The 57,671-nt window shown below is 36.7% G+C and carries 61 protein-coding genes and 1 tRNA gene (1 of these 62 cut by a window edge); 53 read left to right on the top strand and 9 right to left on the bottom strand.

The window, feature by feature from the left end; all coding sequences use genetic code 11:
* From yqeH to LCF45_RS21405, 7 genes are all read left to right on the top strand, one after another.
* On the top strand, positions 1 to 442 hold the end of the coding sequence (gene yqeH, locus LCF45_RS21435) for a ribosome biogenesis GTPase YqeH (RefSeq protein ID WP_002167651.1). 665 nt of this gene lie to the left of the window's left edge; the window shows 442 of its 1,107 coding nt (coding positions 666-1,107); the start codon falls outside the window, past its left edge; it ends in the stop codon at positions 440 to 442.
* Between the two features lie 15 nt (positions 443 to 457).
* Entirely contained in the window at positions 458 to 1,291 is an 834-nt protein-coding gene (gene aroE, locus LCF45_RS21430) for a shikimate dehydrogenase (RefSeq protein WP_263894276.1), read from the top strand.
* Between the two features lie 4 nt (positions 1,292 to 1,295).
* A complete protein-coding gene (gene yhbY / locus LCF45_RS21425) occupies positions 1,296 to 1,589 on the top strand; it encodes a ribosome assembly RNA-binding protein YhbY (protein WP_002015220.1) in 294 nt (97 codons plus the stop codon).
* A gap of 135 nt (positions 1,590 to 1,724) precedes the next feature.
* Positions 1,725 to 2,294, top strand: coding sequence for a nicotinate-nucleotide adenylyltransferase (locus LCF45_RS21420; protein WP_002015218.1), 570 nt, complete (start codon positions 1,725 to 1,727; stop codon positions 2,292 to 2,294).
* On the top strand, positions 2,284 to 2,853 hold the full coding sequence (gene yqeK, locus LCF45_RS21415) for a bis(5'-nucleosyl)-tetraphosphatase (symmetrical) YqeK (RefSeq protein WP_002129163.1): 570 nt from the start codon (positions 2,284 to 2,286) through the stop codon (positions 2,851 to 2,853). The genes LCF45_RS21420 and yqeK overlap by 11 nt, the downstream gene beginning before the upstream one ends.
* A complete protein-coding gene (gene rsfS, locus LCF45_RS21410; protein WP_000653209.1) occupies positions 2,850 to 3,206 on the top strand; it encodes a ribosome silencing factor in 357 nt (118 codons plus the stop codon). The genes yqeK and rsfS overlap by 4 nt, the downstream gene beginning before the upstream one ends.
* Positions 3,203 to 3,952: a class I SAM-dependent DNA methyltransferase gene (locus LCF45_RS21405; RefSeq protein WP_002088700.1), complete on the top strand. Its 750-nt coding sequence runs from the start codon at positions 3,203 to 3,205 to the stop codon at positions 3,950 to 3,952. The genes rsfS and LCF45_RS21405 overlap by 4 nt, the downstream gene beginning before the upstream one ends.
* Before the next feature lie 172 nt (positions 3,953 to 4,124).
* Here LCF45_RS21405 and comER read toward each other — a convergent pair whose 3' ends face one another.
* Positions 4,125 to 4,952, bottom strand: coding sequence for a late competence protein ComER (comER, locus tag LCF45_RS21400; protein ID WP_002129160.1), 828 nt, complete (start codon positions 4,950 to 4,952; stop codon positions 4,125 to 4,127).
* A gap of 77 nt (positions 4,953 to 5,029) precedes the next feature.
* Here comER and LCF45_RS21395 point away from each other — a divergent pair, with 77 nt between their 5' ends.
* From LCF45_RS21395 to LCF45_RS21385, 3 genes are all read left to right on the top strand, one after another.
* A complete protein-coding gene (locus LCF45_RS21395; protein ID WP_263894275.1) occupies positions 5,030 to 5,629 on the top strand; it encodes a helix-hairpin-helix domain-containing protein in 600 nt (199 codons plus the stop codon).
* Positions 5,630 to 5,692: 63 nt separating this feature from the next.
* Positions 5,693 to 6,250 (top strand): ComE operon protein 2, encoded by a 558-nt coding sequence (locus LCF45_RS21390; RefSeq protein ID WP_002088698.1) that lies wholly within the window; start codon positions 5,693 to 5,695, stop codon positions 6,248 to 6,250.
* Positions 6,251 to 6,264: 14 nt separating this feature from the next.
* Positions 6,265 to 8,586, top strand: coding sequence for a DNA internalization-related competence protein ComEC/Rec2 (locus LCF45_RS21385; protein ID WP_263894274.1), 2,322 nt, complete (start codon positions 6,265 to 6,267; stop codon positions 8,584 to 8,586).
* 31 nt (positions 8,587 to 8,617) lie between these two features.
* Here LCF45_RS21385 and LCF45_RS21380 read toward each other — a convergent pair whose 3' ends face one another.
* Entirely contained in the window at positions 8,618 to 8,752 is a 135-nt protein-coding gene (locus tag LCF45_RS21380; RefSeq protein ID WP_000997609.1) for a YqzM family protein, read from the bottom strand.
* Positions 8,753 to 9,100: 348 nt separating this feature from the next.
* Between LCF45_RS21380 and holA the strand changes: the two genes are divergently transcribed.
* On the top strand, positions 9,101 to 10,111 hold the full coding sequence (holA, locus tag LCF45_RS21375) for a DNA polymerase III subunit delta (RefSeq protein WP_263894273.1): 1,011 nt from the start codon (positions 9,101 to 9,103) through the stop codon (positions 10,109 to 10,111).
* Positions 10,112 to 10,195: 84 nt separating this feature from the next.
* Here the strand turns inward: holA and rpsT are convergent, their stop codons facing one another.
* Complete coding sequence (gene rpsT, locus LCF45_RS21370; protein ID WP_002088694.1) at positions 10,196 to 10,453, bottom strand: 30S ribosomal protein S20; 258 nt, start codon at positions 10,451 to 10,453, stop codon at positions 10,196 to 10,198.
* Between the two features lie 180 nt (positions 10,454 to 10,633).
* Between rpsT and gpr the strand changes: the two genes are divergently transcribed.
* From gpr to LCF45_RS21210, 32 genes are all read left to right on the top strand, one after another.
* A complete protein-coding gene (gpr, locus tag LCF45_RS21365; RefSeq protein WP_002088693.1) occupies positions 10,634 to 11,737 on the top strand; it encodes a GPR endopeptidase in 1,104 nt (367 codons plus the stop codon).
* The gene (locus LCF45_RS21360; protein WP_063607626.1) at positions 11,737 to 12,099 is read left to right on the top strand and encodes a DUF3679 domain-containing protein; all 363 of its coding nucleotides are present in this window, start codon (positions 11,737 to 11,739) and stop codon (positions 12,097 to 12,099) included. The genes gpr and LCF45_RS21360 overlap by 1 nt, the downstream gene beginning before the upstream one ends.
* Positions 12,100 to 12,307: 208 nt before the next feature.
* Positions 12,308 to 14,131 (top strand): elongation factor 4, encoded by a 1,824-nt coding sequence (gene lepA / locus LCF45_RS21355; protein ID WP_002015204.1) that lies wholly within the window; start codon positions 12,308 to 12,310, stop codon positions 14,129 to 14,131.
* Between the two features lie 189 nt (positions 14,132 to 14,320).
* Positions 14,321 to 14,695 carry a winged helix-turn-helix transcriptional regulator gene (locus LCF45_RS21350; RefSeq protein ID WP_002015203.1) on the top strand — a complete coding sequence of 125 codons (375 nt, stop codon included), beginning with the start codon at positions 14,321 to 14,323 and terminating at the stop codon, positions 14,693 to 14,695.
* A 51-nt stretch (positions 14,696 to 14,746) separates the two neighbouring features.
* The gene (hemW, locus tag LCF45_RS21345; RefSeq protein WP_002015202.1) at positions 14,747 to 15,886 is read left to right on the top strand and encodes a radical SAM family heme chaperone HemW; all 1,140 of its coding nucleotides are present in this window, start codon (positions 14,747 to 14,749) and stop codon (positions 15,884 to 15,886) included.
* Between the two features lie 133 nt (positions 15,887 to 16,019).
* A complete protein-coding gene (gene hrcA / locus LCF45_RS21340) occupies positions 16,020 to 17,036 on the top strand; it encodes a heat-inducible transcriptional repressor HrcA (protein ID WP_002015201.1) in 1,017 nt (338 codons plus the stop codon).
* A 114-nt stretch (positions 17,037 to 17,150) separates the two neighbouring features.
* A complete protein-coding gene (gene grpE, locus LCF45_RS21335; RefSeq protein WP_263894272.1) occupies positions 17,151 to 17,717 on the top strand; it encodes a nucleotide exchange factor GrpE in 567 nt (188 codons plus the stop codon).
* Positions 17,718 to 17,743: 26 nt separating this feature from the next.
* Positions 17,744 to 19,579, top strand: coding sequence for a chaperone protein DnaK (dnaK, locus tag LCF45_RS21330; protein ID WP_002015198.1), 1,836 nt, complete (start codon positions 17,744 to 17,746; stop codon positions 19,577 to 19,579).
* A gap of 202 nt (positions 19,580 to 19,781) precedes the next feature.
* Entirely contained in the window at positions 19,782 to 20,885 is a 1,104-nt protein-coding gene (gene dnaJ / locus LCF45_RS21325; RefSeq protein WP_002129144.1) for a chaperone protein DnaJ, read from the top strand.
* Positions 20,886 to 20,913: 28 nt separating this feature from the next.
* Complete coding sequence (gene prmA / locus LCF45_RS21320; protein ID WP_002167655.1) at positions 20,914 to 21,852, top strand: 50S ribosomal protein L11 methyltransferase; 939 nt, start codon at positions 20,914 to 20,916, stop codon at positions 21,850 to 21,852.
* Between the two features lie 145 nt (positions 21,853 to 21,997).
* Positions 21,998 to 22,747: a 16S rRNA (uracil(1498)-N(3))-methyltransferase gene (locus LCF45_RS21315; protein WP_002015195.1), complete on the top strand. Its 750-nt coding sequence runs from the start codon at positions 21,998 to 22,000 to the stop codon at positions 22,745 to 22,747.
* Between the two features lie 6 nt (positions 22,748 to 22,753).
* Positions 22,754 to 24,106 (top strand): tRNA (N(6)-L-threonylcarbamoyladenosine(37)-C(2))-methylthiotransferase MtaB, encoded by a 1,353-nt coding sequence (mtaB, locus tag LCF45_RS21310; protein ID WP_002015193.1) that lies wholly within the window; start codon positions 22,754 to 22,756, stop codon positions 24,104 to 24,106.
* 465 nt (positions 24,107 to 24,571) lie between these two features.
* Complete coding sequence (gene rpsU, locus LCF45_RS21305) at positions 24,572 to 24,745, top strand: 30S ribosomal protein S21 (RefSeq protein ID WP_000048061.1); 174 nt, start codon at positions 24,572 to 24,574, stop codon at positions 24,743 to 24,745.
* Positions 24,746 to 24,760: 15 nt separating this feature from the next.
* Positions 24,761 to 25,204, top strand: a complete 444-nt coding sequence (locus LCF45_RS21300; RefSeq protein WP_000054578.1) for a GatB/YqeY domain-containing protein — start codon at positions 24,761 to 24,763, stop codon at positions 25,202 to 25,204.
* A gap of 107 nt (positions 25,205 to 25,311) precedes the next feature.
* Positions 25,312 to 25,605, top strand: a complete 294-nt coding sequence (yqfC, locus tag LCF45_RS21295) for a sporulation protein YqfC (RefSeq protein ID WP_002067170.1) — start codon at positions 25,312 to 25,314, stop codon at positions 25,603 to 25,605.
* Positions 25,606 to 25,854: 249 nt separating this feature from the next.
* Complete coding sequence (gene yqfD / locus LCF45_RS21290; RefSeq protein WP_002184946.1) at positions 25,855 to 27,054, top strand: sporulation protein YqfD; 1,200 nt, start codon at positions 25,855 to 25,857, stop codon at positions 27,052 to 27,054.
* Between the two features lie 3 nt (positions 27,055 to 27,057).
* Positions 27,058 to 28,017: a PhoH family protein gene (locus tag LCF45_RS21285; protein WP_002015189.1), complete on the top strand. Its 960-nt coding sequence runs from the start codon at positions 27,058 to 27,060 to the stop codon at positions 28,015 to 28,017.
* Between the two features lie 196 nt (positions 28,018 to 28,213).
* The gene (locus LCF45_RS21280) at positions 28,214 to 30,358 is read left to right on the top strand and encodes an HD family phosphohydrolase (protein WP_002015188.1); all 2,145 of its coding nucleotides are present in this window, start codon (positions 28,214 to 28,216) and stop codon (positions 30,356 to 30,358) included.
* Positions 30,355 to 30,825 (top strand): rRNA maturation RNase YbeY, encoded by a 471-nt coding sequence (gene ybeY, locus LCF45_RS21275; protein WP_002088675.1) that lies wholly within the window; start codon positions 30,355 to 30,357, stop codon positions 30,823 to 30,825. Before LCF45_RS21280 ends, ybeY begins: the two co-directional genes overlap by 4 nt.
* Positions 30,822 to 31,175: a diacylglycerol kinase family protein gene (locus tag LCF45_RS21270; protein WP_002129138.1), complete on the top strand. Its 354-nt coding sequence runs from the start codon at positions 30,822 to 30,824 to the stop codon at positions 31,173 to 31,175. The genes ybeY and LCF45_RS21270 overlap by 4 nt, the downstream gene beginning before the upstream one ends.
* Positions 31,176 to 31,274: 99 nt before the next feature.
* Positions 31,275 to 31,673 carry a cytidine deaminase gene (locus LCF45_RS21265; protein ID WP_002015184.1) on the top strand — a complete coding sequence of 133 codons (399 nt, stop codon included), beginning with the start codon at positions 31,275 to 31,277 and terminating at the stop codon, positions 31,671 to 31,673.
* The gene (gene era / locus LCF45_RS21260; RefSeq protein WP_002088672.1) at positions 31,666 to 32,571 is read left to right on the top strand and encodes a GTPase Era; all 906 of its coding nucleotides are present in this window, start codon (positions 31,666 to 31,668) and stop codon (positions 32,569 to 32,571) included. The genes LCF45_RS21265 and era overlap by 8 nt, the downstream gene beginning before the upstream one ends.
* A 176-nt stretch (positions 32,572 to 32,747) precedes the next feature.
* On the top strand, positions 32,748 to 32,891 hold the full coding sequence (locus tag LCF45_RS21255; RefSeq protein WP_000883924.1) for a YqzL family protein: 144 nt from the start codon (positions 32,748 to 32,750) through the stop codon (positions 32,889 to 32,891).
* A 33-nt stretch (positions 32,892 to 32,924) separates the two neighbouring features.
* On the top strand, positions 32,925 to 33,671 hold the full coding sequence (gene recO, locus LCF45_RS21250) for a DNA repair protein RecO (RefSeq protein ID WP_002129136.1): 747 nt from the start codon (positions 32,925 to 32,927) through the stop codon (positions 33,669 to 33,671).
* A gap of 106 nt (positions 33,672 to 33,777) precedes the next feature.
* Complete coding sequence (locus LCF45_RS21245) at positions 33,778 to 34,410, top strand: transcriptional regulator CcpN (RefSeq protein WP_002015181.1); 633 nt, start codon at positions 33,778 to 33,780, stop codon at positions 34,408 to 34,410.
* A 29-nt stretch (positions 34,411 to 34,439) separates the two neighbouring features.
* Positions 34,440 to 35,252 carry a pyruvate, water dikinase regulatory protein gene (locus LCF45_RS21240; RefSeq protein WP_002015180.1) on the top strand — a complete coding sequence of 271 codons (813 nt, stop codon included), beginning with the start codon at positions 34,440 to 34,442 and terminating at the stop codon, positions 35,250 to 35,252.
* A 664-nt stretch (positions 35,253 to 35,916) separates the two neighbouring features.
* Complete coding sequence (locus tag LCF45_RS21235) at positions 35,917 to 36,060, top strand: hypothetical protein (protein ID WP_162836445.1); 144 nt, start codon at positions 35,917 to 35,919, stop codon at positions 36,058 to 36,060.
* Between the two features lie 81 nt (positions 36,061 to 36,141).
* Positions 36,142 to 37,944, top strand: a complete 1,803-nt coding sequence (dnaG, locus tag LCF45_RS21230) for a DNA primase (RefSeq protein ID WP_002129132.1) — start codon at positions 36,142 to 36,144, stop codon at positions 37,942 to 37,944.
* Between the two features lie 59 nt (positions 37,945 to 38,003).
* Complete coding sequence (gene rpoD, locus LCF45_RS21225; protein WP_000764062.1) at positions 38,004 to 39,131, top strand: RNA polymerase sigma factor RpoD; 1,128 nt, start codon at positions 38,004 to 38,006, stop codon at positions 39,129 to 39,131.
* 385 nt (positions 39,132 to 39,516) lie between these two features.
* Entirely contained in the window at positions 39,517 to 39,873 is a 357-nt protein-coding gene (cccA, locus tag LCF45_RS21220) for a cytochrome c550 (protein WP_002129130.1), read from the top strand.
* 166 nt (positions 39,874 to 40,039) lie between these two features.
* Positions 40,040 to 40,747, top strand: coding sequence for a tRNA (adenine(22)-N(1))-methyltransferase (locus LCF45_RS21215; protein WP_002129129.1), 708 nt, complete (start codon positions 40,040 to 40,042; stop codon positions 40,745 to 40,747).
* Positions 40,744 to 41,865, top strand: coding sequence for a Nif3-like dinuclear metal center hexameric protein (locus LCF45_RS21210; protein WP_002129128.1), 1,122 nt, complete (start codon positions 40,744 to 40,746; stop codon positions 41,863 to 41,865). Before LCF45_RS21215 ends, LCF45_RS21210 begins: the two co-directional genes overlap by 4 nt.
* 40 nt (positions 41,866 to 41,905) lie before the next feature.
* Here the strand turns inward: LCF45_RS21210 and LCF45_RS21205 are convergent, their stop codons facing one another.
* The gene (locus LCF45_RS21205) at positions 41,906 to 42,856 is read right to left on the bottom strand and encodes a 4-hydroxy-3-methylbut-2-enyl diphosphate reductase (protein ID WP_002067184.1); all 951 of its coding nucleotides are present in this window, start codon (positions 42,854 to 42,856) and stop codon (positions 41,906 to 41,908) included.
* 89 nt (positions 42,857 to 42,945) lie between these two features.
* Positions 42,946 to 43,671, bottom strand: coding sequence for a VrrA/YqfQ family protein (gene vrrA, locus LCF45_RS21200; protein ID WP_002184950.1), 726 nt, complete (start codon positions 43,669 to 43,671; stop codon positions 42,946 to 42,948).
* Positions 43,672 to 43,850: 179 nt separating this feature from the next.
* Here vrrA and LCF45_RS21195 point away from each other — a divergent pair, with 179 nt between their 5' ends.
* Together LCF45_RS21195 and LCF45_RS21190 are read left to right on the top strand one after the other, a co-directional pair.
* Complete coding sequence (locus tag LCF45_RS21195) at positions 43,851 to 45,161, top strand: DEAD/DEAH box helicase (RefSeq protein ID WP_002015172.1); 1,311 nt, start codon at positions 43,851 to 43,853, stop codon at positions 45,159 to 45,161.
* A 250-nt stretch (positions 45,162 to 45,411) separates the two neighbouring features.
* Positions 45,412 to 46,308 carry a deoxyribonuclease IV gene (locus LCF45_RS21190; RefSeq protein ID WP_002129124.1) on the top strand — a complete coding sequence of 299 codons (897 nt, stop codon included), beginning with the start codon at positions 45,412 to 45,414 and terminating at the stop codon, positions 46,306 to 46,308.
* Positions 46,309 to 46,327: 19 nt separating this feature from the next.
* On the opposite strand, the gene LCF45_RS21185 is transcribed toward LCF45_RS21190, so the two are convergent.
* Complete coding sequence (locus LCF45_RS21185; RefSeq protein WP_002088657.1) at positions 46,328 to 46,582, bottom strand: DUF2624 domain-containing protein; 255 nt, start codon at positions 46,580 to 46,582, stop codon at positions 46,328 to 46,330.
* 151 nt (positions 46,583 to 46,733) lie between these two features.
* On the opposite strand from LCF45_RS21185, the gene LCF45_RS21180 reads away from it, so the two are divergent.
* The 4 genes from LCF45_RS21180 (at position 46,734) to LCF45_RS21165 (ending at position 49,823) form a co-directional block, all read left to right on the top strand.
* A complete protein-coding gene (locus LCF45_RS21180; RefSeq protein WP_002015168.1) occupies positions 46,734 to 47,612 on the top strand; it encodes a YitT family protein in 879 nt (292 codons plus the stop codon).
* A gap of 180 nt (positions 47,613 to 47,792) precedes the next feature.
* Positions 47,793 to 48,563: a metal ABC transporter ATP-binding protein gene (locus LCF45_RS21175; protein ID WP_002015167.1), complete on the top strand. Its 771-nt coding sequence runs from the start codon at positions 47,793 to 47,795 to the stop codon at positions 48,561 to 48,563.
* Positions 48,563 to 49,396: a metal ABC transporter permease gene (locus LCF45_RS21170; RefSeq protein ID WP_002015165.1), complete on the top strand. Its 834-nt coding sequence runs from the start codon at positions 48,563 to 48,565 to the stop codon at positions 49,394 to 49,396. Before LCF45_RS21175 ends, LCF45_RS21170 begins: the two co-directional genes overlap by 1 nt.
* 13 nt (positions 49,397 to 49,409) lie before the next feature.
* A complete protein-coding gene (locus tag LCF45_RS21165) occupies positions 49,410 to 49,823 on the top strand; it encodes a Fur family transcriptional regulator (protein WP_002015164.1) in 414 nt (137 codons plus the stop codon).
* 84 nt (positions 49,824 to 49,907) lie between these two features.
* Here LCF45_RS21165 and ispG read toward each other — a convergent pair whose 3' ends face one another.
* The 3 genes from ispG to yqgB all read right to left on the bottom strand — a co-directional run bounded on the left by ispG (position 49,908) and on the right by yqgB (position 52,381).
* The gene (gene ispG / locus LCF45_RS21160) at positions 49,908 to 51,011 is read right to left on the bottom strand and encodes a flavodoxin-dependent (E)-4-hydroxy-3-methylbut-2-enyl-diphosphate synthase (RefSeq protein ID WP_161793976.1); all 1,104 of its coding nucleotides are present in this window, start codon (positions 51,009 to 51,011) and stop codon (positions 49,908 to 49,910) included.
* A 165-nt stretch (positions 51,012 to 51,176) separates the two neighbouring features.
* Complete coding sequence (locus tag LCF45_RS21155) at positions 51,177 to 51,548, bottom strand: hypothetical protein (RefSeq protein WP_002088653.1); 372 nt, start codon at positions 51,546 to 51,548, stop codon at positions 51,177 to 51,179.
* A 65-nt stretch (positions 51,549 to 51,613) separates the two neighbouring features.
* Complete coding sequence (gene yqgB, locus LCF45_RS21150) at positions 51,614 to 52,381, bottom strand: protein YqgB (protein ID WP_002184951.1); 768 nt, start codon at positions 52,379 to 52,381, stop codon at positions 51,614 to 51,616.
* A 239-nt stretch (positions 52,382 to 52,620) separates the two neighbouring features.
* Here yqgB and LCF45_RS21145 point away from each other — a divergent pair.
* From LCF45_RS21145 to LCF45_RS21130, 4 genes are all read left to right on the top strand, one after another.
* Positions 52,621 to 52,694, top strand: a tRNA-Ile gene (locus tag LCF45_RS21145).
* A 223-nt stretch (positions 52,695 to 52,917) separates the two neighbouring features.
* On the top strand, positions 52,918 to 53,529 hold the full coding sequence (gene sodA, locus LCF45_RS21140; protein WP_001052029.1) for a superoxide dismutase [Mn]: 612 nt from the start codon (positions 52,918 to 52,920) through the stop codon (positions 53,527 to 53,529).
* Positions 53,530 to 53,651: 122 nt separating this feature from the next.
* The gene (locus LCF45_RS21135; RefSeq protein ID WP_263894271.1) at positions 53,652 to 54,929 is read left to right on the top strand and encodes an MFS transporter; all 1,278 of its coding nucleotides are present in this window, start codon (positions 53,652 to 53,654) and stop codon (positions 54,927 to 54,929) included.
* A gap of 109 nt (positions 54,930 to 55,038) precedes the next feature.
* Entirely contained in the window at positions 55,039 to 57,171 is a 2,133-nt protein-coding gene (locus tag LCF45_RS21130) for a peptidoglycan D,D-transpeptidase FtsI family protein (protein WP_016120813.1), read from the top strand.
* Positions 57,172 to 57,671 lie beyond the last annotated feature (500 nt).

The raw sequence follows: 57,671 nt of genomic DNA, 5'->3' as shown, positions 1-57,671 counted from the left end.
TAATCATCATCAAATGGCGCATTATGTTGGGAAACAAAGCTTAAAGCTTATTACACCGACTACAGAAGTTAAGCCAATGGTATTCCAATTAAATGAAGAACAAACATTATTCTTTGGTGGATTAGCACGATTTGATTATGTAAGTGGGGGCCGTCGTGCATTCACTTGTCATTTCTCAAACCGTTTAACAATCCATCGTACAAAGCTTGAAAAGGCTGATGAATTGCACGAAAAACACGCTGGAGAATTATTGAATCCACCGACACCAGAAGAATTAGAAAATATGCCTAAGTTTGTGAAATATGAATTTAATATTCGTGAGCCGAAAACGGATGTTGTATTCTCTGGATTGGGCTGGGTTACTGTAAATGAATCAGGAGCGAAAATTGTTGCTCATGTACCAAAAGGAGTAAGTGTTTCATTACGTAAATCTTTAATTTAATATGGAGAGGGATTTATGAAACAATTATATGGTGTAATCGGAAATCCAATTGGACATTCATTATCACCCGTTATGCATAACGATGCATTTGAACACTTGAATATGGATGCCCATTACCATGCGTTTCTTGTAGAAGAAGAAGCGCTAGGGGAAGCAGTAAAAGGTTTGAAAGCATTAGGTATTTCAGGATTTAATGTAACGACTCCGCACAAAGTTGCAATTATGGAGTACTTGGATGAGATTGCCCCGTTAGCAAGGCAAATCGGTGCGGTAAATACAGTAGTTCATCGAGATGGAAAATTGATTGGGTATAATACAGATGGAATTGGTTTTGTTCGTGCCCTGCAGTCAATTAGTGAAGATCCACTTCAAGAGAAACGTATTTTATTAATCGGTGCAGGTGGTGCTAGCCGAGCTATTTACTTCTCGCTTGCCGATGTAGGTGTGAAAGAAATTGATATTGCTAATCGTACGAGAGATAAGGCGAAAAACCTTATCTCTGGGTGCATGGCAAATGTTAATTCGCATGCTCTATCGTTAGAATGTGCAGCAGAGAATCAAGGGGAATATGATATTATCATCCAAACAACAACGATAGGTATGCATCCACATGTTGAGTATACGCCGCTGGAAATTCGTTCATTGAAACAAGGAACGATTGTTTCTGATATTATTTATAATCCATTTGAGACGAAAATTTTAGGCGATGCGAAAGAAAAAGGTGCAATAATTCAAAATGGAATCGATATGTTCGTTTATCAAGGTGCACTTGCGTTTGAAATGTGGACAGGGTGTGTGCCGAATATTGATAGAATGAAACAATTAGTAATGAGAGAGCTTGGAGGCTAATTATATGTTAACAGGAAAACAAAAAAGATTTTTACGTGCAAAGGCACATCATTTAACACCGATTTTTCAAGTTGGAAAAGGTGGCGTGAATGAAAATATGGTGAAACAAATTGGAGAAGCATTAGAAGTTCGTGAACTATTTAAAGTGAGCGTATTACAAAACTGTGAATTTGATCGTAGTGAAGTTGCAGAAGAGCTTGCACAAGGTGCACGAGCTGAAATCGTTCAAGTAATCGGAAGCACAATTGTTTTATACAAAGAATCAAGAGAAAATAAGCAGATTAAGCTTCCTCGATAAAAGATATACGTGAGTTATTTCGTAATGGACGCTTGATATGTAGAAAGCGAAACCAATTGAACTTTTATTAACAGTGGGCTCTCTTCGAATATGTATGGGGAGAGTTGCTGTATGTAAAAGGAAGGAGCGTTTCTTTTGAGAAAAATTGGCATTATTGGTGGCACGTTTGATCCACCTCATAATGGGCATTTGTTAATTGCAAATGAAGTGTATCATGCTTTAGGGTTGGAAGAGGTATGGTTTTTGCCGAATCAAGTTCCACCGCACAAGCAAGGACGTAACATTACGAGTGTGAAAAGTCGATTAAATATGCTGCAAATAGCGATTGAGGAAGAAGCATACTTTTCAATTTGTTTAGAAGAGCTAGACAGAGAAGGCCCATCTTATACGTACGATACTATGGTACAATTAACGGAGAAGTATCCGGATGTGCAGTTTCACTTTATTATTGGCGGAGACATGGTTGAGTATTTGCCGAAGTGGTATAACATTGAAAAGTTACTTAAGCTTGTGACTTTCGTTGGAGTTGCAAGACCAGGTTATACATTACATACGCCTTATGATATCGTAAAAGTGGAAATTCCGGAGTTTGCAGTTTCTTCTTCTCTGTTACGTGAGAGATATATGACGAAGAAAACGTGCAAATATTTACTCCCCGAAAAAGTACAGGTATATATCGAGAGGAATGGGTTGTATGAATCGTGAGGAAGCACTTAGTATTGTCAAACAACAAATGCATGAAAAACGTTATATACACACGGTTGGTGTAATGGAAACAGCGATTGAACTTGCCCGATTATATGGTGTAGATGAGAAAAAGGCAGAGACGGCTGCTATATTTCACGATTATGCAAAATGTAGAGCGATTCCAGAAATGGAAGAGATTATTAAGGGAGAAGCTTTGCCAAAGGATCTACTGCACTATAACAAAGAGTTATGGCATGCACCTGTTGGGGCATACTTAGTAGAAAAAGAAGTAGGCATTACTGATCCTGAAATTCTACAAGCTATTACATATCATACAAGTGGTCATGAAAAAATGACAATGTTAGATAAAGTTATTTATGTAGCAGATTACATTGAACCAGGACGTAAGTTTCCTGGTGTAGAAGAAGCGAGGAAACTCGCATATAAAGATATAAATCAAGCTTTACTGTTTGCTTTAAAGCGAACAATTCAATTTTTAATGGAAAAAGATCAAACGATTTATCCATTAACATTCCAAACATACAATGAAGTTATCAAGGAGGAAATTAATAAATGAAAGATAAAGAGTTATTAGTATTAGCGGCAAAAGCAGCTGATGATAAGAGAGCAGAAGATATGGTTGTACTAAATATGCAAGGTATTTCACCGATTGCAGACTATTTTATTATTTGTCACGGAAATTCAGACAAGCAAGTACAAGCAATTGCACGTGAAATTAAAGCGAAGGCACATGAGTTCGAAATTAACGTACAACGTATGGAAGGCTTTGATGAAGCGCGTTGGGTTTTAGTAGACCTTGGTGATGTGGTTGCTCATGTATTCCATAAAGATGAGCGTAATCACTATAATTTAGAGCGTCTATGGGGCGATGTGCCGCGTGAAGATATTGCAGATGAGCTAGATCAATGAAATACGAACAATTTGCTTTGCTGTATGACGAACTGATGAATGATGTCCCTTATGATAAATGGGTGGAATTCACAGAGGAAAGTTTACAACAGGCATCTATGAAAGAGGCAAGAATCCTTGACGTAGCATGTGGAACTGGTAACGTAACACTTCCGCTTGTGCGAAAAGGTTATGACTTAATTGGTGTAGATCTTTCGGAAGAAATGTTAACTGTCGCGCAGCAAAAATTGGGGGGAGAAGGCTATTTTATTCCTTTTTACCAACAAGACATGAGAGAACTCGATGTTCCTGGTGAATTTGATTGTGTGACAATCTTTTGTGACTCATTAAATTATGTATTGCAAGAAGATGGAGTGCAAGAAACATTTAGAAGAGTTTTCCACCATTTACGTCAGGATGGCTTGTTTTTATTCGATGTACACTCTTTATATAAAATACATCACGTATTTCAAAATGAAACATATACAGTGAACGGCGAAGAAATATCACTTATTTGGAACTGCTTCCCTGGAGAAGAATCAGATAGTGTGGAACATGATTTGACATTCTTTGTACAAGATTCAGAAGAAGATGTGTATCATCGTTTTGACGAATGTCACGTGCAACGTGCGTATTCAGTTGAAGTGTTAACAAAATGGCTTGAAGAAGCTGGGTTTACAGTGCTTCGCGTCACAGGTGACTTTGAACGAATTGAAGTGACAGAACAAACAGAGCGCATCTTTTTTATGGCGAAGAAGAATGGATAAAAGAAAAGCAACCGATAAGGTTGCTTTTGTTTTATAGAAAAGATGTAGTTTTAGTTCTAGAAAAATAAAAAGATGATATGTGTAAAGTGTAAAAATGCTAGTTTTAGTGAAAATGTAGTATGAAAAAGATAAGTATTAATAAAAAGGGTTTGGGATTACGATGGCGTATTTATTATGTGTGTTTATTGAATTGCTGCTCAACGCATTTTAAATCTTCATCAAATTTCTCATGTGTCCGTTCGATTAATTTATGAAACATATCCCCAACGTGCTCTTCTAAAATACGAATACCTTCTCCTGTAACACCGCCTTTAACGCATACCTTTTCTTGTAAAGTAGGTAATGTAAAAATTTCTTTTTCAAGTAATTTCCCCATTCCAATGACCATTTCACTTACTAAAGTAGTGGCTTCTTCATGTGTAATATTTGTTTTATCTACAGCAGCGTTAATGAAACATTGTAATAAATAACTAAAAAAAGCAGGGCCGCAGCTTGCTATATCAGATGAAACGCGCGTTATATCTTCTTCTATAACAAGGGGAGTAGAAATGTTTTTGAATAGACGAAGTAGTTTTTGTTGCCATTCTTCAGAGCAGTTATTTCCAAATGTAAATAGTGATGCGCCGGATAAGGCGCGGTTTGTGATGCTTGGAATGATACGAGCGACGTGGCAAGGTATAAGTGTTTCTAATTGTGATGGAGATATGGGGCTTGTGATAGAAACTAAGCAATCTTCGTCTGAAAAATGGTCAGCGTATTTTTGTAGAATAGGGTATATATCTATCGGTTTTACGCAAATGAAAATAAGCTGGGATTGTTCGATTACCTCTTGGATTGTTTTGGCTATATGAACAGAAGGGTATTTTTCTTTTATATGATATGCTTTGGCAGGCGTCCGATTAATAATAGTAAGACACGAAGGTTTGACAGCACGGGTTTCTAAAAATGCATCGATTAGTATACTCCCCATGTTCCCTGTCCCTATAATTCCTATGTTCAATGTTTCATCCCTCCTTCGTAACAGCTTTCTCCTAAACAATATGAATGATGTTATAAATTTATGATTAGAGGTGTAAAATGATGTGGGATTTTCCGAAAAAATGGTTGGGATTAGTGGTTATTATTGGCACTTTGATTTTTCTTTTTTTCTGGAAAACGAATCAGCAAACAGAGCGATCGCTCGTTACAACGGAAATTCAAGTGAAAGATGTGGAGAAAAAAAGTAAACCGAAAGTATTGGATGCAAAGGAGCAGAAAAAAATAATTATAATTGATGTGAAAGGGGCGGTTTTTAAAGAGGGTGTGTATGAAATGAAGGAAGGGGACCGGGTGAAGGAGGCGGTTGAAAAAGCTGGTGGTTTGTTGCCGGATGCAGATGTGAAGAAAGTGAATTTGGCGCAAATGGTCCAAGACCAAATGCTTCTTTATGTTCCTAACAAGAATGAGCCAGTGCAAGAAGGGGCTACTTTTTCAAAAAGCGAGGGTAAAGTGCAAATAAATACAGCTTCTAAAGAGCAACTTGAAAAAATAACAGGCATTGGTTCTCGGAAAGCGGAAAGTATTTTGAAATATCGAGAAGAACATGGTCTGTTTCAGAAAATAGAAGATTTATTAGAAATTGATGGGATTGGTGCGAAGTCTTTAGAGAAAATAAAAGATCAAATTATTATTCCATAAAAGATTGACGAAGTTTTTCTTTTTTCGCTACACTACAAGTAGACAAAAAAGAAGGTGAAAAATATGGAACGAATTTCATGGGATCAATATTTTATGACGCAAAGCCATCTACTATCTTTACGTAGTACATGTACAAGGCTTGCGGTAGGAGCGACAATCGTTCGTGATAAACGAATTATTGCTGGTGGATATAACGGTTCAATTAAAGGTGGTGTGCATTGTATAGACGATGGTTGCTATGTCATTGATAATCATTGCGTTCGTACAATTCATGCTGAAATGAATGCTTTATTGCAATGTGCGAAATTTGGTGCAAAAACAGAGGAAGCGGAAATTTATGTCACACATTTTCCTTGTTTGCAGTGCTGTAAGGCGATTATTCAAAGTGGTGTTACAGCGGTTTATTATGCACAGGACTATAAAAATCATCCGTATGCCGTAGAGTTATTTGAACAAGCGAGTGTAACAGTAAAGCACGTTCCGCTAGAATACGATATTACATCGCTAGAGGAACAAGAGCGTCATTTACAGCTAAAGGAATTATTCGCAGCTTTAGAAAAAGATAATTTATCAATGGAAGAATTACAGCGTGTATTCACTAAAGCGAAAATGATGCTATAAGGAGTGAGTATGAGTTGAATGGGCAATGGGGCTATGTTGCAATCTCGTTTATAATTGGGATTGCAATTACCTTTTCCGCATCGCATTTGTTGGCTGCTTGTTGTTTCGTTTGTTATGTTTTATTTTGTTTATATCGTACTTTGCGTAAAACCTTCATATTTTGTATAATAGCGTGTTTTAGTGGCGTTATGTACACCACGTATGTTCAGAGTCTAAATAAGCCGCTAGGGGAGTCCTATGAAGTTACACGAGGGGTCGTGCAAAATACACCTCTAATTAATGGGGATCGTCTCTCTTTTCAAATTGAAGATCAGAATAAGAACTTAGTGCAGTTAAATTATAAAATACAATCTGCTTCGGAAAAGAAGCAGTTGCAACAATTACATGTAGGTATATCGTGTACATTTAAAGGGGAGGTGAAAGAACCACAAACTGCCCGGAATTTTCATGTTTTTGATTATCGTAATTATTTATATCAGCAAAAAATACATTTTATATTTGATGTGACATACATTTCTGAATGTCACAAAACATCGTTGTCACTCGTGCAATGGATTTTCCTTCTCAGGCAACAAACAATCTCGAAAGTTACAGAAATGTTCCCGGAACAATCAGGTGCATTTATGAACGCATTATTATTTGGAGATCGACAACAAATGACGTTTGAAGTAGAAGAGCAATATCAACAATTTGGTCTTATACATTTGTTAGCAATTTCAGGATCGCATATCGTACTATTAATGGTTATAATGTATTTTGTTTTGCTAAGAAGTGGTGTGACGAAAGAGACAGCAACAGTATGCCTTATAGTTTGCATTCCTCTGTATATGATCATAGCTGGGGCGTCGCCATCTGTTGTGAGGGCTTCTATAACAGGAGTTTTATTATTGGTAGCTTTCATGTGCTCTGTTCGCTTATCTAGTCTAGACGCCTTAAGTATAACAGCTATATGTATGCTTATATACGATCCGTATCTTATTTTCAACATTGGATTTCAATTCTCATTTGTAGGTAGTTTTTCTTTACTACTATCTGCGCCGATATTATTAGGGCGTAGTAATGGGATAGTTCGAAATTCTATTTACATTTCTATAATTTCACAGCTCGCTAGTACCCCCATCTTGTTATATCATTTTGGTTATTTTTCTCCTTATAGCATTTTCCTCAATCTTATATATGTTCCTTTTCTATCCATTATTGTATTGCCGTGTAGCATCATTATTCTTATATGTATGCCGGTTATTCCATTTTTCGCAAAAGGAATTGCATATGTACTTTCACTATGTTTAACCATTTCTAATGATTTTCTAAGTTACTGTGAAAGTTTCCCTTTCATCCGACTTACTTTTGGTCAAACTCTTTTATTTCTTGTGGCTATATATTGTTTTAGTATCGTTAGTATATTTGTGATTTGGGAAAGGGTAATAACGAAAAAAAATTTGTGCATAGTTGTGGGTGTGTTTCTTTTTATTAGTACTTGTCATTATGTATATCCATATTTTCGCGAAAGTGGGAGTGTTACATTTCTTGATGTTGGACAGGGAGATGCGATATTAATTCGTCTTCCATACGATAAAGAGGTTTATCTTATTGATACAGGAGGAGCCCTTCCTGTCAAGAAGGAAGCGTGGCAACAGAAAAAGCATGAATTTTCTGTTGGGCATGATATTCTTGTTCCTTTTTTACAAAAAGAAGGTATAAAAACGATTGATAAATTAATTGTAACGCACGGAGATGCGGATCATATAGGTGCTGCGCTGGATTTGCTGTCATCTATTATTGTAAAAGAAGTTGTATTTGGGAGAAAGGAACAAGATGCTGTATTGGAAAAAGTGGTGAAGAAAAAGGCGTTAGAAAAGAGCATGAAGATAAGTGTAGTAGGAGAAGGGGAAGGTTGGAGGGTAAATGAAGCGGAATTTTTCGTATTAGCTCCAAAGGGGAAAGAAAAGGGAGAAAATGACTCTTCGATTGTACTATGGGCCAGACTAGGGGGACTAACATGGCTATTTACGGGTGATCTAGAAGAAGAAGGAGAAAAGTTTATAGTATCAACATATCCTGATTTGCGGGCTAATATTTTAAAAGTTGCCCACCATGGGAGTAAAACATCGTCTACAGATCCATTTTTAAGCCTTGTACAGCCTGCTGTAGCGATTATTTCTGTGGGGGAGCGTAATAGGTATGGGCACCCGCATAAGGAAGTTATAGAGCGTTTTAAGAAGATGGGTATTGATATATGGCGTACGGATAAGCAAGGTGCTATTTCCTATGTTTTTAATGGAGAAAAAGGAACCTTTCAAAGTAAAATCACATATGATGAAACACATAGAAGATGAAAAAAAGAAGACTGCCGTTAAGCAGCAGCCTTTAAGAACCGATGAATTTAATAACAGTTGCAATAATGAAAAGTGTTGCGAAAAAACCAAATGAGACGATAAATCCTACCCCTGAATCAATAGCGTCATTGCGTTTACTTTGAACGTTTTGTTCAAAATCATTCATTTAGAATCCCTCCCCAACATTCCATTTTAGTATAAAATATTGTCAGAAAAAAATCTACAATTTCCATATGAAGTGAAATAGAGTATTTGTATACTTTTTCTAGTTAGTTAAGTAGCGTGAATTTTTCATTTCCAATCATGTTAACAGTTGGCACTTATACTAAGGTTATTATTGTAAATAATAAAGGGAAGGTGATTACCGCACACCAATAAGAAATCCGGGGCTTATTGCGTGGCGTTTTATATAAATAAAGGGGCGGGTTATAAAGACCGTCCCTTTGTACTTGTAAAACAAAAGCTAGGGCATTAGTATAAATATATATTGCTAAGTTAGGGAGTAGGAAAAAATATGAGTGATATACATAAGAAGATTAAAAAGAAACAGTTCGCTCCGTTGTATGTACTGTATGGAACGGAAGCTTATTTTATAAATGAAACGATAAAGCTTATTACAACGGAAGCGCTTGAAGAGGAAGATCGAGAGTTTAATGTTGTGACATACGATTTGGAAGAAGCGTATTTAGAAGATGTAGTTGAGGATGCGCATACGCTTCCTTTTTTTGGAGAGCGTAAAGTTATATTAATAAAATCACCACTATTTTTAACGGCACAAAAAGAAAAATTAGAACAAAATATAAAAATTTTAGAAGAATATATTGGGGAGCCATCTCCTTTTTCTATTCTTGTTTTTGTTGCGCCTTATGAAAAATTAGACGAACGAAAAAAAATTACAAAACTATTAAAGAAAACAGCGGATGTAATAGAAGCAAATGCGATGCAAGTGCAGGATGTTCAGAAGTGGATTGTTTCTCGTGCGGATGAGGTGCATGTGCATATTGATAATGCAGCTGTTAGTTTATTGTTAGAGCTTGTGGGAAGTAATGTAACAATGTTGGCGAAGGAAATGGACAAGTTAACGTTATACGTCGGTATGGGCGGAGAAATTACGCCAAAACTTGTCACGGAACTTGTGCCGAAATCTGTTGAGCAAAACGTGTTTGCTTTAACAGAAAAAGTGGTGAAAAAAGATATCACTGGTGCGATGCAAATTTTAGACGGATTATTTACACAGCAGGAAGAACCGATTAAACTGCTCGCTTTATTAGTAAGTCAGTTCCGCTTGCTGCATCAAGTGAAAGAGTTGCAACAGCGTGGTTACGGACAAAATCAAATCGCGTCCCATATTGGTGTACATCCGTACCGGGTAAAGTTGGCGATGAATCAAACGAAGTTTTTCTCTTTTGAAGAATTAAAAAAAGTTATTATAGAATTGGCGGAAGCTGATTATAGTATGAAGACTGGAAAGATGGATAAGAAACTTGTGCTTGAGTTTTTCTTAATGCGGTTAAATCATATGTAGTGACACAAAAAAGTTCACGTACTTAGTACGTGAACTTTTTTGTGTATATAAAAAACGATCCGAATGGATCGTTTTTTAAACGCCTTACGCGTTTACTTGTTTCGCTAAGCGAGATTTTTGACGAGCTGCAGCGTTTTGGTGGATAAGACCTTTACGAGCTGCTTTGTCAAGTTTTTTAGAAGCAGTTTTGAAAGCTTCTTTAGCATTTTCAAGATCGTTATTAGTAACTAAAGTTTCTACAGTTTTAACAGCAGTACGCATGTCAGACTTGATAGAAGCGTTATGTGAACGACGCTCTTCGCTAAGTTTAGCGCGTTTGATAGCAGATTTGATGTTTGCCATACTTTTCACCTCCCTGGTGCAATCGAATGACTCGATTCTTACATAGAACAAGTGATATTTTATCAAACGGTGAAGAGAATTGCAATAGTATATCAATGAAATTTCACGTAAAGGAAAGAATGACCTAATATAACTTGGGGAAATCTAACGATATTTACTATGAATTACGGAGGAGATACGATGAAAGAACCATTAGATTTAAGTAAATATAGTGTTAGAACTGACCTTGCTGTAGAGGCGCACCAAATGCTACAAGAGCGCCAAGAAGAACAAAAAGGGATACAGGGAGTTATTGTAAAAGAGAGGGAAGAAGAGGGAGTTACAATTACAAAAGTAACTATTGATGAAATTGCATCTGAGTCGATGGGGAAAAAACCTGGAAGTTATTTAACTCTTGAGGTGCAAGGTATACGACAACAAGATACGGAACTTCAGCAAAAGGTAGAGCGTATTTTTGCAAAAGAATTTTCTTATTTCTTAGAAGAGGTTGGAGTTTCAAAAGAAGCGAGTTGTTTAATCGTAGGTCTTGGGAATTGGAATGTAACGCCGGATGCACTCGGACCGATAGTTGTAGAGAACGTACTGGTGACGAGACATTTGTTTAAATTGCAGCCTGAAAGTGTGGAAGAAGGGTTTAGACCTGTTAGTGCCATTCGTCCAGGGGTAATGGGAATTACAGGGATTGAAACGAGCGATGTCATTTACGGAATTATTGAGAAGACAAAACCAGACTTTGTCATCGCAATTGATGCATTAGCTGCGCGTTCTATTGAACGAGTAAATAGTACGATACAAATTTCTGATACAGGAATTCATCCAGGATCTGGTGTTGGGAATAAGCGTAAGGAACTAAGTAAAGAAACATTAGGTATTCCTGTTATCGCAATTGGTGTGCCAACTGTGGTAGATGCTGTTTCGATTACGAGTGATACAATTGATTTTATTTTGAAACATTTTGGCCGGGAACTGAAAGAAGGAAACAAACCGTCACGCTCTTTATTGCCAGCAGGTTTTACATTTGGAGAAAAGAAAAAATTAACAGAAGAAGATATGCCGGATGAAAAGAGTCGAAATATGTTTTTAGGAGCTATTGGTACGTTAGAAGAAGAAGAAAAGAGAAAGTTAATTTATGAAGTGTTATCTCCTCTTGGTCATAATTTAATGGTAACTCCAAAAGAAGTAGATGCGTTTATTGAGGATATGGCAAATGTAATAGCCAGCGGTTTAAATGCAGCATTGCATCATCAGATTGATCAGGATAATACAGGGGCATATACACATTGATGGAAAGAGGCAGAAATAGCTTGAGTCAATTTACGCTGTTATGTATATGCGGTACAGTCTTATGTTTGCTTATGATGATAGCTGGAGTGGGACTTGCTAATCATGGCTTAAAAAGTATGAAAGGATATCGTCAGCTGTCATATGAACAAATTGCTCATATGACAGGAACAGAAGGCGCTGGGGCTGAATCGGAAATTTCGGGAGAGACGTTTTCGGCTATTGAAAAACAAAAACAGTTAGAAAGCTTAAGAAGTTTTAATGTTGTAGAAGGTATCGGTATGGCGATAGCAAGTGTTGCTCGTGATATGACAAAGTTTGGAACGGATATAGTTGTTGGGGCAATAAAAGGAATTTTTAGTTAAGGGTAGCGGGAAGGATGGTTGTCTTATGTTTGTAAGAGAGCTGTCTTTTAATTTGAAAAAGGTTTGTCTCTTATGGTTTGTTCGCATAAGATATAGATAGAGTGATTTGTATTGTAAGCAGCACGAGTTTTCATTGAATCTTTGCTGCTCTATTGATATAATCAGTGCTAGTGTATATTGGCGAGACTATTAGGAGTTGAGAACATAGATGAATAAAGAAGAAAGAGCAAAAAGACAGTCCAAAATTCGTAACTTCTCCATCATTGCTCACATTGACCACGGGAAATCAACGTTGGCAGACCGTATTTTGGAGAAAACAAACGCGTTGGCACAGCGCGAAATGAAGGCGCAATTGCTTGACTCTATGGAGTTGGAGCGTGAGCGTGGTATTACAATTAAATTAAATGCAGTACAACTAACGTATAAAGCGAAAGACGGTGAAGAGTATATTCTTCACTTAATCGATACTCCAGGACACGTCGACTTTACGTACGAAGTATCTCGTAGTTTAGCGGCTTGTGAAGGTGCAATTCTTGTAGTGGATGCAGCGCAAGGGATTGAGGCGCAAACATTAGCGAACGTATATTTAGCGCTTGATAATAATTTAGAAATCTTACCAGTTATTAATAAAATCGACTTACCAAGTGCAGACCCAGAACGCGTACGTCAAGAGGTAGAAGATGTAATTGGTTTAGATGCATCGGAAGCTGTACTTGCTTCAGCGAAAGCTGGCATTGGTATTGAAGAAATTTTAGAACAAATCGTTGAAAAGGTACCAGCTCCAACAGGTGATTCAGAAGAGCCGTTACAATGTATGATTTTCGATTCTTTATATGATCCGTACCGTGGTGTAATTGCATATATCCGTGTTGTAAATGGAACGGTAAAAGTTGGCGATAAAGTACGTATGATGGCAACTGGAAAAGAATTTGAAGTAACAGAAGTAGGTGTGTTTACACCGAAAACGACGCAACGTGACGAGTTAACAGTAGGTGATGTAGGTTTCTTGGCAGCATCTATTAAAAATGTAGGCGATACACGTGTTGGTGATACGATTACACATGCGAAACGTCCGGCTGCAGAGCCGTTAAAAGGGTATCGAAAATTAAACCCAATGGTATTCTGTGGTTTATATCCAATCGATTCTGCACGTTATAACGACTTACGTGATGCGTTAGAAAAACTAGAATTGAATGATTCTGCTCTTGAATTTGAGCCTGAAACATCTCAAGCTTTAGGTTTTGGTTTCCGTTGTGGTTTCTTAGGGCTTCTTCACATGGAGATTATTCAAGAACGTATTGAACGTGAATTCAAGATTGACTTAATTACAACAGCGCCAAGCGTTATTTATAAAGTGTATTTAACGAACGGTGAAGATTTTATTGTTGATAATCCATCTAATATGCCAGATCCACAGACTATCGATCGTGTAGAAGAGCCGTTTGTGAAGGCTGCAATTATGGTTCCGAATGACTATGTTGGAGCTGTAATGGAAATTTGCCAAGGGAAACGTGGAACGTTTATTGATATGCAATATTTAGATGAAACACGTGTTACATTGACATATGAAATCCCGTTATCAGAAATCGTATATGATTTCTTCGATCAATTGAAATCAAATACGAAAGGATATGCATCATTTGACTACGAGTTAATTGGTTATAAACCATCTAAACTTGTGAAAATGGATATTCTTTTAAATAATGAACAAGTGGATGCTTTATCATTTATTGTACATCGTGATTCAGCGTATGACCGTGGTAAAGTAATTGTAGAGAAATTAAAGAAATTAATTCCAAGACAACAGTTTGAAGTGCCAATTCAGGCGACCATCGGAAATAAAGTTGTATCTCGTTCTACAATTAAGGCGATGCGTAAAAACGTACTTGCAAAATGTTACGGTGGTGACATTTCTCGTAAGCGTAAACTTCTTGATAAGCAAAAAGAAGGTAAAAAACGTATGAAGTCTGTTGGTTCTGTAGAAGTGCCGCAAGAAGCATTCATGGCTGTACTGAAAATGGATGATAACTAATGGAGTGAACTATAATTAGTGGGGATTTTTCTATTCTTCGCTAATTATTAGCCCGCACCAATCGTGATAAAAGTAGAAGCCGTTCGTTCGGCTTCTTTTTTATATGCTACTTTTTAGACATCTTAGCATCTCTCATTTACAATAGTGAGAGAGCTTTTTAGTGATTGATATAGAGTTAGGAGACTATTAATGTCCGAAAATATTCGAAAAGATATTCGAGAGAAAATACAAAAAGGTAATTTTAATTGCGAAAAGGAACTGACGCTTTCTATAATTAGTGGGAAGTGGAAAGTTGTGATATTGTGGCACTTAGGTGTGGAAGGTCCGCATCGTTTTAGTGAATTGCAACGTCTGTTCCCGAGCATTTCTCATAAAGTGTTGTCAAATCAATTGAAAGAGTTAATGGAGGACGGGATTGTTGATCGAACGGTATACCCGGAAATTCCTCCGCGTGTTGAGTACTATATGACGGAATTAGGTATGTCGCTTTTACCGATCGTTGAAATGATGTATGATTGGGGAAAAATGCGAATGGAACAAATCCGTAATACAGTAGAGAAGTAAAGAATCCTCCGGAGTGCGGAGGTTTTCTTTTTAGAAAGGTAGGAGTTATATTTGGTACAAGCTGCATATATTCATATTCCATTTTGTCAGCATATTTGTCACTATTGTGATTTTAATAAAGTATTTATTGAACGCCAACCGGTTGATCAATACTTACAATATTTAGAGAAAGAAATAATAAATACGGTTCAAAAAGTACCGTTTGAAAGTATGAAAACGATTTTTGTTGGCGGAGGAACTCCGACAGCCTTAAATATGGAGCAAACAAAAAAACTACTCGACATCATTAACCGTCGTTTGCGTCCATTTGCGCCGAATTGTGAATTAACATTTGAAGCGAATCCAGGTGATTTACCGAAAGAGAAGTTGAACGTATTGCTAGAAGGTGGAGTAAACCGAATTAGTTTTGGTGTGCAAACGTTTCGTGATGAGCTACTTGAGAAGATTGGACGCAGGCATACGAGAGAAGATGCATTCGTAGCAATTCGAGAAGCGCAGGAAGTTGGTTTTACAAATATTAATGTAGATTTAATTTATGCTCTGCCAGGACAGACGATAGAAGATGTAAAGGAAACATTAGACATTGCCTTTACGCTTGGTGTACAACATTTCTCGGCATATTCCTTAATTGTGGAACCGAAAACCGTATTTTATAACTTAATGAATAAAGGGAAATTAAGACTTCCAGGTGAAGACCATGAAGCGAAAATGTACGAAATGGTAATGGATGAAATGGAGAAACATGGTTATAACCAGTATGAGATTAGTAACTTCTCAAAAGGTAATAATGAAAGTAGACATAATCTCACATACTGGAATAATGAAGAGTATTATGGATTTGGAGCTGGAGCGCATAGCTATGTGAACGGGGAACGAATTCAAAATGTAGGTCCGCTCAAGCAATATTTCACTAAAATTGATGAGACAGGATTTCCATATTTAGATGTTCATCCAGTGACAGAGAAAGAAAAAATGGAAGAAGAGTTGTTCTTAGGACTTCGAAAAACAAAAGGTGTTTCTAAGTTAGAATTCCAAAAGAAATTTAATGTGGAGATGGACCATGTTTTTGCAAAGCAGTTACAAAGTAATCAAGAACAAGGATTACTTGAAAACAGAGATGGACATGTTTGTTTAACGAGGAAAGGGAAACTATTAGGGAATGAAGTATTCCAGTCATTTTTGATTGATTAATTAAATGTGCCATAAGCGTGAAAAATTTTTGTTATTTCGTGACGTTTCCGTTGACAATTGAATGTCAATTTTGGTAAGTTATTAATAGATTTAGCACTCGAAGACAAAGAGTGCTAACAGAGGTGATGATGAGATGCTTACGGAACGTCAGCTCTTAATTTTACAAACAATTGTTGATGACTTTATTGGATCAGCGCAACCAGTTGGTTCGAGGACGTTGGCTAAGAAAGATGAAATTACGTTTAGTTCAGCTACTATTCGAAATGAAATGGCTGATTTAGAAGAATTAGGATTTATTGAAAAAACGCATAGTTCTTCTGGGCGTGTTCCTTCTGAAAAAGGATACCGATTTTATGTAGACCATCTTTTAGCGCCGCAAAACTTACCGACCGATGAAATTGTACAAATTAAAGATTTATTTGCTGAAAGAATTTTTGAAGCAGAAAAAATTGCACAACAATCAGCTCAAATTTTATCAGAGCTTACGAATTATACGGCCATTGTTCTTGGTCCTAAATTGAGCACAAATAAACTTAAAAATGTACAAATTGTACCGCTTGATCGTCAAACAGCAGTCGCTATTATTGTAACAGATACAGGGCATGTGCAAAGTAAAACGATTACCGTTCCGGAATCTGTTGATTTATCAGATTTAGAAAAAATGGTTAATATTTTAAATGAAAAGCTATCTGGTATACCTATGGCAGAACTTCATAATAAAATCTTTAAAGAGATTGTTACAGTCTTGCGTGGGTATGTTCATAATTACGATAGTGCAATAAAAATGTTAGATGGTACATTTCAAGTCCCTTTATCGGAAAAGATATACTTTGGAGGAAAAGCAAATATGCTTTCGCAACCAGAGTTCCATGACATTCACAAAGTAAGATCTTTGCTGACGATGATTGATAATGAGGCTGCGTTTTATGACATTTTGCGTCATAAACAAGTCGGAATTCAAGTGAAAATTGGTAGAGAAAATTCTTCTACGGCAATGGAGGATTGCAGTTTGATTTCTGCAACGTATTCGATTGGAGAAGAGCAACTTGGAACAATTGCAATTTTAGGTCCGACGAGAATGCAATACTCTCGTGTAATTAGTTTACTGCAGTTATTTACAAGACAATTTACAGACGGACTTAAAAAGTAAATGAGAGTAATACATTCGCTCAAGTGATGAAATTTTCATTGCTGTGTGTAATATATAATGCTTAGGTAATCGTGCTAAGCATGATACCTAATACCTTTTAAGGAGGTGAAAATTGTGGAAGAGCGTAACGAACAAGTGGTAGAAGAAGTGAAAGAAGCGCAAGTTGAAGAAGCTGTCACGCCAGAAAACAGTGAAAAAACTGTAGAAGAAGAAAGTGAGGCTGCTCTTTTACAAGAAAAAGTAGATGAGTTACAAGCGAAACTAACGGAAACGGAAGGTCGCACATTACGTCTACAAGCTGATTTTGAAAATTATAAGCGCCGTGTCCAAATGGATAAACAGGCTGCTGATAAATATAGAGCACAAAGTCTAGTTTCAGATATTTTGCCAGCTCTTGATAATTTTGAAAGAGCGATGCAAGTGGAAGCGACTGACGAGCAAACGAAATCCTTGTTACAAGGTATGGAAATGGTGCATCGTCAATTGCTAGAAGCGTTGACTAAAGAAGGTGTTGAAGCGATTGAAGCTGTTGGTAAACAGTTTGATCCGAATGAACACCAAGCTATTATGCAAGTGGAAGACAGTGAATTTGAATCAAACGCGGTAGTTGAAGAATTCCAAAAAGGTTATAAACTAAAAGACCGTGTGATTCGCCCATCAATGGTAAAAGTAAATCAATAATTTACATAAAAGTAGGAGGATTCGCCATGAGTAAAATTATCGGTATTGACTTAGGTACAACAAACTCTTGTGTAGCTGTTATGGAAGGTGGAGAACCAAAGGTTATCCCAAATCCAGAAGGAAACCGTACAACACCTTCTGTTGTAGCTTTCAAAAATGAAGAGCGTCAAGTTGGGGAAGTTGCGAAGCGTCAAGCAATTACAAACCCAAATACAATCATGTCTGTTAAACGTCATATGGGTACAGACTACAAAGTAGAAGTTGAAGGTAAAGATTTTACACCTCAAGAAATTTCTGCAATCATTTTACAAAACTTAAAAGCTTCTGCTGAAGCATACTTAGGTGAAACAGTAACGAAAGCTGTTATTACAGTACCTGCATACTTTAACGATGCAGAGCGTCAAGCAACGAAAGATGCTGGTCGTATCGCTGGTTTAGAAGTTGAGCGTATCATTAACGAACCAACAGCCGCAGCACTTGCTTACGGTTTAGAAAAACAAGATGAAGAGCAAAAAATCTTAGTATATGACTTAGGTGGCGGTACATTTGATGTATCTATCCTTGAGTTAGCAGACGGCACATTCGAAGTTATTTCAACTGCTGGTGACAACCGTCTTGGTGGAGATGACTTTGACCAAGTTATCATCGATCATTTAGTAGCTGAATTCAAAAAAGAAAATAGCATTGATTTAAGCCAAGATAAAATGGCACTTCAACGTCTGAAAGATGCAGCTGAAAAAGCGAAGAAAGATCTTTCTGGTGTAACACAAACACAAATTTCATTACCATTCATTAGTGCTGGAGCTGCTGGCCCATTACACTTAGAATTAACGTTAACAAGAGCTAAATTCGAAGAAATTTCAGCTGGTCTTGTTGAAAGAACATTAGAGCCAACTCGTCGTGCATTAAAAGACGCTGGTTTTGCTCCAAGCGAATTAGATAAAGTTATCCTTGTTGGTGGATCTACTCGTATCCCAGCTGTACAAGAAGCAATTAAACGTGAAACTGGTAAAGAGCCATACAAAGGTGTAAACCCAGATGAAGTTGTAGCATTAGGTGCTGCAGTTCAAGGTGGCGTACTTACTGGTGATGTAGAGGGCGTTCTATTATTAGACGTAACTCCACTTTCTTTAGGTATCGAAACTATGGGCGGTGTGTTCACGAAACTAATCGAGCGTAACACTACAATTCCGACAAGTAAGTCACAAGTATTCTCAACAGCTGCTGATAACCAACCAGCGGTAGACATTCACGTACTACAAGGTGAGCGTCCAATGTCAGCTGACAACAAAACGTTAGGTCGTTTCCAATTAACAGACCTTCCGCCAGCACCACGTGGAATTCCACAAATCGAAGTAACATTCGATATTGATGCGAACGGTATCGTTAACGTACGTGCAAAAGACTTAGGAACAAGCAAAGAGCAAACTATTACAATCCAATCTTCTTCAGGTCTTTCTGATGAAGAAGTAGATCGTATGGTACAAGAAGCTGAATCAAATGCTGATGCTGACCAAAAACGTAAGGAAGAAGTTGAACTTCGTAACGAAGCTGACCAACTTGTATTCCAAACAGACAAAGTTGTAAAAGATTTAGAAGGTAAAGTAGATGCAGCTGAAGTAGCGAAAGCAACGGAAGCGAAAGAAGCATTACAAGCGGCAATCGAGAAAAACGAACTTGAAGAAATCCGTGTGAAAAAAGATGCTCTTCAAGAAATCGTACAACAATTAACTGTTAAATTATACGAGCAAGCTCAAGCGGCTGCAGGGCAAGCAGAAGGTGCACAAGGAGCACAAGACGCTGGCGCGAAAAAAGATAATGTAGTAGACGCTGAGTTTGAAGAAGTAAAAGAAGACAAGTAATACAGTGAAATAAAATAAGTAAGATGACAAAAAGTCAAAGTCAAGCGTGCCTTGGCTTTGGCTTTTTTCACGAATAAGAAGAAATGTGTGAGGATCTTAAGTTTTTTATTTTGCATACTGTAAGTGAGGAAACTTTGTTGCAAAGCACTTTCTTTCGGTGTTAAAATTACGTTTATGTGAAAGATTCGGGGGTTGCAAATTTATGAATAAACGAGACTATTATGAGGTCCTTGGACTTAGCCAGGGCGCTTCAAAAGATGAAATTAAAAAAGCGTATCGTCGTTTGGCTAAAAAATATCATCCAGACGTAAGTAAAGAAGAAAATGCAATTGAAAAGTTTAAAGAAGTACAAGAGGCATACGAAGTATTGAGCGATGATCAAAAGCGTGCGCAGTATGATCAATTTGGTCACGCTGGTCCGAATCAAGGTTTCGGTGGCGGAGGAGACTTCGGCGGTGGCTTCGGTTTCGAAGATATCTTTAGTTCATTCTTTGGCGGTGGCGGCAGACGTCGTGATCCAAATGCTCCACGTCAAGGTGCTGATTTACAATATCAAGTTACTTTAGAGTTTGAAGAAGCTATTTTTGGTAAAGAATTAAACGTTGAGATTCCAGTGGAGGATCCATGTGATACTTGTAAGGGTAGTGGAGCAAAACCAGGGACTTCAAAAGAAACATGTAAACATTGTTCAGGATCAGGGCAAGTAAGTGTAGAACAAAATACACCATTTGGGCGTATTGTAAACCGTCAAGCTTGTGGACATTGTTCAGGAACAGGTCAAATGATTAAAGAGAAATGTACGACATGCCATGGTTCTGGTAAAGTTCGTAAACGTAAAAAAATCAATGTTAAAATTCCAGCGGGTATCGATAATGGTCAACAAATTCGTGTATCTGGAAAAGGTGAAGCAGGCGTAAATGGCGGACCGGCAGGTGACTTATATGTTGTTGTTCATGTGAGAAATCATGAATTCTTTGAACGCGAAGGGGATCACATTATTTGCGAAATGCCAATAACATTTGCGCAAATGGCACTTGGTGCGGAAGTAGAAGTTCCTACCGTTCATGGCAAAGTGAAGCTGAAAATTCCAGCTGGAACACAAACAGGAACAGAATTCCGCTTAAAAGGAAAAGGTGCTCCGAACGTACGTGGATATGGTCAAGGAGATCAATATGTAGTCGTTCGTGTTGTTGTGCCGACGAAATTAACTTCACATCAAAAAGATTTATTGCGTGAATTTGCAGGGCAAGAAGAGCAGGATGATAGCTTATTCAGAAAGCTTAAACGTGCTTTCAAAGGGGAATAATGGAAATAAAAAATGGAGTTGGTAAATTGTGAAATGGTCAGAAATTAGTATTCATACAACAGAAGAAGCAGTAGAAGCTGTCTCTCATATTTTGCATGAAGCAGGCGCTAGCGGGGTTGCGATTGAGGACCCAGCGGAGTTGACGAAAGAGCGCAAGCAACAATACGGTGAGATTTATGCACTTAACCCAGATGAATATCCAAGTGAGGGTGTTTTGGTAAAAGCATATTTCCCACAAACGGATTCTTTAAACGAAACGGTTGCAGGTGTAAAATCATCTATTGATGCACTACCATCTTTCGACATCGAAATTGGTAAAGGAACTATTACAATTAATGAAGTCGATGAGGAAGATTGGGCTACTGCTTGGAAGAAGTATTATCATCCAGTTCAAATTTCTGATACATTCACAATTGTGCCGACGTGGGAAGAGTATACACCGTCTTCTCCAGATGAAAAAATTATTGAATTAGATCCAGGTATGGCGTTTGGTACAGGGACACATCCAACAACGACGATGTGTATTCGTGCGTTAGAAAAAACGGTTCAGCCAGGTGATACTGTGATTGATGTGGGGACAGGTTCGGGGGTACTTAGTATTGCTGCGGCAAAATTAGGTGCGGCTTCTGTTCAAGCGTATGATTTAGACCCAGTTGCAGTTGAAAGTGCAGAAATGAATGTGCGCTTAAATAAAACAGATGACATTGTCAATGTTGGACAGAATAGTCTATTAGAAGGTATTGAAGGTCCGGTTGATTTAATCGTAGCAAATTTACTAGCGGAAATCATTCTTCTATTCCCTGAAGATGCAGCGAGAGTTGTGAAGCCAGGTGGATTATTTATTACATCTGGTATTATTGGGGCGAAAGAAAAAGTAATTTCTGAAGCGTTAGAAACAGCTGGATTTTCAATTGAAGAAGTACTTCGAATGGAAGATTGGGTAGCAATTATTGCACGAAATGCGTAATATAGATTTTAGTCTATAAAGAACAGGGGAGTCTCTCACCGTATAAGGTGAGGGACTTACCGTTTGTTATATGAAAATGATAACGTTTCGTTCTTTTCGTAAGTGTTGACTTACGAAAGGAACGAAACTCTACTAAGGTGATTATATGCAACGTTATTTTGTAGAAGAGAAATATGTAAATGAGACAAGTATTCGCATAATGGGTGATGATGTCCATCATATCGCAAGAGTGATGCGTATGTCAGCTGGTGACCACATTTATTGCTGTGTAAATGGTAAAACAGCAGAGTGTTCAATTGCTGAAATTACCAGTGAATTTGTGGATACCACTATTGTAGAATGGGTAGAGGCGTCAAGCGAACTTCCCGTGTTCGTGACGATTGCAAGTGGACTGCCGAAAGGAGACAAGCTAGAGTTAATTTTTCAAAAAGGAACTGAGCTTGGGGCAGCTGCATTTTTACCATTTCAAGCATCTCGATCTATTGTAAAGTGGGATGCGAAAAAAGCAGATAAAAAAGTTGAGCGTTTGAAAAAAATTGTAAAAGAAGCTGCGGAACAATCGCATAGAAGTGAAATTCCAGAAGTACACGTTCCCTCATCATTTAAACAACTGCTGTCGATGAGTAGCGAGTATGATGTTTGTCTTGTTGCGTATGAAGAAGAAGCGAAACAAGGTGAGAAATCTAATTTTGCGAAAGCTTTAGCGACGATTAAACCAGGCCAAAAGCTGCTGATTGTATTTGGACCAGAAGGCGGTTTAGCGGAGGAAGAGATAACCGCACTTCGTGAACATAAATTTGTACCATGTAGTTTAGGACCAAGAATTTTAAGAACAGAAACGGCTCCGCTTTATGCGTTAAGTGCCGCTTCTTATCATTTTGAATTGATGGGGTGATAATCAATGGCAACTGTTGCGTTCCACACGTTAGGTTGTAAAGTAAACCACTATGAAACAGAAGCGATTTGGCAATTGTTTAAACAAGGTGGTTATGAAAGAACTGAATATGAAAAAAAATCTGATGTATACGTTATTAACACATGTACAGTAACGAATACTGGAGATAAAAAAAGCCGTCAAGTAATTAGACGTGCTGTACGTCAAAATCCAGATGCGGTAATTTGTGTAACGGGATGTTATGCACAAACCTCTCCAGCGGAAATTATGGCGATTCCAGGTGTAGATATTGTTGTTGGTACGCAAGATCGTGAGAAGATGTTAGGATACATCGAAGAATTCCGTAAAGAGCGTCAACCAATTAATGCTGTCCGCAATATTATGAAAACACGTGTATATGAAGAGCTCGATGTACCATATTTCACGGACCGTACACGTGCATCTTTAAAAATACAAGAAGGTTGTAATAACTTCTGTACATTTTGCATCATTCCTTGGGCGCGTGGTTTAATGCGTTCTCGTGATGGAAAAGAAGTTATTAAACAAGCGCAGCAATTAGTAGATGCGGGCTATAAAGAAATCGTATTAACAGGTATTCATACAGGTGGGTACGGTGAAGATATAAAAGAGTATAACTTAGCTGGATTACTGCGCGATATGGAAGCGGAAGTAGGCGGATTGAAACGCCTTCGTATTTCTTCTATTGAGGCGAGTCAAATTTCTGATGAAGTAATTGAAGTGTTAGATAAATCAGAAGTAGTTGTACGTCATTTGCATATTCCATTACAGTCAGGATCTAATACTGTATTGAAACGTATGCGCCGTAAGTATACGATGGAATTTTTCCAAGAGCGTTTAGATCGTTTGAAAGAAGCGTTACCAGGTCTTGCGATTACATCAGACGTAATTGTTGGATTCCCAGGCGAAACAGAAGAGGAATTCATGGAAACGTACAATTTCATTAAAGAGAATCGTTTCTCTGAATTACACGTTTTCCCTTATTCGAAACGTACAGGTACTCCAGCAGCACGTATGGAAGATCAAGTTCCTGAAGACGTGAAGAACGATCGTGTTCACCGTCTAATTGAGCTATCAAATCAATTAGCGAAAGAGTATGCTTCTAGATTTGAAGGTGAAGTACTTGAAATCATTCCGGAAGAGACATTTAAAGATGGTGACCGTGAAGGTTTATATGTAGGTTATACAGATAACTACTTAAAAATTGTGTTTGAAGGATCTGAAGAATTGATTGGTAAGCTAGTAAAAGTGAAAATTACAAAAGCTGGTTATCCATATAACGAAGCGCAGTTTGTTCGTGTTCTTGAAGATGATGTAAAAAAAGAATCAGCAAGCGCATAAAATGAAACTTTAATCAGTGGGGGATTTTGTTCATTCACGCTGATTATCAGCCTGACCCCACCTAAGTTCTTTGCTTTCGCTGAATTTTGAGGTGGGGGTCTTACTGTCCTGGCAAATAGCGGGATAAAAAGCATGCAAACGGAAACAATTTGCATGCTTTCTTTTTTTTTTTGGAGAAGTTAAGTACTGAAAAGGCAGGTACGTTGAATGAGTAGTTATTTAATGCTTTCTTGTATTAAAAAAGGTGTAATGATAAAAAATATAGTTGTCTTCAGGGGAAAAGGATAATAGCTATCTACATAGCTTTTGAACAGGTAAGGGCATCTATTCTTCTTTTATTCTGCCAAATAGTTGACCTGAAGTGATAAAATGTATTATAATCGTAAAAGACATGCTGAAGAAGGGTTTCTTTTTGCATGCTGAAATTAGTATGTAAGTGTGATGTTTCGGAGGGAGGGAAAGAGAATGTCAAAAACAGTCGTTCGTAAAAACGAGTCTTTGGAGGATGCACTTCGCCGTTTTAAAAGATCGGTTTCTAAAACTGGTACACTTGCTGAAGCAAGAAAGCGCGAGTTTTATGAAAAGCCAAGTGTAAAACGTAAGAAGAAATCTGAAGCGGCAAGAAAGCGTAAGTTCTAAGAGAGGGTGTAAGTTATGAGTCTTCTCGGTCGTTTAAACGATGATATGAAACAAGCGATGAAGAATAAACAAAAAGAAAAATTAACCGTTATTCGTATGGTTAAGGCTGCTTTACAAAATGAAGGTATTAAACTGCAACATACTCTTACTGAAGAAGAGGAATTAACAGTTTTAGCTCGTGAAGTAAAACAGTATAAGGACTCCCTCCTTGAATTTAAAAAAGCTGGTCGTGAAGACCTTGTTGATAAACTGCAAAGTGAAATTCAGATTTTAAGCGCATATTTGCCGGAGCAATTAACGGAAGAAGAACTAGCGGATATAATTAAGCAAGTTATTTCTGAAGTTGGTGCTACATCTAAAGCAGATATGGGTAAAGTGATGACTGCTGTTATGCCGAAAGTAAAAGGTAAAACAGACGGATCACTTGTGAATAAGCTGGTTATCCAGCTATTAGCATAAAAAAGCGTCTCATTTCGTATGAGACGTTTTTTTATGCTTTTTTCAGTTTGGACGTGATATTACAAGCTCTTTTTTCATACATATGGGATGAGAGGGGGTCTTTTGAGATGAAAAAAATAGAACAAATGAAGAATTGGTTAACGAAGCAAATAGACCTGCCAGTGGATGTGTTAATGGATCTACCTCGGATTACGCTTGTTGGGCAAGTACATATCTATATAGAAAATCATCGAGGATTATTAGTGTTTTCAGATAAAGAGGTAAGATTGCTATTGAAACATGGTCAATTATTAATTAAAGGTCAATCCTTTGTTATTAAAACAATCCTTCCAGAAGAACTGTTGCTTGAAGGGATTATTGAACAAGTGACGTTTTTAGAAAATGAAAAGAAAGAGGAGTGAGGAGAAACTTCCGTTTGTGGAGTTTTTCTTCGTTACCTTGTATTAACAGGCGGTAACGTTCTGGCCTCAATATTCGGTTCGTACAAAGAGGATAGGTGGGAATTGAGTTCCACGTAAAAAATTGGCTCGTGAAGGTTAATAATTAGTGAGGATCAAGGAATCTGCTAATTAAAATTTTAGTACGAGCTAGTTTGATAATCGAATTGAAAAGTAGTGTATCTACTTTTAGAAAGGTAGTGGAGATAGTCGATGAAAAATAAATGGTTTATAAAATGGCTTGGGTATGTAAAGGTGCGAATTGAAGGTAGAGGAGCGGAACGCTTTGTTAACGAGTGTGTGCGGAAGAAATTACTCGTTTGGGATGTAAAGAAGATAGCTGATGAAACGTTAGTTTTTTGTATGTTATTACGAGATGTGAAAAAGATAAAACCAATTTATAGAAAAAATGAATGTAAATTATATTTTATTGGACGTTACGGTTTTCCTTTTTGGAATAAGCGTGTAATTAAAAATAGTGGATTTTTAATTGGGTTTTTAATATTTTTTTTCGGAATGATCGCATTGTCAAATATGGTGTGGAAAATTGAAATTACAGGAGCAAAACCTGAAACAGAATATATATTGATGAAAGAATTGGACAAAATGGGTATAAAAAAAGGTAAATTACAATTCCAAATGCCGAGTGTAGAAGATGTTCAACGTCATTTGACAGACAATATTAATGCGATTACTTGGGCGGGATTAGAAATAAGAGGGACAACATATCATTTTAAGATTGTTGAAAAAAATGAACCGAAAAAAGAAAGTGAACAACAGCCACAAAACTTAGTAGCAAAAAAAGAAGGGATTATTACAAAAACATTTGTGGAAGTTGGGAAGCCGGTTGTCATGAAAAATGACCATGTAGAAAAGGGGCAACTTCTCGTATCCGGGATGTATGGTAATGAGGAGAATCCGACAGTTGTTTCGGCTAAAGGGATTGTATATGGAGAAACGTGGTATAAATCTGAGGTGGATGTTCCGTTAAAGACACAATTTCAAGTGTATACTGGTAATTCATACAATGAACATTTCCTTAAATTTGGGAGTACTAAAATAAAAATATGGGGATTTCTAAAGGATAAGTATAAGCGCTCTCGTACTGAAAGTGTAAAACATGATGTGAAATTATTTGGATTTACATTACCAATTGCATACGAGAAAGATATTGTACGAGAAGAGGAAGAAGCGAACCGAGAATATACCGAAAAACAAGCAATGAAAGTAGCGAAAGAGATGGCAGAAAAAGAACTGAAGAAAAAATTGGATGAACATGCTATGATTGTAAGTGATAACATTTTGAGTAAAGAGGTTGAGGCGGATCACCTAAAGGTCACATTACATTATACAGTGATTGAAAATATTGCAGAGCCACAACCAATATCTGAATCCGATATTCAAGGAGACTGAGTAATGGCAGAACAATTAGTAGAAATGAACCAACAATTGGAAAATCCCAACGAAGCAATCGCTCTTTTTGGGGTAAATGATGCTCATTTAAAAGTAATTGAACGAGAACTTAGTGTATCGATTGTGACTAGAGGAGAATCTGTTCGTGTATCTGGGGCAGATGAAACTGTGGTGCTCGTAGAAAAAATTTTACAACAGTTACTTGTTGTTATCCGTAAAGGTGTATCAATTTCGGAAAGAGATGTTGCGTATGCGATTCAGCTTGGGCAACAAGGGAAAATTGCTCAATTCGAAGAATTATATGAAGAGGAAATTTTTAAAACGGCAAAAGGTAAATCCATTCGTGTGAAAACGATGGGGCAAAGACGATATATTCATGCAATGAAAAAGAATGATATTGTATTTGGGATAGGACCTGCTGGGACAGGAAAAACATACTTAGCCGTAGTAATGGCTGTGAGAGCTTTAAAGCAAGGGTATGTAAAGAAAATTATTTTAACAAGACCTGCTGTAGAAGCTGGAGAGAGCTTAGGGTTTTTACCAGGTGATTTGAAAGAAAAAGTAGATCCGTATTTACGTCCACTATATGATGCGTTACATGATATTCTTGGACAAGAATATACACAACGTATGATGGAACGTGGTGTAATTGAAATTGCACCTCTTGCTTATATGAGAGGGCGTACTCTTGATGATTCATTTGTTATATTAGATGAGGCGCAAAATACAACTGGTGTTCAAATAAAAATGTTTTTAACACGATTAGGTTTTAGTTCTAAAATGGTTATTACGGGGGATCCCTCACAGGTAGACTTGCCAAAAGGGGTAAAGTCAGGTCTTTCTATTGCTGCTAATATTTTATCTGGTGTATCAGGTCTTTCGTTCATAACACTGGAACAAACAGACGTTGTGAGACACCCATTAGTGCAACGTATTATTGAGGCATATGATAAAATGGAATGATCCTATTTGTCAGGATCATTTCTTTTTGTATGATAAGGTTGGCGAATGACATATTTTTTACTATCATTAAAGACGAGGGAAATAAACTATAGGTGATAGTGGATAAAAATGTTGTCCAAAAAGTATCGTTACCTAGAAGAAATGAAAGCTATAAATAGTTTCACTTTATTTCTGGAGAGGAGAAGGTATTGAAATCATGTCAAGATCTCAAGAAATTTCTAAGTGGTTTCGTAATTTACAACATTCGAAAAAACTAAGTTGGATTTCTTACGTTTTATTAGGGGCAGTGCTGTTTTTTGCACTTATGAATAATGTAAAACCAGAGCAATTAGATGTTACAACATATTCTATTGCGAAAAAAACAATCCATTCTCCTATTAAAATTGAAGATAAAGTTACAACGGACAAAAAGAAAAAAGAAGCCGCTACAAAAGTTGAAGATCAATATACATATAAAAGTGAGTATAAACAAAATAAAGTGGATATTGTGAATGACGTCTTTGCTAAAGTAGATGAAGTGATACAAGAGATTAAAGCGGTTGGACCGGATGAGCAAAAAAAGATTACTGATGCTGAAAAAGTGGACAAGTTGAAAAAAAAATTGCCTACTGATTTAACGAAAGAATTATCTGATTCAAACTTACTAAACTTAATTAATGCGGATTCGAACCAATTAGTATTAGCGAAAGATGCAACAGTTACAGCTATTAATAGTATCATGACTGAGCATGTTAAAATGGATGAATTGAAGGATGCGAAGGAACGATATGTAAGTGAGATGAATAGTGTTAATGTTGATAATGGTTTAAAGGAATCTATTAAGGCGTTAGGGAAATATGCGATTTCTGCAAACTATTTTTATGATCCGACCTTAACAAAAGAGAAGAGAAAAGCGGAAGAAGATTTAGTTCCACCTGTTTATATTCTTCAAGGGCAAGTCCTTGTTAGAGAAGGTGAAACGATTTCAAGTGATATGTACAATCAGTTGAAATTAGTTGGCCTGTTAGAAAAAGGGAACAGTTTTCAACCCTATGTTGGGTTAGCGGTACTCATTGGTGTGCTATTGTACTTTATGCATAAGCAGTTTGAAGTGTTTTTACAGCGGAAAAGAGAAGATAGGCCGTATGTCTTAGCGTATATTACAATTTTGTCTATCACGATTGTTTTAATGAAAATCATTAGTTTGTTTCAAAAGCTTGAGTATGCAGGAATCGCGTATGTTGTTCCAGTTGCAATGGGAACAATACTTGTAAAATTAATGATTGGTGATCGATTTGTATTTTTAACGAGTATGATCTTTTCTGTATGCGGAAGTATTATGTTTAATGAAGGTGTAACGAGTACACTGAATTATAGTGTGGGGATTTATGTTTTATTAAGTTCATTATCAGTTAGTATTTTCTTGAGAGAAAAAAATCGTCGTACGATGATTTTACAAGCTGGTATACTCGTTTCTGTATTAAATGTAGTCGTATTAGCGGCTTTGCTATTATTACGTAACGGGAATTTTTCGCCTCTTGAAATTGGGGTGCAATTATTAATGGCTGCTGTTTCGGGTATTATCTCTTCTGTTCTAGCTATGGGGATTTTACCGTATTTAGAAAGTGGTCTTGGGATTGTATCGAGTATGAAATTGATGGAACTTTCAAGTCCGAATCACCCGCTTTTGCGTAAAATTTTATTAGAAGCACCAGGTACATATCACCATAGTGTAATGGTAGCTAATCTCTCAGAAGCTGCTTGTGAAGCAGTTGGAGCAAATGGAGTATTAGCACGTGTAGGGGCGTATTATCATGATGTAGGGAAAACGGTACAACCACAGTTTTTTATTGAAAACCAAATGGGTATTGAAAACCCGCATGATAGATTAGACCCTGTAACGAGCAAAGATATTATAATTGCTCATGTAACCGATGGGGTGAGAATGTTAGAAGAACACCATATACCTCAAGAAATTATCGACATTGCTGGTCAGCATCATGGTACAACGTTACTTAAATATTTTTATTATAATGCGATTAAAGAAGATAAAGAGAAATATACGGAGGAAATGTTCCGCTATCCAGGATCAAAAGCAACTTCTAAAGAGTCGGCGATCGTTGGTATTGCTGATAGTGTGGAAGCGGCGGTACGTTCGATGAACCATCCAACACCAGATCAGATTAATAATTTAGTGCAAAGTATTATTAAAGATCGCCTGCAAGATGGTCAATTTAGTGAATGTGATTTGACATTTAAGGAACTACAAATCGTTGGAAAAACGTTATGTGAAACGTTAAATGGTATTTTCCATTCCCGTATTACATATCCGGAACCGCCGGAAGAAAAGGAGAAAGAATGAGTTTATTAATTGATTTTATTGATGAAACAGAAGAAGTGAAAGACGAATATATAAGTTTGATTCGAGGTTTAGTAGAGAAAGCAGCCCAAATGGAGAACATAGAAGAAGGTGCAGAATTATCGGTTACATTTGTAGATAATGAACGTATTCGTGAAATAAACCGTGATTACCGAGATAAGGATCAGCCTACGGACGTTATTTCTTTTGCTATGGAAGAAATGGGAGAAGGCGAAATGGAAATTGTCGGTGCAGAGATGCCGCGTATGTTAGGAGATCTTATTATTTCTATTCCAAGAGCAAAAGAACAAGCTGAAGAATATGGACATTCTTTTGATCGAGAACTTGGGTTTTTAGCACTACATGGCTTTTTGCATTTGCTTGGTTATGATCATATGACAGAAGAAGATGAGAAAGAAATGTTTGGAAGACAAAAAGAAATTTTAGAGGCCTTTGGATTAGGACGATGAAAACAGGAAAACTTTTAGATAGTTTTGGATATGCTATAGCTGGTATATACTTTTGTCTTCGTCATGAACGAAATATGAAAATTCATTATTTAGCCGCAGTCATCGTTATATGCTGCGGCTTTTATTTCCATATTACAACAATGGAATGGATTGTCGTACTTATTGTGATAGGGATTGTAATGAGTTTAGAGATGGTGAATACGGCTATTGAAAAAACAGTAGACTTAGCAACCACCGATATTCATCCGGTTGCAAAAATTGCAAAGGATGTTGCAGCAGGGGCAGTTTTATTATTTGCAATTATAGCTGCTGTAATTGGTGCTATTATCTTTTTACCGTATATGGTATAGTTGCATTCCGAAGCTTTTATTAAGCTTTGGGAGCGCCGTGAAGGCCTTTAATGAAAGAGTGTATCTATTCACATCTATGAACGGAAAGGATGCGGGAATATGAATAGCAAACAATTAATTCAAGAAGCAACCGAAGCGCGTAAACGAGCGTACGTACCATATTCTAAATTTCAAGTAGGTGCAGCTTTACTAACTCAGGATGGAAAAATATATCGTGGATGTAATGTTGAAAATGCATCATATGGTTTATGTAACTGTGCAGAACGAACAGCTTTATTTAAGGCAATTTCTGAAGGGGATAACGAGTTTGTAGCTATTGCAGTCGTAGCGGATACAAAGCGTCCAGTACCTCCTTGTGGAGCATGTCGACAAGTTATGATAGAATTATGTAAACAGGATACGAAAGTATACCTATCAAACTTACATGGTGATGTTCAAGAGACAACAGTCGGAGAATTGTTACCAGGAGCATTTTTAGCGGAGGATTTACATGAATAGAAAAGGTTATAAATCAGGTTTTGTCTCTATTATTGGCAGACCGAATGTTGGGAAATCTACATTTTTAAATCGTATTATTGGCCAAAAAATTGCCATTATGAGCGATAAGCCACAAACAACTCGTAATAAAATTCAAGGTGTATATACAGAAAATGATTCACAAGTAGTTTTCATTGATACACCAGGAATACATAAACCTAAACATAAACTAGGCGATTTCATGGTGAAGATGGCTCAAACGACATTAAAAGAAGTTGATATTGTTTTGTTTATGGTCAATGCAACTGAAGGATATGGTCGTGGTGAGGAATTTATTATTGAGAAATTACAAGAAACGAAACAACCGGTATTTTTGGTAATTAATAAAATTGACCAACTTCATCCAGAGCAATTGCTGGAGTTGATTGATCAATATCGTAAATTATATGAGTTCGCGGAGATTGTGCCAATTTCTGCATTGGACGGTAATAACGTTGAAGCGTTAATCGGAGCAATTAAAAAGTATTTACCAGAAGGACCGCAATATTACCCGGATAATCAAGTAACGGATCATCCAGAGCGATTTATTATTTCAGAGCTTATTCGTGAAAAAGTATTACATTTAACACGTGAAGAAGTACCGCATTCTGTAGCGGTTGTTATTGATGCAATTCAAAAGCGTGAGGGCGGAGCGGTTTATATAAACGCAACGATTGTTGTTGAACGTGCATCACAAAAAGGAATTATTATAGGTAAGCAAGGGAAGATGTTAAAAGAAGTCGGTAAGAGAGCTCGTTTTGACATTGAAGCACTTCTTGGTTCTAAAGTATTTTTAGAAGTATGGGTGAAAGTGCAAAAAGATTGGCGTAATAAGATGTCACAGCTTCGTGACCTTGGTTTCCGTGAAGACGAGTATTAATATGAAGTAAAGTTGTGATCAGTGGATGTTTTGTTCATCCGCTGATTATTGGTTTTTATGAACCTTGATAAATTAGGAAAAATTTTTCTCACATGAAAATGAACAAAATGGGTCAACTTAATAACAACAAAAGAAATTGGTTTATAGGCTACGCTTATTGAGAAAGGTGGATTCTTATGCTAGATTTTACCTGGAAGTTTTTCTCCAAAACAGGAAGCATTGAAACGTATTTGCTTTTGAAAGAAATGGAAAAAGACGTAAACGATGAGATGGATCAACATGAAGAGGAGTTAGCGCATCTAGACTCTCCAATTTCTTGACCCGTTTTGTTCAAACCTTGGATGGTGACGAACATGTTTCAAAAAGTTGAGGGCATTGTTATCCGTACGACAGATTACGGAGAAACAAATAAGATTGTTACAATATACTCGCGGGAATTTGGTAAGGTAAGTGCAATGGCAAGAGGGGCGAAAAAGCCGAAGAGTCGGTTAGCAGCTATTTCGCAACTTATGACACATGGTCATTTTCTTATTCAAATGGGATCTGGACTTGGAACTTTGCAACAAGGCGAGATTATTTCATCTATGAAAGAAATTCGCGAGGATATATTTTTAACTGCTTATGCATCATTTATTATTGAATTAACCGATAAAGCAACAGAAGATAAGAAGCATAATCCGTATTTATTTGAAATGTTATATCAAACGTTGCATTATATGTGTGAGGGTGTTGATCCAGAAGTATTATCATTAATTTATCAAACGAAAATGCTTCCGGTATTAGGGATGCGCCCGTACTTTGATACATGTGCTATTTGTCATCAAGAAACAGATTTTGTCGCCTTCTCTGTCCGGGAAGGCGGTTTTCTGTGCTCGCGTCATGCGGAGCAAGATCCGTATCGTATTCCGGTGGGAGAGGCTGTTCATAAATTATTACGTCTCTTTTTTCACTTTGATTTACACCGGCTCGGTAATGTATCGGTGAAGGATAGTACAAAAAAACAAATGCGCACAGTATTGAATACATATTATGACGAATATTGTGGGATTTATTTGAAAACAAGGCGTTTCTTGGAACAACTTGATAAGTTTCAAATATAAAAAGGGCCGTATACGGTCCTTTTTACATACTTTCTTTTTCGAATAGCATATTTAGTATATAATATTTAAGAGATAGTATAACTTTTTTCGTTGTGCATTAAAGGTGGTGATTATCATAGAGCTGAATAAACGGCAAGAGCATATCATTCAGATTGTAAAAGATCACGGTCCTATTACAGGGGAGTCAATTGCTGGGCAATTGGGTTTAACACGTGCAACGCTAAGACCAGACTTAGCAATTTTAACGATGGCTGGTTATTTAGAAGCGCGTCCACGTGTAGGTTATTTTTATACGGGTAAAACCGGGGGACAGCTATTATCTGAAGCTGTTAAGAAAATTAAAGTGCAAGATTATCAATCTAGACCGGCTGTAATTGATAAAAATGTATCAGTATACGATGCAATCTGTACTATGTTTCTAGAGGACGTTGGTACATTATTTGTTGTAGATCAAGCTACTTTATTAGTTGGCGTTGTATCTCGTAAAGATTTATTACGAGCTAGCTTAGGAAAGCAGGATTTAACCTCTCTTCCGGTTAATATTATCATGACAAGGATGCCAAACATTGCGATGTGTCGCAGGGAGGATTCTTTATATGATATTGCGATGGAATTAATAGAAAGACAGATTGATGCGATGCCGGTTGTGAAGGATACGAAACAAGGTTTAGAAGTGATTGGACGAATTACAAAAACAAATATTACACGTGCGTTTGTAAATTTAGTAAATAACGAATAAGTGTAATTTGTTTAAAGTGAGGTAATGTAATGGATAATAAAATCGTATATGTCGTATCTGACTCTGTAGGAGAAACGGCTGATTTGGTTGTTAGAGCGGCAATGGGACAGTTCCCATTCGCTCCTGATATTAGGCGTGTACCGTATGTAGAAGATACAGGGACATTAAAAGAAGTAATCTCGATTGCCAAGAGCAATCAAGCGCTTATTTGTTTTACGTTAGTAAAGCCTGATATGCGTCAATATTTATTGACAGAAGCGGCAAAAGAAGGAGTAGAGGCATACGATATTATCGGACCTCTTATCGATCAAATTGAAGAAATTACAGGGCAAGTACCAAGGTATGAGCCAGGTGTCGTTCGAAGATTAGATGAAGAGTACTTTAAAAAAATTGAAGCGATTGAATTTGCAGTTAAGTATGATGATGGTAGGGATGCACGTGGTATTTTAAAAGCTGATATCGTGTTGATTGGAATTTCACGTACATCAAAAACACCACTTTCACAATATTTAGCGCATAACAAACGTTTGAAAGTTGCTAATGTACCACTTGTACCGGAAGTGGATCCGCCTGAGGAATTATATCAAGTGGCAAAAGAGAAATGTTTCGGTTTGAAAATTATACCAGATAAGTTAAATCATATTCGAAAAGAACGATTGAAATCACTTGGATTAAGTGATGGAGCAACATATGCAAATATTAATCGTATTCAAGAAGAAATTGATCATTTTGAGGAAGTAATTAGTAAAATAAATTGTCAAGTGATTGATGTATCAAATAAGGCAATTGAAGAAACAGCAAATATTATTGTGAATGCAGTGCAAAACCAAAAAATGTTTTAGCACATTTACCAAAGGTGAATGTGCTTTTTTCGCTCGTGAGAAGGCGTTAGAGGAAGATGCGAAGTAGAGCATGAACTTTTGGCTTAGTAATAGAATATAGCGGAATGGTTATACTTATATTCTTCTGTTTTTTAATTATGCTAAAGGAACGATTTCGTTATCTTTAAGTGTAAGATGAAAATTAAAGGGATATGTAGCGTAGTTGAAGAAAATATATTATAATAAAAAATTGTGATAAAAACCTATATTTTACGTTTAGACTTTAATTTTTCAGAATAAACTAGGGATAGGATTTTCGAAAAAGACATGTATTTACGTTAAATCGACAAAATCTAGACAAGAAAACGCACATTATGGAAGGATTCACAGAAGGGATGTAGAATACAGAAATATGCAAAACATCAGATAAGATATTATTTGATGCAGATGCGTATCCCGTGAAGAATGCAATTGTGCAAGTTGGAACAAAATTTTATGTCGAAATTTTGTTTGTCGTATCCTATGCTCATCGTTCAAGAAAACAGCAAGGTAATTGGGTCTATGTAGATTCTGAGCAAGATGAAGTTGACTGTTATATTTATTAACATGCAAAAGCTACAGATCTCATGATCATACAGGCTATAGTGCTTCTTGCTAGTCTTCTTGTGAAAAAGGAGTATATGTATTGTCTCCAGGAGATACATTTGTAACAGATGAGCAAATGTATACAATTTTATATAGTAGTATGTATCTGCGAATTTACGCAGACTGGGGACTTATACGAAAGGTCCAAAATCGTTTACACAATGTGATCGACAGTACTTTCTAACAAATTTAGAAAAATATTGTCGAATTATAAAGGAATCTTTTAATTTATATCGAATACAAAATACGACACGGAGATGGAGTTATGGGGAACAGAATTCCTGAAGAAGTTGTTGAACAGATTCGGACATCATCCGATATTGTAGAAGTGATTGGTGAGTATGTTCAACTTAGAAAGCAGGGGCGTAACTATTTCGGCCTTTGTCCATTTCATGGTGAGAATTCTCCTTCATTCTCTGTTTCATCTGATAAGCAAATTTTTCATTGTTTCGGATGTGGAGAAGGTGGAAATGTATTTTCTTTTCTTATGAAAATGGAAGGACTTGCTTTCACAGAGGCTGTTCAAAAGCTTGGCGAAAGAAATGGAATTGCAGTTGCAGAATATAAATCAGGGCAAGGACAACAACAACAAGAAGACATATCTGATGACACTGTCATCATGCAACAGGCTCATGAACTTTTGAAAAAGTATTATCATCATTTATTAGTAAATACAGAAGAAGGAAATGAAGCACTTTCATATTTATTAAAACGTGGTATTACAAAAGAGATGATTGAGAAATTTGAAATTGGTTATGCATCACAAGCTTGGGATGCAGCAACGAAAATTTTACAAAAAAGAGGTTTGTCGCTATCTAGTATGGAACAGGCTGGCCTTCTTGTAAGAAGTGAGAAGGATGGCAGTCATTATGACCGCTTCCGCGGAAGAGTTATGTTTCCGATTTATACTTTACAAGGTAAGGTGATAGCGTTTAGTGGAAGGGCATTAGGCGATGACACTCCGAAATATTTGAATAGTCCTGAAACACCGATTTTTTACAAAAGTAAGCTGTTGTATAATTTCCACCAAGCAAGGCCGTTTATTAGAAAACGTGGGCAGGTTGTCCTTTTTGAAGGTTATGCCGATGTACTAGCCGCGGTAAAAAGTGGTGTGGAAGAAGCTGTTGCGACAATGGGAACAGCTTTAACTGAAGAACAAGCGAAACTTCTGCGACGTAACGTTGAAACTGTTGTTCTTTGCTATGATGGTGATAAAGCAGGGCGAGAAGCGACGATGAAAGCAGGGCAATTACTATTGCAAGTTGGTTGCCAAGTGAAAGTTACATCCTTGCCAGATAAGCTTGACCCTGATGAATATGTGCAACAATATGGGACAACCGCTTTTGAAAATCTTGTGAAATCAAGTATAAGTTTTGTTGGTTTCAAAATAAATTATTTGCGTTTAGGGAAAAATTTGCAAGATGAGTCTGGCAAAGAAGAATATGTAAAAAGTGTTTTAAAAGAGTTATCATTGCTACAGGATGCGATGCAGGCGGAATCATATTTAAAATCATTATCGCAAGAATTTTCGTATTCAATGGAAACACTTTTGAATCAATTGCACCAATATCGCAAAGAACAAAAGGTACAGCAAAAACAAATAAAGCAGGTTTCTAAGCCATCTCAAATTGTTCAAACGAAACCGAAATTAACAGGTTTTGAAAGGGCAGAAAGAGAAATTATTTACCATATGTTGCAAAGTGCAGAAGTGACAGTGCGTATGGAACCTCATATAGAAGATTTTTATACAGAAGAACATAAAGGGATTTTATATGAACTATACGCATATTATGAAAAGGGAAATGAACCTTCAGTCGGAACATTTTTAAGTTGGCTCTCTGATGAAAAGTTGAAAAATATTATTACTGATATTTCGACGGATGAATTTATTAATCCAGAGTACACAGAAGAAGCGTTACAAGGTCATTTGGAGGCGCTAAGACGCCATAAAGAAAAACTTGAAAAGATGGAAATTATCTTTAAAGTAAAACAAATGGAAAAAACAAATCCTGTAGAGGCTGCTAAATATTATGTGGCATATTTACAAAGTCAAAAAGCAAGAAAATAGCTTTTTCGATAAAGTTTTAGTATAATGAATGTTTGTATCTCGCGTAAGGAGGGGAACAGATGGCTGATAAACCAGCTCGTTCTAAACAAATTGAAACTGAAATGACCCTTGAGCAAGTGAAAGAACAACTCACTGAGCTCGGAAAAAAACGTGGCGTTCTTACATATGAAGAGATTGCAGAACGCATGAATGGATTTGAAATTGAATCCGATCAAATGGATGAATACTATGAATATTTAGGTGAACAAGGGATTGACTTAGTTGGTGACAATGACAACGACGAAGGTCCTAATAATCGTCAAATTACAAAAACGGAAGAAGAATTTGACCTTAATGATTTAAGTGTGCCGCCAGGTGTGAAAATCAATGACCCTGTTCGTATGTACTTAAAAGAAATTGGTCGTGTAGACTTACTATCTGCTGAAGAAGAAATTCGACTTGCGACACGTATTGAAGAAGGCGATGAAGAAGCAAAACGCCGTCTTGCAGAAGCAAACTTACGTCTTGTAGTAAGTATTGCAAAGCGCTACGTGGGCCGTGGTATGCTTTTCTTAGACTTAATCCAAGAAGGAAATATGGGTCTAATTAAGGCAGTTGAAAAGTTCGACTACCGTAAAGGTTTTAAATTTAGTACGTATGCAACTTGGTGGATTCGCCAAGCTATTACACGTGCGATTGCAGACCAAGCGCGAACAATTCGTATTCCAGTTCATATGGTTGAAACAATTAATAAGTTAATCCGTGTACAACGTCAATTATTACAAGATCTAGGACGCGAACCATCTCCTGAAGAGATTGGTGAAGAAATGGATCTTGCTCCAGAAAAAGTACGCGAAATCTTAAAGATTGCACAGGAGCCAGTTTCTCTTGAAACACCAATTGGTGAAGAAGACGACTCCCATTTAGGTGACTTTATCGAAGACCAAGAAGCAACATCGCCTGCGGACCATGCAGCGTATGAATTGCTAAAAGAACAATTAGAAGATGTGTTAGATACACTAACAGATCGTGAAGAAAATGTTCTGCGTCTTCGTTTTGGTTTAGATGATGGACGAACTCGTACGCTTGAAGAAGTTGGGAAAGTATTCGGCGTAACGAGAGAACGTATTCGTCAAATTGAAGCGAAAGCACTTCGCAAATTAAGACATCCAAGCCGTAGTAAGCGTCTTAAGGATTTCTTAGAATAGGCTACCTTTAAGTTTACTTCACTTTTGTGAAGTAAACTTTTTTGTTTTGTTAATTTTTGTTAAAATTTAGCTATCGGCAACGATTACAATTTCTTGTAATTTATTTTACAGAATTGTCTTTTGATTTGCAAATGCTCATTTTTCGATTTTTCGATTTATTTTGTTTATTATATACAAAATAATATGTAGAAAAGTAAAAAATATGATGAGAAACGTTAGTAATTATCGAAATAATATGCGATATAATAGTGAAAATCAATAAAATGAATTTACGGAATATTTTTAACAAGTAGTAGTTTGCTCTTTTCTGATAGGGCGTTTTCAAGTACAATATAAATGACTGAATCATCTAACTATTTAGCGGTATAGAGGGGGGAGAAGAGATATGAAACGTAATCCGTTGATTCCGTTCGCTCTTATTGCAGCATTAGGTATTATCGTTATGTTTGTATTTTCATTTCAGGGGCTAAATAAATCTAAAGAGTTAGCTGATGCAAAAAATGGTGGGAAACCAGCACAAACAGCATCAAAGCCAGAGGATATTGTAAAGCAAAGCTGTACGAGCTGTCATGGTGATCAGTTACAAGGAGCGGTAGGCCCTAATTTACAAAAAATTGGTGGGAAACTTTCAAAAGATGAAATTAAAGAAGTTATTTCAAAAGGAAAAGGAAATATGCCGCCAAATATAGTTCCAGCTGATCAAGCGGCAAAAGTAGCTGATTGGTTATCGAAGAAAAAATAAAGTATAGAAAAACAAGCCTTTTGCTTTTTGCAAAAGGCTTGTTTTTCTATACTATCTAAAATACGATTAGTAATAGAGAATTGAAGTATTGTTATGGACTTGCAACAACTACTATAAATTCATTATCATGGAGACAGACTGAGAAGAGAAGGAGTAATGGAAATACATGAATGAAGTAAAGCTTTCGAAACGATTAGAAGAAGTTGTGAGGGAGATTCCGGTAGGCTCTACAGTAGCTGATATTGGATCGGATCATGCGTATTTACCGTGTTATACAATTATAAATAATATTGCTACAAAAGCAGTTGCAGGAGAGGTTGTAGATGGACCATTTCGCTCTGCACAAGCAACTGTAGCTGAAAGTGGCTTACAAGATAAAGTAGACGTTCGTAAAGGGAATGGATTAGCTGTTATAGTGCCAGGAGAAGTAGATGTTATTACGATTGCTGGTATGGGTGGAGCGTTAATTCGTGACATTTTAGAAAGTGGTAAAGAAAAATTAGAAGGTGTAACACGTTTAATCTTACAGCCGAATATTGCAGCACACCATATCCGTGAATGGTTTATTGAAAATGGATGGGAGCTTATCCGTGAGAAAATTGTAATAGAAGACGGAAAGATTTACGAGATTTTAGTCGGAGAGCGAGGAGATACAGCAGTACCTTACTCTGAAAATAAACAAGCTGAATTGTTTATGGGTCCATTTTTAATAAAAGAAAAAAGTGAAGCTTTTGTTGAAAAGTGGGAAGGGGAATTGAAAAACTTCCAAAATATTTTAAAACAGTTAGAACGTGCAGCAGAGTCTGAAGAGACAAAAGCGAAGCGTGCAGAAGTAGAAGCGAAAATGAAAATGATAGGAGAGGTTTTATCATGAGTAAAATTCCGAATGGTCATGAAATTATTTCTTTGTTTGAAGGTATGTATCCGAAGCATTTAGCGATGGAAGGGGATAAGATTGGCTTACAGATTGGAGCGCTTAATAAACCTGTCCAGCACGTATTAATCGCGTTAGATGTAACTGAGGAAGTTGTGGACGAGGCGATCCAATTAGGAGCGAATATCATTATAGCGCACCATCCTTTAATCTTTAATCCATTAAAAGCGATTCATACAGATAAGGCGTACGGAAGAATTATTGAAACGTGTATTAAAAATGATATTGCGGTTTATGCCGCACATACAAATGTAGATATTGCTAAGGGCGGGGTAAATGATTTACTTGCTGATGCGTTAGGGTTACAAAATACAGAAGTATTAGCTCCTACATATGCAGAAGAAATGAAAAAAATTGTTGTATTTGTTCCAGTAACCCATGCAGAAGAAGTGCGCAAAGCTCTTGGAGATGCGGATGCAGGTCATATCGGTAATTATAGCCACTGTACGTTCGGTAGCGAAGGGGTAGGTACGTTTATCCCTCAAGAAGGTACAAATCCTTATATCGGAGAAACTGGGCAGTTAGAACGTGTGGAAGAGATACGTGTCGAAACGATTATTCCAGCTTCATTACAAAGAAAAGTTATTAAAGCGATGTTGGCAGCCCATCCATATGAAGAAGTGGCATATGATGTATATCCGCTTGATAATAAAGGTGAAACATTAGGTCTTGGTAAAATAGGGTATTTACAAGAAGAAATGACGCTTGAGCAGTTTGCTTTACATGTGAAACAATCATTACATGTAAAGGGTGCAAGAGTTGTTGGAAAGTTAGATGATAAGGTGCGTAAAGTAGCTGTACTTGGTGGTGACGGTAATAAATATATAAACCAAGCGAAATTTAAAGGAGCAGATGTATATGTAACAGGTGATATGTATTATCATGTTGCTCACGATGCGATGATGATTGGTTTAAATATAGTCGATCCAGGACATAACGTTGAAAAAGTAATGAAGCAAGGTGTACAAAAACAATTGCAAGAAAAAGTAGATGTGAAGAAATTCAATGTACACATTCACGCTTCGCAGTTACATACAGATCCATTCACATTTGTATAAGAAAAATAAAAACCGTTGCTCATGTAGGCAACGGTTTTTATTATTGTTCTTTTTTCACTTTTACACGAGGTAGTATCTTTTGAAGTGGTACTTTTCGAATTCTTTCCCATGTAGCTGGATTCATTGGGTCATATTGATCTAAGAAAGCAATAACTTCTTTTGTAATTGGCGTTGGAGTAGAAGCACCTGCTGTAACAGCTACGTTTTCTACACCTTGTAGCCATTCTAATTGGATTTCACTTACGTCTGCAACGCGGTATGCTGTCGTACCAGCGATTTCTTGTGATACTTGTGCTAAACGGTTTGAGTTGTTACTTTTCGGATCACCGACAACAATTGTTAAATCTGCAACATCAGCTTGTTTAGCGACAGCTTCTTGGCGAACTTGAGTTGCTAAACAAATTTCCTTGTGGAATTCTGCTGTTGGGAATTTTTTCTGAATGTCCTCCATTAAATGTTGAACATCCCATTGACTCATTGTTGTTTGATTCGTAACTAAAATTTTATCCGTTGGAATTTCTAGTGTTTTTAAATCATCAGCTTTTTCGATAAGATGAACGATATCAGGTGCGATACCAACTGCGCCTTCTGGTTCTGGATGATTTTTTTTGCCGATATAAATGACATGATATCCTTCAGCTTTCTTTGCTTCGATAAGGTCATGTGTTTTTGTAACATCTGGACAAGTTGCATCAATTGTCGTTAAACCTTTTTCTTTTGCACGTTGTTTAACTTCTGGAGAAACACCGTGTGCAGTGAAAATAACAGTACCAGAATCGATTTTATCTAAAATTTCTAATCGACTTGGACCGTCTAATGTAATGATGCCATCCTCTTCGAAAGCATCTGTGACATGCTTATTGTGAACAATCATACCTAAAATATAAATGGGTCTCGGTAATGATTTATCTAATGCGGCGTTACGTGCAATAACCATTGCGTCAACAACACCGTAGCAATAACCACGAGGGGAAATTTTAACAATCTTCATGTGAGTAATCCTCTCCTTCTAAACAAGGGATACTTTTGTGCATAGTCCATTACATTATAAAGGAGGAGTGGATAGAAAACAAAGGATTGTTACACATATAGTTTTGGTTTTGTTGCTGATTGTTGAACGGGTTCTTTCGGAACCTCTTTTTCTATTACCGGTTCAAGCACTATTTTTTTTCGTTTCCTTTTTGGAGGTGGAGGAGGTGGAGTTGCTACCTCAACCTGTTCTGTTGCATCTTCAGTTTGATTTTCTTCCGTACTTTTTCCAGAGGTGAGGATTTTAACAATGCTTGGTAGACTACGCATAATGGGACCGTACTGTTCGACAACAGGACCGACAGATTGCACGACTTGAGATACTTTTTCGATATTATTTATCATATTAGTTGGGTTCGAAATTAAATTTGAAAAAAAACTACCGATGCCGCTGCTAGATGCCGCTGCAGTTGTAGCTGACGCAGCACCACGTGTATCATTTGATTCATACATTTGAGGTGGTATCATCTGCTCTGGATATTGCTGCATGTATGGCTGATATTGTTGTGTATATTGTTGTGTATATTGTTGTTGGTATGGCTGTTGCTGTTGATATTGGGGCGGCGGTTGTTGGTGCATCATCGGTGGCCCTTCCATTTGTCGATAAGGAGGGACCATTTGCATGAAAGGTTCGGTTGGATCGTGTTTTTTAAAGAGTTTAGCAAGGAAACCTTTCTTTTTTTGAGCCATCGGTGGTAGTTGTGGAATCGGATATGGTGTGTAAGATTGTTGTCCTCGATTCGGATACATTTGTCTTATAGGGGATTTCGGAAACATGTGGGAAATCCTCCTTTCTTCAGTTAGGTATATACACATACAATATGCAATGGAAGGAAAGAAGGTTAGTTTTTGAGATAAAAACCTAAACTAAAGATGGATTTTACTTGTAGATTTCGATATAATGTAGACTTGACTGATTTGTGCGCAGTAGAAATTTTAGAAAGAAGGTGTAACTTATGACACTACAAACTTTTACACAGTATGATTTTAAACCATTTTTAATAGATGCAGTTCGTGAACTACGCTTTACAGAGCCAACAGGAATTCAAAAGAAAATTTTCCCGGTCGTGAAAAAAGGTGTGAGTATAATTGGACAATCCCAAACTGGTTCTGGGAAAACACATGCATACTTACTTCCTACATTAAACAGAATTGATGCAAGTCGTGAAGAGGTACAACTTGTTATTACAGCGCCTACTCGTGAGTTAGCACAACAAATTTACGAAGAAATTGTGAAACTAACAAAGTTCTGTGCAGAAGATCAAATGATTACAGCACGCTGTTTAATTGGTGGAACTGATAAACAACGATCAATTGAAAAGTTGAAAAAACAACCTCATATTGTAGTTGGAACGCCAGGACGTATTAAAGATTTAGTAGAAGAAAAGGCGCTATTTGTTTATAAAGCGGATACTATTATTGTCGATGAAGCGGACTTAATGCTTGATATGGGATTCATTCAAGATGTAGATAAAATTGCGGCACGTATGCCTAAAAATCTGCAAATGTTAGTTTTCTCTGCAACAATTCCTCAAAAATTAAAACCATTTTTGAAGAAATATATGGAGAATCCAGAACATATTCATATTAATCCGAAGCAAGTTGCAGCAGGAAATATTGATCATTACCTTGTGCCTTCAAGACACCGTAATAAAACTGAATTAGTGAAAAATATGCTACTTCAATTTAAACCATATTTAGCAATTGTCTTTACAAACACAAAGAAGAAGGCTGACGAAGTAGCCGATGGATTAGCAGAACGTGGATTAAAAGTAGGGCGTATACACGGTGATTTATCACCACGTGATCGTAGAAAAATGATGAAACAAGTTCGTGATTTAGAGTTCCAATACATTGTCGCAACAGATTTGGCGGCACGCGGTATTGATATTGAAGGAATTAGCCATGTTATTAACTATGAACTTCCACCAGATTTAGATTTCTTCGTTCACCGTGTTGGAAGAACTGCACGTGCGGGTCATTCAGGTATTGCAGTGACGATTTATGATCCAGCAAATGAAGAAGCGTTAGATAGTTTGGAAAAACAACGTCATATCGAGTTTAAACATGTAGATTTACGCGGAGATGAATGGGCGGATTTAGGTGACCGTCGTCGTCGTAAGAGCCGTAAAAAACCAAGTGATGGACTAGATGTTATGGCAACAAAAGTTGTTAAGAAGCCGAAAAAAGTAAAACCAAACTATAAACGAAAACTTGCAACAGAACGTGACAAAGTGAAGAAAAAATATAGCAATAAAAAAAGATAAGGGATTTCCCTTATTTTTTTTTATCTCACTGCTTGAGAGAAAGTCGATTAATGTAGACTAATAATTAGTGAGGGGTAGAAAAAACGTTGACTAAAGTTTCGCTTTATTGGGTTAATTTAAGTATAGAGTTCAGATTATTTGAATAGTCCGTTTAATTTATGTAGTGCCTTTTGTGTGAACAAACAATTCGCTACATATTTCTACAAATTATGCTATCATTATATCTATTGTATATTGAAGAGGTGATTGTATGTTAAAGATTGGATCTCATGTTTCTATGAGTGGTAAGAAAATGTTATTAGCAGCAAGTGAAGAGGCTGTTTCATACGGTGCAACGACGTTTATGATTTATACAGGTGCACCGCAAAATACACGAAGAAAACCAATTGAAGAATTGAACATAGAAGCAGGAAGAAAACATATGGAACTAAACGGTATTGAAGAAATTATCGTACATGCGCCATACATTATTAATCTTGGGAATACGACGAAGCCAGAAACATTCCAATTAGGTGTAGACTTCCTTCGCATGGAAATTGAAAGAACATCGGCATTAGGTGTAGCGAAACAAATCGTTCTTCACCCAGGTGCGCACGTTGGTGCAGGAGCAGATGCTGGTATTCAACAAATTATTAAAGGGCTTAATGAAGTATTAACGCCAGAGCAGACGGTTAACATTGCGTTAGAAACGATGGCAGGAAAGGGAACGGAATGCGGTCGTAGCTTTGAAGAAATTGCGAAAATTATTGATGGTGTGAAATATAATGAAAAACTATCTGTATGTTTTGATACGTGTCATACGCATGATGCAGGTTATGACCTTGTAAATGATTTTGACGGTGTGTTAAACGAATTTGATAAAATTGTTGGGATAAATCGTTTACAAGTACTTCATATTAACGATAGCAAAAATGTACGCGGAGCTGGAAAAGACCGTCATGAAAATATTGGTTTTGGTCATATTGGCTATAAGGCATTGCATCAAATTGTGCATCACCCACAACTTACGCACGTACCAAAAATTCTTGAAACGCCGTATGTAGGTGAAGATAAAAAAGATAAGAAGCCACCATATAAATTAGAAATCGAAATGCTGAAAAATGGTACTTTTGATGAAGGAATTCTTGAAAAAATTAAAGAGCAATAAGGAGGGGATTTTCCCCTCCTTATTTTAATAGCTGCTGAAATAAAATATTTACTTGTTGGGCAGTGGCAGGAGTAGTTACTTTAGCGATTTGTTTTAACAAATCTAGTCGCTCGGTATTATCGTAAATGTTAATGTTTTTCCCTTTCATAAGTAAAACGATTTTATCAGCTTGTGCAGTTGTGATTGGAACTTCGTATTCTTTACTATATTTCAATAGTTCTTTTGTAGAAATATGATTTAATTTTTTGTTCACAATTTGTTTAATGAGGTTCATCGTGTTGTCCTCCTTCACACGTTCTTCTATCGAAATATATGTAAGCATAGCTTGTACATATTCGTATCAAGGTGCATTTTTTCAATGGGGAAAAGAAGCTTATGTTATAATATAAGAACAAAACTATAGATAAAGAGTATAAGGAGGACTTATGGAAAAAAAGCAACATCGAAAAGAAAGTGTTATTCATCTTGTATATCGTTTAGTTATGATTGTCTTTGGGGCAGCGTGTGCGGCGGTAGCGATTGAACTGTTTTTAATGCCAAATAAAATTATTGATGGTGGAATTATTGGTATTTCTCTTATATTAGATTATCTTACTCCTAATATTTGGTGGTTAAGCTTTTCTACTTTAGTTGTTATCCTCAACATTCCTTTTATGTACTCCGGGTATAAGCAAATTGGAAAAACATTCATGTTATCTTCAGCATTTGGAATTGTAGCTTTAGCATTTATTGAATCAACGTTGCATGCTATCCCGCCATTTACAACAGAGCCGATTTTAGCAACAGTTTTCGGCGGTCTTATTTTAGGGATTGGTGTAGGACTTGTTATTCGTCATGGTGGATCGTTAGACGGGACCGAGATTATGGGAATTCTATTAACGAAGAAATTACCGTTTTCTGTTGGTGAATTCGTAATGTTTGTGAACTTATTCATTTTTGCATGGGCAGCATTTGTTTTTGGTGTTGAACAAGCGATGTATTCTGTTATGACGTACTATATCGCATTCAAAACAATTGATACGGTAATTCAAGGATTAGACGAAACGAAAGCAGTTTTAATAGTATCGGATCAATATGAGGAAGTATCAAATGCGATTTTACACCGCCTTGGTCGTGGAACAACAAAACTTGTTGCTAAAGGTGGCTATACAGATAAAGAAAAAGAAGTTATTTATGCAGTTGTAACACGTCTGGAAGTGACGAAGTTAAAATCAATTGTGCATGAAATTGATGAAAATGCATTTGTTACGATTATGAATACACAAGAGACAAATGGTGGTAAGTTTAAATCAGCAATTCACTAAAAAGTTAATTGTAATATCTTTTGAAAGCAGAGAATTATTCTCTGCTTTTTGTTATAATAATAAGGTTTCTTGAAATAAAGAATATATTTTAGGCAGATTGGTTTACAACTATAATAAGCTGTACTATAATTCAAATAGAGATAAATCGGAATCATTCTGAATTAAAATAGGTGAGATGCTATGAATAATATATTGGAAATAGAAGGATTAACGTTTCGGTATGAAGATCGCAACGTGTTAGAAGATATTAATTTGCAAGTTCCGAAGGGAGCTTTTTTAGGTTTAGTTGGACCGAATGGTTCAGGGAAATCGACTTTACTTAAATGCTTATTGGGTGTTTTAAAACCAAAGCAAGGAAGTATTAGATTGTTTGGCATTGATAGTAAGAAATTTAAAGAGTGGAATAAAGTTGGTTATGTATCCCAAAAGGCAAGTAGCTTTAACTCAGGTTTCCCGGCAACTGTTTTCGAGGTTGTTTCAATGGGGCTCGTTTCGAAAAAAGGGCTTTTTCGCTTTTTTACGAAAGACGATAATGCGAAAGTAGAAAAAGCGATTGCTGATGTAGGTATGAGCGAGTTTCGAGGTCGCAACATTGGAGAACTTTCTGGTGGACAACAACAGCGTGTATTTATTGCTCGTGCACTTGTAAGTGATCCGGAATTGCTTATTTTGGACGAGCCTACTGTTGGGATTGATGTGAAGAATGTGGCAAGTTTTTATGAGATACTAGAGGATTTAAACAAAAGATTGGGAATTACGTTAATTCTTGTTACGCACGATATGGGTGCTGTAACAGAGAAGGTGACGCATGTTGCATGTTTGAATCAGCATTTACATTTCCATGGGAATGTAGAGAAATTCCGAGAGTTAGAAGATGCAGAAATGTCGATTTTATATGGACATCATGTTCATCGCTTAGAACATGAACATGGGCATCACGGGAGGATATAATGATACAGGATTTTTTACAATATGATTTTTTACGTAATTCCTTATACGCTGGTATTTTAATAGGGCTTGTCGCACCACTTATCGGCGTGTTCGTTGTAATTCGCCGCATGTCGCTTATTGCGGATGCATTAAGTCATGTGACGTTATCAGGAATTGCAGCGAGTTTATTACTTGAAAAGACAATCTTTACCGGTGGGTTTTTAAACCCTTTATATATGGGGATGTTTTTTTCAATCGGTGGAGCATTGCTAATTGAAAAATTACGTACTGTATATAAACATTATCAAGAGTTAGCAATCCCGATTATACTTTCAGCAGGGATGGGGATTGGAGTTATCTTCATCTCACTTGCTAATGGATTCAATACGGATTTATTTAGTTATTTATTTGGTAGTGTAAGTGCTGTAACAAGTGCGGATTTAATTATTATTGGTATAGTAGCAATTGTTGTTATTGCGACGATTGTTTTATTATACAAAGAGTTGTTTTTACTATCATTTGATGAGGAATACGCTGTATCAACCGGTTTAAGTGCAAAGTGGATTCACTTTATCTTCATTATATTAGTTGCTCTTGTAATTGCGGTATCAATGCGTGTTGTAGGTGTTCTTCTCGTATCATCTTTAATGACGTTACCAGTTGCAGCAAGTATTCGTATTGCAAAAGGATTTAAACAAACAATTTTCTTTTCCATTTTATTTGGTGAAATTGCAGTAATTGGTGGAATGTTTGCTTCGTATCAACTTGATTTAGCTCCAGGTGGTACAATTGTTATGATAGCGGTTCTTATTTTAATTGGTGCAATTTTATGGAAAAAGAAAAAAACTGCATAAAGTAGGGATAGGTATGAATCTAACAGAAGCTTTACGCCTAATGAAGGAAAAGGGATACAAACATACAGGGAAAAGGGAAGAAATGCTGAGATTATTCGCAGCTCATAATCGTTATTTAACTGCGAAAGATGTTTTAGAGCATATGAAGGGTGATTATCCAGGACTTAGTTTTGATACGATTTATCGTAACTTAACGGTTTTTGCTGAAGTCGGTGTTTTAGAGCAAACGGAATTAAATGGTGAAAAGCATTTCCGTTTTACATGCTCCATTATGGAACATCATCATCATTTCATTTGTTTAGATTGTGGTGGTACAAAAGAGATTAATTCCTGCCCGATGGATTTTATGAATAAAGATTTTAAAGGTTATGAGGTAACGGGGCATAAGTTTGAAATATATGGTCGTTGCCCAAAATGTGCAAAATGAGAGGGCTCGTCAGTTATATAACTGACGAGTTTTTAATTTGAATGTAAAAAAAGGTTGCTCACAAAAATTGTGGCAACCTTCTTTTTATTGTTCTTGTTTTTCTTTTTCTTTTTCTCGTTCGGCAGCCATTTCAGCAGCGATTACATCAATTTCTTTTTTCAGTTCTTCTACCATTGTTTCTTCTGGTACTTTACGAACGACTTGCCCTTTACGGAATAATAAACCTTCTCCGCGTGCACCGGCAATACCGATGTCAGCTTCACGAGCTTCACCAGGACCGTTTACGGCACAGCCGAGTACTGCAACCTTAATTGGAACTTTAAGTGTGGAGATGTATTCTTCGACTTCATTAGCAATGCTAATTAGGTCGATTTCAATACGACCACAAGTTGGACAAGAAATAAGTGTTGCGGCATTAGATGCAAGACCGAATGATTTTAATAGTTCACGTGCAACTTTTACTTCTTCAACTGGATCAGCGCTTAAAGAGATACGAAGTGTATTTCCGATGCCTTTACTTAAAATTGCTCCAAGACCGGCGGCGCTTTTTACAGTCCCAGCAAACAATGTTCCTGATTCTGTAATACCTAAATGTAATGGATAATCAAAAGCGCGAGCAGCTTTTTCGTATGCTTCAATTGCTAAGTTAACATCAGAGGCTTTCATTGATACGATAATATCGTGGAAATCTAAGTCCTCTAAAATTTTAATATGGTGCAGTGCGCTCTCGACCATACCATCAGCAGTTGGATATCCATACTTTTCTAAAATATGACGTTCTAATGAGCCGGCATTTACACCGATACGGATTGGAATGCCACGCTCTTTCGCTGCATTTACAACAGCTTCTACTTTATGGCGACGTCCAATGTTACCTGGATTGATACGTACTTTATCAATGCCGCCTTCGATTGCTTTTAAAGCAAGGCGGTAATCAAAATGAATATCAGCAACAAGTGGAATGTTGATTTGTTTTTTAATATCAGCAATAGCATTTGCTGCGCGTTCGTCTGGAACAGCAACACGAACAACTTGACAGCCAGCTTCTTCTAAACGTTTAATTTCAGCAACTGTAGCCTCAACATCATGCGTTTTTGTTGTCGTCATACTTTGTATAATTAATTCATTGTTACCGCCAATTGTTAAATTACCGACTTTAACTGGACGTGTTTTTGTGCGTTGAGTCATTTCATTCACGAATTGATCGCTCTCCTTATAAAAGAAGTTTCTTATTTTAGTCCCTTACATCAATGATAGTATGTGTGAGAAAGGGCTATAGAAACCAAAGTACTCGGTTTCACTTTTACTATTGTATCAGCGCCTTTATGTAATTGACAAGGATTAAGTGATTGCTTATTGATATAAGGGGAATTTATAAGACTTTCCAACTTGGATTTTTGTAGCAGATGTATTTTTATTTAATTGCTTAAAATCATCAATTACTTTTTCAATAGAAGGAATTTTTTTCTTATTAATCGCTTCTGTAATAGAAAGAACTGTATCGCCAGTTTTTACTTCGATTGCTTTATAAGCTGTATCCGTTTCTTTTTCTTTTTCTGTTTCTTTCTCTTTATTTTGTTTTGTATCTGTATTTTCTTTTTTTATCGTTTGGGCAGCAGATGTTTTTTTGTATGAACTTAACATCGGTAAAGTACCGATTTTTATGTCGTAATAAAATATATAACCGAGGACAAGCACGAATAAGAGTACACCTAATCTCTTCATATCCTTCACTCCTTTGCTAGGAATATATGCTTGTCCAAAAAAAAAATGCCTATTTAGGCATTTTTTTATAGTTCTTGTTTTTCTTTCGGCTTTGGAACTTCTTTAATTGTTAAGTATAGAACGATTAAAACAACTGCAATGTAAATGAATGTTGCGCCAGGTACGTTTATTTTGCATAAATCCATAATCATAAAGAAGATTGTTGGAATTGTGTAGCTGTAAGCAGTTAATGTCCAAACTTGTTTATAAGATAATTTGCGTTGACCGCTCATCGCAGAACCGATGAAGGCAAGCAATGTAACTCCTACAAAGGTAATAAATAATTGGAACAAGTACAGTAAGAACCCAATAACGAATAATAAGATTGGATAAATACTGTCAAATAACGAAATGAAATCTTGTAAATCTTTTTTCTCAAGAGATGCGCCTAATAAGTCATTATAGGAGTATGTTTGTGTTTGACCATTCCCCATGGAGACTACTTTATCTTTTAAAACAAATAAACCTGTTTTATTTTGATATTTTTCTAAGTCTGTTGAATTTGGATCAAATACGAAAAGGGCATTTCCATCTTCTTTTTCGATAGGTTGATCAATATCAGCTGTTAGCTCGCCATTTTCAATTTTAAAATCAGGTAAATCTTTTTCGATTACTTTATTTACCATGTTAACACCATCTTGAATAACGCTACCGTACAAGAAAGTTCTTGGAATAGTAGTGATTAGGCAAAGAAGCATAATATACAAAATGGTTTTACCGATTTTTTGAAAACGGAAAAGCGCCATATCTTTAGGCGAATATACGCTTTTTGCTAGCTGTGTAAAAATGGACATAGATTCACTTCCTTTATGTATGTATAAAATCATTGTAACGTACGAATCTAGAGAAGCTCAAGATATATTATATTTACATATAGTAGAGAGGACTAAATTCCTTCTTATTAATTTACTTCTTTTAGTAGAGAAAAATACAATTGACACTTTTCTTTCGTATATGGTAAATTTATCTTACATTTTTCAAACGATATATCCGATTGGAATTTAGTTGTTTTTAATGGTACATACATAATCGTGGACCCTTAGCTCAGTTGGTTAGAGCAGACGGCTCATAACCGTCCGGTCGTAGGTTCGAGTCCTACAGGGTCCATATCCATTTCATATGTTTATTATGTCAGCAGGAAGCTTCCTTGTAGAAGGAAGCTTTTTTTCGGAATATATGAGCATTTTAATTGAAAAGAAGTGGGAATTTTGCTACTTTAATGATAGCAAGACAAAGCGATTTATTTGTTTGCACCCTATGGCAATTAGGGTAGAATGAAGTTGTAGGTCACATATGTAGTGACAATACATAAACCGGGAGGAATATAACAATGGCAAAACACGAATTACCAAATTTACCTTATGCGTATGATGCTTTAGAACCTCACTTTGATAAAGAAACAATGAACATCCATCATACAAAACATCACAACACGTATATTACAAACTTAAACGCTGCTTTAGAAGGTCATGCAGAATTAGCTGACAAAAGCGTTGAAGAATTAGTTGCAAACTTAAACGAAGTACCTGAAGCAATCCGTACAGCAGTACGTAACAATGGTGGCGGACATGCTAACCATACATTCTTCTGGACAATTCTATCTCCAAACGGCGGGGGACAACCAGTAGGCGAACTTGCAACTGCGATTGAAGCGAAATTCGGTAGCTTCGATGCATTCAAAGCAGAATTCGCAAAAGCTGGCGCAACTCGCTTCGGTTCTGGTTGGGCTTGGTTAGTAGTAAACAATGGTGAGTTAGAAGTAACAAGCACTCCAAACCAAGATTCTCCTCTAACTGAAGGTAAAACTCCAGTTATCGGTTTAGATGTTTGGGAGCATGCTTACTACTTAAATTACCAAAACCGTCGTCCTGACTACATCGGTGCATTCTGGAACGTTGTAGATTGGAACGTTGCTGAAAAACTTTACCAAGAAGCAAAATAATTAAAGTTAATACAGCTAGAAAAAAGCTAGGGGGTTTTCTCCTAGCTTTTTTCTATGTTCTCCTTTTACATAATTGAGCTTGTTTTTGGAAGACTAGAACATGAAGTAAAGGAGAGTTGTGTATGAAGTGGAAACATGTAATCGGTGATGTTGAAGTGAATCGGGATTTAGTATTATTGCTCGTTATAGGAGGTTTATACACGCTCGCAATTTCTTTATCGAATACGTTTGTAAACATTTATTTATGGAAGCAAACACAAAATTATGTGAATCTGGGCTTGTATAATTTGGCCAGCGTTGTATTGCAGCCTCTAACATTTCTTGTGGGCGGGAAATTAGCGAAACGTATTGATCGCTCGATTTTATTGAGAATCGGTGTAGGCACGTTAGCTGTTTTTTTTATCGTCGTTTTAGTAGCGGGAAAAAGTGCATCTCACTATATTTTATTAATGGGAGCCCTTTTAGGAGTTGGTTATGGTTTTTATTGGCTCGCTTTTAACTTGTTAACATTTGAGATTACAGAACCAGAAACAAGAGATTTTTTTAACGGTTTTCTAGGACTTCTTACATCGTTCTCTGGAATGATTGGACCGATAGCAGCAGGATATACAATTTCACGTATGGAAAAATGGAGTGGTTATACTGTCGTTTTCTTCCTCTCGTTAATGCTATTTGCGGTTGCAGTCGTTCTAAGCTTTTTTTTATCGAAGAGGGAATGTGAAGGACGCTATGAAATTGTGCAAGTATTGAAAGAGCGGCAAGTTGATGAAAACTGGGGAAGAATTACGCGCGCTCATTTCTTCCAAGGTTTGAGAGAGGGAACGTTTATTTTCGTTATTTCGGTATATGTCTATTTAGCATCTGGTAGCGAGTTAGCACTAGGGAAATATAGTTTAGTGAATTCTGCAGTATCATTTGTATGCTATTATTTAGTTGCTCGTATGTTAAAGAAAGAATGGCGAAAAAAAGCAATTTTACTTGGCGGTATTATTTTATACGCGGTTGTATTTTTAGTTATTTTTAATGTTACATATACGAAATTACTTATTTATGCAGCATGTATTGCGGTTGCATATCCTATTTTACTCGTTCCGTACGGCTCCATGACATACGATGTAATTGGTAGAGCAAAACAGGCGAGAGAATGGCGTGTAGAATATATAGTGGTCAGGGAATTATGGTTAAATGCTGGAAGAATTTGTTCCATTTTAAGTTTTTTATGTGCTGTCATATTTTTTCCGCCTGAAAAAAGTTTACCTTTCTTACTATGTATTTTAGGAGCTGGACATTTCCTTATTTATTTTGCAGTTAAAAATGTCAAATATGATGAGGGGAATGTGAACAAAACCAGTGTTGTAGCGCAAGGGGGCACACAGAATCAAACTGAACCAGAAGGTTAACTTATCGCGTGTTTTATGCTAGAATAGAAAAAGATGTAAGACAGCAGTGAGGGCACCTGTATGAAGGTGTCCCTTTCACATTACATAGCTGTTGGTAGAGGGGGTTTGTATGAGCAAGAAGCAGAAAAAGAACCAGACAAAGAAAAAAACCCACGTTCCCTTTCGGTTAAACGTGTTGTTTTTTTGCGTGTTTTTAATGTTCTCCGCGGTTATTGTAAGGCTTGGATACGTACAAATTGTTCGTGGTGAGGAATATAAAAATGAAGTTGAGAAAAAAGAAAATTCAACGATAAGCAATCCTGTACCACGCGGGAAAATATTTGATCGTAATGGAGAAGCGGTCGTAGATAATGAGCCTATTCGTACAATTACATTTACAAAAATGAAGGGATCAACTGCAGCAGATCGCTTAGAAACGGCGAAAAAGTTAGCAGATTTAATTGAAGTCCCAACAGATAAGTTAACAGATCGCGATAAGAAAGATTATTGGCTTGCTTTACATAAAGAAGAAGCAGAAGCAAAAATCACAAAAAAAGATCGTGAAGATTTTAAAGCGAATAAAATTGAAGATAAAGAACTAGATGAACGTCAACGAAATCGTGTAACAGAAGAAGAGATTAATCAATTGTCAGCAAAAGATTTAGAAATATTGGCGATCAAAAGCAAGATGGAAAGCGGATATGCAATGACGCCGCAAATCGTTAAAAAAGGTGCAACAGAAGAAGAATACGCGATTATTAGTGAAAATTTAGCGAAATTACCAGGCGTAGATACAAATGTTGACTGGGAGCGAAAATATAAGTATGACGATATGTTCCGAAGTGTACTTGGTGGTGTAACTTCTTCTGATGAAGGGTTACCGAGAGAAAGGCTAGATTACTATCTTGTTCGTGATTATAATCGTAATGATCGCGTAGGAAAAAGTTACCTTGAGCAACAATACGAAGATAGTTTACACGGCACAAAAGCTGAAGTAAGAAATGTTACAGATAAAGAGGGTAATATTTTAGAAACTATTAATGTGTCACAAGGACAACGAGGTAACGATCTAAATTTAACGATCGATATGAAATTACAAAAGCGCGTAGAAGAAATTCTTACAAAAAACTTAATGAGATTTAAAGGGAGCGAGCCTCTTTTAGACCGTGCATTCGTTGTAATGATGAACCCGAAAAATGGTGAAGTTTTATCTATGGCGGGGAAACAATTAGTGGATAAAGACGGCGAAACGAAAGTAGAAGATTTTGCATTAGGAACGATGACAAGTTCTTATCCGATGGGTTCAACTGTAAAAGGTGCGACAGTACTTACGGGGTATCAAACTGGTGCGATTCAGCCTGGATCTGTACAGTTAGATGAACCAATTAAATTAAAAGGGACACCTACGAAGTCATCTTGGAAACAGATGGGGTATATTAATGACCTTACAGCGTTAAAACAGTCTTCAAACGTTTATATGTTTAAAACAGCGATGAATATCGCTGGGGTTCCATATGTACGAGGCGGTACGTTAGATATTCCGAAAAGTGCGTTCGATACTATGCGTTACTATTTTGGTCAGTTTGGACTTGGTGTGAAAACAGGAATTGATTTGCCAAATGAAACTGCTGGTCAAATAGGTAAAGGAAATCAACCAGGTTTCTTATTAGATTTATCAATCGGGCAGTATGATACGTATACACCACTTCAATTAGCACAATATATTTCGACGATTGCGAATGGTGGATATCGTATGCAACCGCAAGTTGTAAAGGAAATACGTCAGCCATCGGCGAAGCCAGAGGAAGTTGGAAAAGTTGTTCAATCCATGGAACCGAAAGTATTAAATCGCATTGATATGCCTGAATCGCAAATTAAACGTGTTCAAGAAGGATTTAGACAAGTGTTTAACGATACAGGTGGTACAGCTACAAAATACTTTGCAGGTGCACCGTATAAAGCCGCTGGGAAAACAGGTACAGCTCAAACTGTATATGGCGGAGATAAAGAGATTGGTAGAAATGCAAAGGGTGAGCGTGTTGAAACATATAACTTAACATTAGTAGGTTATGCGCCACTTGAAGATCCAGAAGTAGCATTTTCTGTTGTTGTGCCATGGGTACATGATGATAAAACAGGGATTAATGGATATATCAGTCGTGAAATAATGGACGCTTACTTTGATTTGAAAAAACAAGCATTAACTGGTGAAGCTCCGCAAGATGAAAAAGCGAAAAAAAATAAAAATCAAGATGATGAATAAAAAAGTTGTAAAAAAAGCACACTATCTGAAAAGATAGTGTGCTTTTTTTTATGCCTTACGCATATGGTTTAGTAAATGTGGACAAGCATAAAATATTGAAAAAACATGTAGTTTCAAAAACGATGAACACAACAAGATTAGTGCATACGCTCTAAGTTTGTTGTGTGTGATAGGCGATAGCAGTTTTATCCCGCGTTTGAGGGCGGTAAAACTCCCACCTCAAAATTCAGCTGGAGCAAAGAAGTTAGGTGGGAGCCCTGCTGCCCGTAAACGCCCGATTGGTGAGGGCTAATAATCAGTGGGGGGATGAACAAAACCCCCACTGATTAAAGTTTCGCTTTATGGATGATTAGAAAATTTCCTGCATCTAAAGTACAAAAGTGAAAATAAAGTTTGTGTATACAGTTGTTTTTGTGGGACTTTACAAAACTTTTACAAATAATTAAAACCGAATTAATAGTTTAGCAGTATTCTTATATCTGTAATCCTGTTATTTCCGG

Origin of the sequence: Bacillus sp. 41-22, assembly GCF_025809295.1 — a bacterium.
In the GTDB taxonomy this organism is placed as follows: Bacteria; Bacillota; Bacilli; order Bacillales; family Bacillaceae_G; genus Bacillus_A; species Bacillus_A mycoides.
This window is presented reverse-complemented; position numbering and strand designations above follow the sequence as displayed.

Coding starts and splice junctions, on each gene's coding strand:
- LCF45_RS21210 (WP_002129128.1), top strand. CDS start 40,744: ATGAGTAAAATTCCGAATGGTCATGAAATTATTTCTTTGTTTGAAGGT.
- LCF45_RS21205 (WP_002067184.1), bottom strand. CDS start 42,856: ATGAAGATTGTTAAAATTTCCCCTCGTGGTTATTGCTACGGTGTTGTT.
- dnaG (WP_002129132.1), top strand. CDS start 36,142: ATGGGGAACAGAATTCCTGAAGAAGTTGTTGAACAGATTCGGACATCA.
- dnaJ (WP_002129144.1), top strand. CDS start 19,782: ATGAATAAACGAGACTATTATGAGGTCCTTGGACTTAGCCAGGGCGCT.
- LCF45_RS21255 (WP_000883924.1), top strand. CDS start 32,748: ATGCTAGATTTTACCTGGAAGTTTTTCTCCAAAACAGGAAGCATTGAA.
- LCF45_RS21360 (WP_063607626.1), top strand. CDS start 11,737: ATGGAAAGAGGCAGAAATAGCTTGAGTCAATTTACGCTGTTATGTATA.
- LCF45_RS21215 (WP_002129129.1), top strand. CDS start 40,040: ATGAATGAAGTAAAGCTTTCGAAACGATTAGAAGAAGTTGTGAGGGAG.
- LCF45_RS21180 (WP_002015168.1), top strand. CDS start 46,734: ATGGAAAAAAAGCAACATCGAAAAGAAAGTGTTATTCATCTTGTATAT.
- LCF45_RS21315 (WP_002015195.1), top strand. CDS start 21,998: ATGCAACGTTATTTTGTAGAAGAGAAATATGTAAATGAGACAAGTATT.
- LCF45_RS21195 (WP_002015172.1), top strand. CDS start 43,851: ATGACACTACAAACTTTTACACAGTATGATTTTAAACCATTTTTAATA.
- mtaB (WP_002015193.1), top strand. CDS start 22,754: ATGGCAACTGTTGCGTTCCACACGTTAGGTTGTAAAGTAAACCACTAT.
- LCF45_RS21170 (WP_002015165.1), top strand. CDS start 48,563: ATGATACAGGATTTTTTACAATATGATTTTTTACGTAATTCCTTATAC.
- LCF45_RS21240 (WP_002015180.1), top strand. CDS start 34,440: ATGGATAATAAAATCGTATATGTCGTATCTGACTCTGTAGGAGAAACG.
- era (WP_002088672.1), top strand. CDS start 31,666: ATGAATAGAAAAGGTTATAAATCAGGTTTTGTCTCTATTATTGGCAGA.
- aroE (WP_263894276.1), top strand. CDS start 458: ATGAAACAATTATATGGTGTAATCGGAAATCCAATTGGACATTCATTA.
- LCF45_RS21155 (WP_002088653.1), bottom strand. CDS start 51,548: ATGAAGAGATTAGGTGTACTCTTATTCGTGCTTGTCCTCGGTTATATA.
- yqgB (WP_002184951.1), bottom strand. CDS start 52,381: ATGTCCATTTTTACACAGCTAGCAAAAAGCGTATATTCGCCTAAAGAT.
- LCF45_RS21285 (WP_002015189.1), top strand. CDS start 27,058: ATGGCAGAACAATTAGTAGAAATGAACCAACAATTGGAAAATCCCAAC.
- rpoD (WP_000764062.1), top strand. CDS start 38,004: ATGGCTGATAAACCAGCTCGTTCTAAACAAATTGAAACTGAAATGACC.
- LCF45_RS21190 (WP_002129124.1), top strand. CDS start 45,412: ATGTTAAAGATTGGATCTCATGTTTCTATGAGTGGTAAGAAAATGTTA.
- LCF45_RS21185 (WP_002088657.1), bottom strand. CDS start 46,582: ATGAACCTCATTAAACAAATTGTGAACAAAAAATTAAATCATATTTCT.
- cccA (WP_002129130.1), top strand. CDS start 39,517: ATGAAACGTAATCCGTTGATTCCGTTCGCTCTTATTGCAGCATTAGGT.
- sodA (WP_001052029.1), top strand. CDS start 52,918: ATGGCAAAACACGAATTACCAAATTTACCTTATGCGTATGATGCTTTA.
- gpr (WP_002088693.1), top strand. CDS start 10,634: ATGAAAGAACCATTAGATTTAAGTAAATATAGTGTTAGAACTGACCTT.
- lepA (WP_002015204.1), top strand. CDS start 12,308: ATGAATAAAGAAGAAAGAGCAAAAAGACAGTCCAAAATTCGTAACTTC.
- LCF45_RS21350 (WP_002015203.1), top strand. CDS start 14,321: ATGTCCGAAAATATTCGAAAAGATATTCGAGAGAAAATACAAAAAGGT.
- rpsT (WP_002088694.1), bottom strand. CDS start 10,453: ATGGCAAACATCAAATCTGCTATCAAACGCGCTAAACTTAGCGAAGAG.
- rsfS (WP_000653209.1), top strand. CDS start 2,850: ATGAAAGATAAAGAGTTATTAGTATTAGCGGCAAAAGCAGCTGATGAT.
- recO (WP_002129136.1), top strand. CDS start 32,925: ATGTTTCAAAAAGTTGAGGGCATTGTTATCCGTACGACAGATTACGGA.
- LCF45_RS21175 (WP_002015167.1), top strand. CDS start 47,793: ATGAATAATATATTGGAAATAGAAGGATTAACGTTTCGGTATGAAGAT.
- dnaK (WP_002015198.1), top strand. CDS start 17,744: ATGAGTAAAATTATCGGTATTGACTTAGGTACAACAAACTCTTGTGTA.
- LCF45_RS21165 (WP_002015164.1), top strand. CDS start 49,410: ATGAATCTAACAGAAGCTTTACGCCTAATGAAGGAAAAGGGATACAAA.
- LCF45_RS21405 (WP_002088700.1), top strand. CDS start 3,203: ATGAAATACGAACAATTTGCTTTGCTGTATGACGAACTGATGAATGAT.
- vrrA (WP_002184950.1), bottom strand. CDS start 43,671: ATGTTTCCGAAATCCCCTATAAGACAAATGTATCCGAATCGAGGACAA.
- rpsU (WP_000048061.1), top strand. CDS start 24,572: ATGTCAAAAACAGTCGTTCGTAAAAACGAGTCTTTGGAGGATGCACTT.
- LCF45_RS21265 (WP_002015184.1), top strand. CDS start 31,275: ATGAATAGCAAACAATTAATTCAAGAAGCAACCGAAGCGCGTAAACGA.
- yqeK (WP_002129163.1), top strand. CDS start 2,284: ATGAATCGTGAGGAAGCACTTAGTATTGTCAAACAACAAATGCATGAA.
- LCF45_RS21380 (WP_000997609.1), bottom strand. CDS start 8,752: ATGAATGATTTTGAACAAAACGTTCAAAGTAAACGCAATGACGCTATT.
- yqfD (WP_002184946.1), top strand. CDS start 25,855: ATGAAAAATAAATGGTTTATAAAATGGCTTGGGTATGTAAAGGTGCGA.
- LCF45_RS21280 (WP_002015188.1), top strand. CDS start 28,214: ATGTCAAGATCTCAAGAAATTTCTAAGTGGTTTCGTAATTTACAACAT.
- holA (WP_263894273.1), top strand. CDS start 9,101: ATGAGTGATATACATAAGAAGATTAAAAAGAAACAGTTCGCTCCGTTG.
- LCF45_RS21300 (WP_000054578.1), top strand. CDS start 24,761: ATGAGTCTTCTCGGTCGTTTAAACGATGATATGAAACAAGCGATGAAG.
- LCF45_RS21395 (WP_263894275.1), top strand. CDS start 5,030: ATGATGTGGGATTTTCCGAAAAAATGGTTGGGATTAGTGGTTATTATT.
- LCF45_RS21130 (WP_016120813.1), top strand. CDS start 55,039: ATGAGCAAGAAGCAGAAAAAGAACCAGACAAAGAAAAAAACCCACGTT.
- LCF45_RS21270 (WP_002129138.1), top strand. CDS start 30,822: ATGAAAACAGGAAAACTTTTAGATAGTTTTGGATATGCTATAGCTGGT.
- hrcA (WP_002015201.1), top strand. CDS start 16,020: ATGCTTACGGAACGTCAGCTCTTAATTTTACAAACAATTGTTGATGAC.
- yqfC (WP_002067170.1), top strand. CDS start 25,312: ATGAAAAAAATAGAACAAATGAAGAATTGGTTAACGAAGCAAATAGAC.
- LCF45_RS21135 (WP_263894271.1), top strand. CDS start 53,652: ATGAAGTGGAAACATGTAATCGGTGATGTTGAAGTGAATCGGGATTTA.
- LCF45_RS21390 (WP_002088698.1), top strand. CDS start 5,693: ATGGAACGAATTTCATGGGATCAATATTTTATGACGCAAAGCCATCTA.
- ybeY (WP_002088675.1), top strand. CDS start 30,355: ATGAGTTTATTAATTGATTTTATTGATGAAACAGAAGAAGTGAAAGAC.
- ispG (WP_161793976.1), bottom strand. CDS start 51,011: ATGACTCAACGCACAAAAACACGTCCAGTTAAAGTCGGTAATTTAACA.
- yhbY (WP_002015220.1), top strand. CDS start 1,296: ATGTTAACAGGAAAACAAAAAAGATTTTTACGTGCAAAGGCACATCAT.